Source organism: Shewanella sp. SM21 (assembly GCF_025654335.1).
In the GTDB taxonomy this organism is placed as follows: domain Bacteria; phylum Pseudomonadota; class Gammaproteobacteria; order Enterobacterales; family Shewanellaceae; genus Shewanella; species Shewanella oncorhynchi.
The window spans coordinates 230,686-288,356 of sequence record NZ_JAKKRL010000004.1 but is presented as its reverse complement, the minus strand read 5'-3'; the positions used below and the strand labels follow the sequence as shown (position 1 = coordinate 288,356).

General features: G+C 43.6%; 48 protein-coding genes and 1 tRNA gene (2 of these 49 only partly in view). 17 read left to right on the top strand and 32 right to left on the bottom strand.

Going from position 1 to position 57,671, the window contains the following annotated elements:
* The 14 genes from L5L94_RS07455 to L5L94_RS07390 all read right to left on the bottom strand — a co-directional run.
* Positions 1 to 618: the 5' portion of a flagellin gene (locus L5L94_RS07455; RefSeq protein ID WP_028761199.1), read on the bottom strand. The gene continues 204 nt to the left of window position 1, outside the view; the window shows 618 of its 822 coding nt (coding positions 1–618); its start codon is at positions 616 to 618; its stop codon lies beyond the left edge, outside the window.
* 94 nt (positions 619 to 712) lie between these two features.
* Entirely contained in the window at positions 713 to 1,924 is a 1,212-nt protein-coding gene (gene flgL / locus L5L94_RS07450) for a flagellar hook-associated protein FlgL (protein ID WP_198572631.1), read from the bottom strand.
* 11 nt (positions 1,925 to 1,935) lie between these two features.
* A complete protein-coding gene (flgK, locus tag L5L94_RS07445; RefSeq protein ID WP_263162239.1) occupies positions 1,936 to 3,861 on the bottom strand; it encodes a flagellar hook-associated protein FlgK in 1,926 nt (641 codons plus the stop codon).
* A gap of 40 nt (positions 3,862 to 3,901) precedes the next feature.
* On the bottom strand, positions 3,902 to 5,044 hold the full coding sequence (flgJ, locus tag L5L94_RS07440) for a flagellar assembly peptidoglycan hydrolase FlgJ (protein WP_028761202.1): 1,143 nt from the start codon (positions 5,042 to 5,044) through the stop codon (positions 3,902 to 3,904).
* Between the two features lie 17 nt (positions 5,045 to 5,061).
* Positions 5,062 to 6,153, bottom strand: a complete 1,092-nt coding sequence (locus L5L94_RS07435; protein ID WP_263162236.1) for a flagellar basal body P-ring protein FlgI — start codon at positions 6,151 to 6,153, stop codon at positions 5,062 to 5,064.
* Between the two features lie 11 nt (positions 6,154 to 6,164).
* On the bottom strand, positions 6,165 to 6,839 hold the full coding sequence (gene flgH / locus L5L94_RS07430; protein WP_028761204.1) for a flagellar basal body L-ring protein FlgH: 675 nt from the start codon (positions 6,837 to 6,839) through the stop codon (positions 6,165 to 6,167).
* Between the two features lie 11 nt (positions 6,840 to 6,850).
* Positions 6,851 to 7,639 (bottom strand): flagellar basal-body rod protein FlgG, encoded by a 789-nt coding sequence (gene flgG, locus L5L94_RS07425; protein ID WP_028761205.1) that lies wholly within the window; start codon positions 7,637 to 7,639, stop codon positions 6,851 to 6,853.
* Positions 7,640 to 7,649: 10 nt separating this feature from the next.
* On the bottom strand, positions 7,650 to 8,393 hold the full coding sequence (gene flgF, locus L5L94_RS07420; RefSeq protein ID WP_105251930.1) for a flagellar basal-body rod protein FlgF: 744 nt from the start codon (positions 8,391 to 8,393) through the stop codon (positions 7,650 to 7,652).
* A gap of 173 nt (positions 8,394 to 8,566) precedes the next feature.
* The gene (gene flgE / locus L5L94_RS07415) at positions 8,567 to 9,928 is read right to left on the bottom strand and encodes a flagellar hook protein FlgE (protein WP_028761207.1); all 1,362 of its coding nucleotides are present in this window, start codon (positions 9,926 to 9,928) and stop codon (positions 8,567 to 8,569) included.
* An 82-nt stretch (positions 9,929 to 10,010) separates the two neighbouring features.
* Positions 10,011 to 10,781, bottom strand: a complete 771-nt coding sequence (gene flgD, locus L5L94_RS07410; protein ID WP_131523075.1) for a flagellar hook assembly protein FlgD — start codon at positions 10,779 to 10,781, stop codon at positions 10,011 to 10,013.
* A 24-nt stretch (positions 10,782 to 10,805) separates the two neighbouring features.
* Positions 10,806 to 11,222, bottom strand: coding sequence for a flagellar basal body rod protein FlgC (gene flgC / locus L5L94_RS07405; protein ID WP_006085646.1), 417 nt, complete (start codon positions 11,220 to 11,222; stop codon positions 10,806 to 10,808).
* Positions 11,223 to 11,224: 2 nt separating this feature from the next.
* On the bottom strand, positions 11,225 to 11,629 hold the full coding sequence (gene flgB, locus L5L94_RS07400) for a flagellar basal body rod protein FlgB (RefSeq protein ID WP_113939454.1): 405 nt from the start codon (positions 11,627 to 11,629) through the stop codon (positions 11,225 to 11,227).
* Between the two features lie 143 nt (positions 11,630 to 11,772).
* A complete protein-coding gene (locus L5L94_RS07395) occupies positions 11,773 to 12,612 on the bottom strand; it encodes a CheR family methyltransferase (protein ID WP_168824478.1) in 840 nt (279 codons plus the stop codon).
* A gap of 100 nt (positions 12,613 to 12,712) precedes the next feature.
* Positions 12,713 to 13,633, bottom strand: a complete 921-nt coding sequence (locus tag L5L94_RS07390; RefSeq protein WP_028761211.1) for a chemotaxis protein CheV — start codon at positions 13,631 to 13,633, stop codon at positions 12,713 to 12,715.
* Between the two features lie 205 nt (positions 13,634 to 13,838).
* Between L5L94_RS07390 and flgA the strand changes: the two genes are divergently transcribed.
* The 3 genes from flgA to L5L94_RS07375 all read left to right on the top strand — a co-directional run bounded on the left by flgA (position 13,839) and on the right by L5L94_RS07375 (position 15,373).
* A complete protein-coding gene (gene flgA, locus L5L94_RS07385) occupies positions 13,839 to 14,546 on the top strand; it encodes a flagellar basal body P-ring formation chaperone FlgA (RefSeq protein ID WP_263162232.1) in 708 nt (235 codons plus the stop codon).
* Between the two features lie 75 nt (positions 14,547 to 14,621).
* A complete protein-coding gene (gene flgM / locus L5L94_RS07380) occupies positions 14,622 to 14,945 on the top strand; it encodes a flagellar biosynthesis anti-sigma factor FlgM (RefSeq protein ID WP_107948432.1) in 324 nt (107 codons plus the stop codon).
* A 2-nt stretch (positions 14,946 to 14,947) separates the two neighbouring features.
* Positions 14,948 to 15,373, top strand: a complete 426-nt coding sequence (locus tag L5L94_RS07375) for a flagella synthesis protein FlgN (protein WP_131523073.1) — start codon at positions 14,948 to 14,950, stop codon at positions 15,371 to 15,373.
* Positions 15,374 to 15,500: 127 nt separating this feature from the next.
* On the opposite strand, the gene L5L94_RS07370 is transcribed toward L5L94_RS07375, so the two are convergent.
* Together L5L94_RS07370 and L5L94_RS07365 are read right to left on the bottom strand one after the other, a co-directional pair.
* Complete coding sequence (locus tag L5L94_RS07370; protein ID WP_028761215.1) at positions 15,501 to 15,950, bottom strand: LPP20 family lipoprotein; 450 nt, start codon at positions 15,948 to 15,950, stop codon at positions 15,501 to 15,503.
* Positions 15,947 to 16,579, bottom strand: coding sequence for a FlgO family outer membrane protein (locus L5L94_RS07365; RefSeq protein WP_131523174.1), 633 nt, complete (start codon positions 16,577 to 16,579; stop codon positions 15,947 to 15,949). Before L5L94_RS07365 ends, L5L94_RS07370 begins: the two co-directional genes overlap by 4 nt.
* A 280-nt stretch (positions 16,580 to 16,859) precedes the next feature.
* Between L5L94_RS07365 and L5L94_RS07360 the strand changes: the two genes are divergently transcribed.
* From L5L94_RS07360 to L5L94_RS07340, 5 genes are all read left to right on the top strand, one after another.
* Positions 16,860 to 18,026 (top strand): flagellar assembly protein FlgT, encoded by a 1,167-nt coding sequence (locus tag L5L94_RS07360; RefSeq protein ID WP_131523072.1) that lies wholly within the window; start codon positions 16,860 to 16,862, stop codon positions 18,024 to 18,026.
* Positions 18,027 to 18,081: 55 nt separating this feature from the next.
* Positions 18,082 to 18,157: transfer RNA gene (locus L5L94_RS07355), tRNA-Arg, on the top strand.
* Between the two features lie 51 nt (positions 18,158 to 18,208).
* Entirely contained in the window at positions 18,209 to 19,537 is a 1,329-nt protein-coding gene (locus L5L94_RS07350) for a motility associated factor glycosyltransferase family protein (protein WP_263162228.1), read from the top strand.
* A complete protein-coding gene (locus L5L94_RS07345) occupies positions 19,534 to 19,773 on the top strand; it encodes a hypothetical protein (RefSeq protein ID WP_105251922.1) in 240 nt (79 codons plus the stop codon). Before L5L94_RS07350 ends, L5L94_RS07345 begins: the two co-directional genes overlap by 4 nt.
* 78 nt (positions 19,774 to 19,851) lie before the next feature.
* Positions 19,852 to 20,712 carry an N-acetylneuraminate synthase family protein gene (locus L5L94_RS07340; RefSeq protein ID WP_131523695.1) on the top strand — a complete coding sequence of 287 codons (861 nt, stop codon included), beginning with the start codon at positions 19,852 to 19,854 and terminating at the stop codon, positions 20,710 to 20,712.
* Between the two features lie 60 nt (positions 20,713 to 20,772).
* Here L5L94_RS07340 and L5L94_RS07335 read toward each other — a convergent pair whose 3' ends face one another.
* From L5L94_RS07335 to L5L94_RS07315, 5 genes are read right to left on the bottom strand one after another with little or no spacing between them, the layout of a single operon-like run.
* Positions 20,773 to 21,990 (bottom strand): ATP-grasp domain-containing protein, encoded by a 1,218-nt coding sequence (locus tag L5L94_RS07335; RefSeq protein ID WP_131523694.1) that lies wholly within the window; start codon positions 21,988 to 21,990, stop codon positions 20,773 to 20,775.
* Positions 21,980 to 22,735 carry an SDR family NAD(P)-dependent oxidoreductase gene (locus tag L5L94_RS07330; protein WP_131523693.1) on the bottom strand — a complete coding sequence of 252 codons (756 nt, stop codon included), beginning with the start codon at positions 22,733 to 22,735 and terminating at the stop codon, positions 21,980 to 21,982. Before L5L94_RS07330 ends, L5L94_RS07335 begins: the two co-directional genes overlap by 11 nt.
* 3 nt (positions 22,736 to 22,738) lie before the next feature.
* Positions 22,739 to 24,514: a 1-deoxy-D-xylulose-5-phosphate synthase gene (locus L5L94_RS07325; protein WP_131523692.1), complete on the bottom strand. Its 1,776-nt coding sequence runs from the start codon at positions 24,512 to 24,514 to the stop codon at positions 22,739 to 22,741.
* Between the two features lie 16 nt (positions 24,515 to 24,530).
* The gene (locus L5L94_RS07320) at positions 24,531 to 25,736 is read right to left on the bottom strand and encodes a class I SAM-dependent methyltransferase (protein WP_131523691.1); all 1,206 of its coding nucleotides are present in this window, start codon (positions 25,734 to 25,736) and stop codon (positions 24,531 to 24,533) included.
* 24 nt (positions 25,737 to 25,760) lie between these two features.
* Entirely contained in the window at positions 25,761 to 26,672 is a 912-nt protein-coding gene (locus L5L94_RS07315) for a class I SAM-dependent methyltransferase (RefSeq protein WP_131523690.1), read from the bottom strand.
* A 207-nt stretch (positions 26,673 to 26,879) separates the two neighbouring features.
* Here L5L94_RS07315 and L5L94_RS07310 point away from each other — a divergent pair, with 207 nt between their 5' ends.
* Together L5L94_RS07310 and L5L94_RS07305 are read left to right on the top strand one after the other, a co-directional pair.
* Positions 26,880 to 28,802 (top strand): glycoside hydrolase, encoded by a 1,923-nt coding sequence (locus L5L94_RS07310; protein WP_131523689.1) that lies wholly within the window; start codon positions 26,880 to 26,882, stop codon positions 28,800 to 28,802.
* On the top strand, positions 28,795 to 30,495 hold the full coding sequence (locus L5L94_RS07305) for a cytidylyltransferase domain-containing protein (RefSeq protein ID WP_263162218.1): 1,701 nt from the start codon (positions 28,795 to 28,797) through the stop codon (positions 30,493 to 30,495). Before L5L94_RS07310 ends, L5L94_RS07305 begins: the two co-directional genes overlap by 8 nt.
* A gap of 81 nt (positions 30,496 to 30,576) precedes the next feature.
* Here L5L94_RS07305 and pseC read toward each other — a convergent pair whose 3' ends face one another.
* Positions 30,577 to 31,725 carry a UDP-4-amino-4,6-dideoxy-N-acetyl-beta-L-altrosamine transaminase gene (gene pseC / locus L5L94_RS07300; RefSeq protein WP_263162215.1) on the bottom strand — a complete coding sequence of 383 codons (1,149 nt, stop codon included), beginning with the start codon at positions 31,723 to 31,725 and terminating at the stop codon, positions 30,577 to 30,579.
* A complete protein-coding gene (gene pseB / locus L5L94_RS07295; RefSeq protein WP_105251911.1) occupies positions 31,722 to 32,723 on the bottom strand; it encodes a UDP-N-acetylglucosamine 4,6-dehydratase (inverting) in 1,002 nt (333 codons plus the stop codon). Before pseB ends, pseC begins: the two co-directional genes overlap by 4 nt.
* 406 nt (positions 32,724 to 33,129) lie before the next feature.
* Here pseB and L5L94_RS07290 point away from each other — a divergent pair, with 406 nt between their 5' ends.
* The 3 genes from L5L94_RS07290 (at position 33,130) to L5L94_RS07280 (ending at position 37,051) form a co-directional block, all read left to right on the top strand.
* Positions 33,130 to 35,589, top strand: a complete 2,460-nt coding sequence (locus L5L94_RS07290) for a 6-hydroxymethylpterin diphosphokinase MptE-like protein (protein ID WP_263162212.1) — start codon at positions 33,130 to 33,132, stop codon at positions 35,587 to 35,589.
* Positions 35,590 to 35,707: 118 nt separating this feature from the next.
* Positions 35,708 to 36,187, top strand: coding sequence for a DUF2947 domain-containing protein (locus L5L94_RS07285; protein ID WP_263162210.1), 480 nt, complete (start codon positions 35,708 to 35,710; stop codon positions 36,185 to 36,187).
* Positions 36,188 to 36,490: 303 nt separating this feature from the next.
* Positions 36,491 to 37,051, top strand: coding sequence for a chalcone isomerase family protein (locus L5L94_RS07280; protein ID WP_263162207.1), 561 nt, complete (start codon positions 36,491 to 36,493; stop codon positions 37,049 to 37,051).
* Between the two features lie 12 nt (positions 37,052 to 37,063).
* Here L5L94_RS07280 and L5L94_RS07275 read toward each other — a convergent pair whose 3' ends face one another.
* A complete protein-coding gene (locus L5L94_RS07275; protein ID WP_263162204.1) occupies positions 37,064 to 38,008 on the bottom strand; it encodes an autotransporter outer membrane beta-barrel domain-containing protein in 945 nt (314 codons plus the stop codon).
* Between the two features lie 120 nt (positions 38,009 to 38,128).
* The gene (locus L5L94_RS07270) at positions 38,129 to 38,758 is read right to left on the bottom strand and encodes a TetR/AcrR family transcriptional regulator (protein WP_105251906.1); all 630 of its coding nucleotides are present in this window, start codon (positions 38,756 to 38,758) and stop codon (positions 38,129 to 38,131) included.
* A 139-nt stretch (positions 38,759 to 38,897) separates the two neighbouring features.
* Between L5L94_RS07270 and L5L94_RS07265 the strand changes: the two genes are divergently transcribed.
* Together L5L94_RS07265 and L5L94_RS07260 are read left to right on the top strand one after the other, a co-directional pair.
* A complete protein-coding gene (locus tag L5L94_RS07265; protein WP_263162201.1) occupies positions 38,898 to 40,004 on the top strand; it encodes an efflux RND transporter periplasmic adaptor subunit in 1,107 nt (368 codons plus the stop codon).
* 2 nt (positions 40,005 to 40,006) lie between these two features.
* Positions 40,007 to 43,087 carry an efflux RND transporter permease subunit gene (locus L5L94_RS07260; RefSeq protein ID WP_263162198.1) on the top strand — a complete coding sequence of 1,027 codons (3,081 nt, stop codon included), beginning with the start codon at positions 40,007 to 40,009 and terminating at the stop codon, positions 43,085 to 43,087.
* On the opposite strand, the gene L5L94_RS07255 is transcribed toward L5L94_RS07260, so the two are convergent.
* On the bottom strand, positions 43,072 to 43,317 hold the full coding sequence (locus L5L94_RS07255; protein WP_105251903.1) for a YdcH family protein: 246 nt from the start codon (positions 43,315 to 43,317) through the stop codon (positions 43,072 to 43,074). The two genes, L5L94_RS07260 and L5L94_RS07255, sit on opposite strands and share 16 nt — an antisense overlap.
* A gap of 261 nt (positions 43,318 to 43,578) precedes the next feature.
* On the opposite strand from L5L94_RS07255, the gene L5L94_RS07250 reads away from it, so the two are divergent.
* Positions 43,579 to 45,582, top strand: coding sequence for a methyl-accepting chemotaxis protein (locus L5L94_RS07250; protein ID WP_263162193.1), 2,004 nt, complete (start codon positions 43,579 to 43,581; stop codon positions 45,580 to 45,582).
* A gap of 639 nt (positions 45,583 to 46,221) precedes the next feature.
* On the opposite strand, the gene cydX is transcribed toward L5L94_RS07250, so the two are convergent.
* From cydX to purL, 4 genes are all read right to left on the bottom strand, one after another.
* Positions 46,222 to 46,338, bottom strand: a complete 117-nt coding sequence (gene cydX, locus L5L94_RS07245) for a cytochrome bd-I oxidase subunit CydX (RefSeq protein WP_011788717.1) — start codon at positions 46,336 to 46,338, stop codon at positions 46,222 to 46,224.
* Between the two features lie 19 nt (positions 46,339 to 46,357).
* The gene (gene cydB, locus L5L94_RS07240) at positions 46,358 to 47,497 is read right to left on the bottom strand and encodes a cytochrome d ubiquinol oxidase subunit II (RefSeq protein WP_028761243.1); all 1,140 of its coding nucleotides are present in this window, start codon (positions 47,495 to 47,497) and stop codon (positions 46,358 to 46,360) included.
* A 15-nt stretch (positions 47,498 to 47,512) separates the two neighbouring features.
* Positions 47,513 to 49,069, bottom strand: a complete 1,557-nt coding sequence (locus L5L94_RS07235; protein ID WP_028761244.1) for a cytochrome ubiquinol oxidase subunit I — start codon at positions 49,067 to 49,069, stop codon at positions 47,513 to 47,515.
* A 1,271-nt stretch (positions 49,070 to 50,340) separates the two neighbouring features.
* Positions 50,341 to 54,222, bottom strand: coding sequence for a phosphoribosylformylglycinamidine synthase (gene purL, locus L5L94_RS07230; RefSeq protein ID WP_263162284.1), 3,882 nt, complete (start codon positions 54,220 to 54,222; stop codon positions 50,341 to 50,343).
* Between the two features lie 279 nt (positions 54,223 to 54,501).
* Between purL and mltF the strand changes: the two genes are divergently transcribed.
* Positions 54,502 to 55,932, top strand: a complete 1,431-nt coding sequence (mltF, locus tag L5L94_RS07225) for a membrane-bound lytic murein transglycosylase MltF (protein ID WP_263162191.1) — start codon at positions 54,502 to 54,504, stop codon at positions 55,930 to 55,932.
* Positions 55,933 to 56,401: 469 nt separating this feature from the next.
* Here mltF and tadA read toward each other — a convergent pair whose 3' ends face one another.
* Positions 56,402 to 56,920, bottom strand: a complete 519-nt coding sequence (gene tadA, locus L5L94_RS07220) for a tRNA adenosine(34) deaminase TadA (protein WP_263162190.1) — start codon at positions 56,918 to 56,920, stop codon at positions 56,402 to 56,404.
* Between the two features lie 161 nt (positions 56,921 to 57,081).
* Positions 57,082 to 57,671, bottom strand: partial view of a glutamine-hydrolyzing GMP synthase gene (gene guaA, locus L5L94_RS07215; RefSeq protein ID WP_263162187.1) — the end only. The gene runs 988 nt beyond the window's last position; 590 of the gene's 1,578 nt are visible here — the last part of the coding sequence; its start codon lies beyond the right edge, outside the window — the gene reads right to left on this strand; its stop codon occupies positions 57,082 to 57,084.

The following is a 57,671-nucleotide window of genomic DNA, read 5'->3' as shown; positions in this document are numbered from 1 at the left end:
CGCACCTAAATTGGCTCGTTGATTGTCAATTGTTTTAATGGCAGCATCAATATTCGCAAGTGCAGTTGAACGACCAGCTGAAGTCGCTACGGATAGCGAATTAACAGATAAACTTGCAGCATTAGTTGTCCCTACCGAAATAGTGACATCCTCAGCTTCTTGGTGCCCTACTTGGAAGGTTTTACCCGCAGAAAAGCCACCAGTCATTAATTTGGTATTACCAAACGCCGTACTATCACCTATAGCAGTAATTTCTTCTGCTAATTGATCCATCTCTTTTTGCAATGCGGTTAAGTCATCAGTGCTATTCGCACCGTTTTCTGCTTGAACAGTCAAATCACGCATACGCTGCAACATATTGGTTTGCTCTTGCATCGCACCTTCGGCAATTTGAGCAATTGAAATCGCATCATTTGCGTTACGCATACCCACATCTAAACCGCGCACTTGGCTGTTCAAGCGGTTAGAAATGGCTAGACCAGCGGCATCGTCTTTTGCACTGTTAATGCGTAGACCACTGGATAAACGTTCCATTGAGGTCGCTAAACCGCTACTGGAAGTATTTAAATTCTTTTGTGCCTTCATTGAAGTCACGTTGGTATTTACTGTAATAGCCATGTTGAGTTCCTCTTCCTAGTTATACCGCCAAGGCTTGGAGCTTGGCTAAATTTTTAACAATTTATCTTACAGATGGATAGGTACTTGCTTTCTGTTAAATAAAGTCGAACAGGGAAACAGAACCCACCTTACTAAACACGCTAGAGACTGCGTTCAATGCAAGCTGTTGCTTTTCAAATTCCGTAATCGCTGATGCATAATCGAGATCTTCCAAGAGTGATAGCGCTGATGAGTTCACCACTTTCTCCTCGGTATGAGTCTCTTTGTAACTTTCGACAACTTTCAGATTATTCCCCGCCACACTTCTGGCAGAACTAATTTGATTGACGCCACTATCGATGTTATTCAATATCTGTGCCAACTGAGCTCGGCCTTGGGGAGTGTTGGCAGAATTAGGGTCTTCAATTAATGCAATCGCACTGCTGATCGTATCGAAAATACTGACTTCGGCCTGCGGCTCCATGGTGAAACTATCGCCAGCGCTGGGTTTTCCATCAATTTTAACTTCTATACCATTAAAACTAACGGGATTAGTGGCATCGAAGTTAACTACGTTTGCGACGGGATTACTTGCAGAATCGAGCACTTGCAAGTTAGTACCACCGGCACCATTATCAGTGAAGTTAAATGTATATGTATCAGCCACATAAGTTGCAGCGTCAGCAATTTTTGCTGTTTTAACGCTAAACTCCCCCTGCTGGCTGGCCAAATAATTGACGCTATAATCACCAAGTCCATTGGGTGCTTTCATAAACGCGCTATCGCCAGGGATGTTTGTCCCCATGGCAACACCCGTTTGTACTAAACTATTTTTGACGCCAGAATCGCCGCTATACACTATTTTAGGCGGCGTCGAGTTATCAAAAGCAAAAGGTTCTTTATCGGTACTGAAACCAGAGAACATATAATTGCCAGATTCATCCTTACTATTGGCAATAGAGAGCAATTCTTCTAAGCTGCCTTTCATCTCTTCGGCAATCATTTGCCGCTCAGTTCCTGAGAGTGTGCCGTTTATCGCTCGCATAACTTGCTCACGCATAGAGCCAGTTAAATCTTCAGCACTACCGAGTTTGCTTTCTGCCACAGCAAGACGATTTGTCGCATAGTCAATATTTTTCATAAACTGATCGACGAGTGCATTTTTCTGATTCAGATTATCGATACCCTGTGACGCCACAGGATCATCACCAGCAGTATTGACTTTCTTACCACTGCTCAATTGGTCAAGAATTTTGCTGGTCGCCGTTTGCTTTTGCAGCACACTGGTAATGCTTTGATTAAAAATCTGCGCGGATGATAATCGCATAGTTAAATCTCCTAACGCACTGAGGATAATAAGGTGTCAAAAATCTGCTGTGCAGTCGTCATGATCCGCGCAGAGGCTTGATAGGCTTGCTGAAAACGCATTAAATTTGCTGCTTCTTCATCTAAGTTCACGCCCGACTCACTCTCAACTCGCGCATAAGCTTGTTGATACACGGCCTCTGCCGAACCAACACGCACTTCAGCCGCTTTCGTTTTACTGCCTACCTCGAGCTTAGTGTTCTCGAACACATCAGCTAGGGTCGACTTTCCCCCATTCATCACCTTACTTTCGCTCAACTTAGCCATAGCGACAGCATTAGAGTTATCCCCCTCTGCGAAGGATAAATCGAAGGTAAATCTGTCATTGCCTGCAGCCGCTTTGCTGTCAACTTCAAAGGTAAAACCAAAAGCGCTGATACTCGGAGGCGTATAAGGGGCTGCAGCCCCAAGGGATGTTCCAGCGGCGTCGAATGCTTCATAGGTTGGAGGCACAACTGTGGTATCGAGCTTTATCGTCAACTCACTGCCCGTTACAGGGAAATTTGCGGCATTACGATTGCTAATTTGAGTCAACTTCACTTGGGTATTGCCCGAGTTAGCGGCATCTGCTGAAATCTTTGGGGATGCGGCGGCAATGCCTTTAGGGTCTTTCATGACCACTTCAATGCCATTTGAAGCACCTGCTGTCGGACGTATCGCAAAACGATCGCCAGACGCCATAGCGCCCGCTTTTATGTCAATTGAAAATCCAGATCCACCCGATAAAGTCGAGCCATTTAACGTCAGTGGCGTAATTGCCCCCGTTTTCGAATCTCTCAGTTCATAAGTTGCAGGCGCGGTAAATGACAGTTCGTAGGCACCACCAGTTAATAAACTGGTATCATCTATGGTGACGCCTAACGTTGCATTACCCGTATTACCAGAAAAACCTGCTGCACGGCCCAAAGACATCATAGGATCGTTGATATCTTTGAAGATATTGGCACCAACTTGTCCATTGAGGTCAATACCTTGTGCTTGCATTTTATTGAAGTTATCAGCCACGCCCAAGGCTAATTGATCGAGCTCATGACCCGCGGGAATTAACGTTTGATCACGATAATCAAAAATGGCCCCTAACTGACCGCCAAGTTTACTCGGATCAACAGTGACACTTTGCGAACCAATACTTGAAGTCAATTGGAGCTCATTCGGAAATGGATCACCCGCTTGGACTCCCATCGTCATAGCAATTTCGCCAGAAACCAACATCACTGAGCCACCGAGCATTACGCTCTTAGCACCATTTTCTAATGGAATAACATTCACTTGAGCGTACTGGCTTAACTCTTGAACAAGTGCATCTTGCTTATCAAGCAACTGCGCATCCTGATTCGGCGACTTCATTAACTCTAGGTTTAAATTTGCCAGTTCTGTACTGATCTCATTGATACGCTTAGTCATACCAGTGATCTGGTCATTGGTCTGATTAAGCTGGCCATTCAAATACGACTGCATCTGATTAAGACTGCTGGCAACTTGCTGTGCGTTTGTTAGGGTCGAACTCCGAATACCCAAATCTGCAGGCAAATCAGCCACACTATTCAGCCCCGAAAACAGGTCATTCAAGCTTTGTGGCACAACTTTACCTACCTGTGAAAACAGCTGATCTAGCTCACTCAATTTACCGTAGCTGGCTTCGGCGGCACTTAACGTTGTTTGGCCAATGCGTAACTCTCTTGCGGCATAGTCATTGTAGATACGCTTAACGTCATTAACGTAAGTTCCTGTGCCATAAAAACTACTGCCAAAACGCTGCGATTCAAGAGTCGACTGGGTTGCCACTTGTCTGTGGTAACCAGCGGTATTGGCGTTAGCTATGTTATTACTGGTAACACCCAGTTGCGACTGGGAGGCAAGCACCCCAGTTCGCGCTATATTCAGTAGATCAACGGCCATTAGTTGACACTCCTATGAACAAACAGGGTTGTAAGATTCATCATTTGTCTTCTCCTGGCAGAATTGATTTCAGTTCTTCACTGATCGACTGCATCACTTTAATCACTTTTTCAGCGTATCGAGGATCAGTGGCATAACCCGCATCCTGCAAAGCTCGGATGAATTGAGTAGGGGAAGCGGCCACTTTTTTCGCATCTTGATAACGTTCACCTTCGGCAATGAAGGACACAAAATCGTTAAAGCTATGCTCGAAATCACTATAAACTCGGAAGTCAGCTTTTTGCTGGACAGCAACACCGTGCTCAAATTCTAAGGTACTGACGTTAGCCTTATCACCTAACCAACGACGATCAGCTTTAATGTTGAATAGGTTATGACTCGGCGCACCGTTATTGCCGCGGACGATTTTTTGTCCCCAGCCAGTTTCCAGTGCCGATTGCGCCAATAATACTTCTGGTTGGGTACCTAATGTTTTTGCGGCTTTTTCAGCATGTGGATATAAGGTAGCTAAAAATTCTTCTCGACTACCGAACCTGACAATTTTTTGGGTTTCCCTAAATGCTGCCGTCGGCAAAACTTGGCCGCTAATCACAGGTTCTACCACTGAAAGTGATTGTTCACTCCAGCTCGGCTTAGGCGTATCGATAGCCAATGAACGATTAGGCGCATCAATGTCCATTGATGAATTTGCATCTTCAGCTCTATCCGGTTCAAATACAGGCCGAGCAATAGCAGCCGGCACACCATGATTTACAACTGTGGGTTCAACCACTGGAGCGGCTGAACTCTGCATAGGCACATTAAGCGCTTTATCGTCGTGGAGCATTTTCATGCCACCATCGTCACGCAATACCGATGCAGGCGTGAAATGACTTGTTTCGGGAGAGAGTTGCTGCACCATCATATCGGCAAGGCCCAATACACCTTTGTCAGATAAATCGACCGATAACTGCTGATCGCGCATCTGCTCGTAAAACTGAGTGTATTGGCTATTGAGTGGACTATCAGACTGAAAAACCGCATTGGCATCGCGCATACTTTTCATCAGCATTTGCACGAAAATACCTTCAAATTGTTGGGCGACCTTTTTCAAGGCGCCCTTCTCATCTTTCTGAGCCTGGGCGCGGAGTGAATCTAGCCCGCCCAGGTCAAGAAAATGTGATGAACTTGAAAGCTTTTCCATGATTTTCCCGACAGAAATTAGATGATGATAAGTTCACCATGCAAAGCTCCTGCCACTTTTAATGCTTCAAGTATTGCTAACACATCTGAAGGGGCTGCACCGACTAAGTTAACCGCTCTAACCAGCTCATCCAGCGTAGTGCCTGGATTAAACATAAACATACGACGGTCACTTTCTGTCGCTGTGATCGTACTATTACTCGTGACGGTTGTTTGACCATTTGCCAACGCGTTAGGCTGCGAAACCTGTGTCGCCTCCGCAATCGTGACAGTCATGCCGCCATGGGTAATCGCCGCAGGGAGTAAGCGTACGTTTTGCCCAACCACTATGGTTCCAGTACGTGAATTAACGATCACTTTGGCAGATTCCTCTGCGGGAACAACATCAAGGTTTTCAAGCGTTGCTAAAAAGGAGACTCGTTGTGATACATCACGTGGAGCCGTTACCTGAACAGACGTCGCATCTAAAGGACGCGCCATATCTGGACCTAATAGATCATTGATCGCATCGGCCATGCGCTGCGCAGTAGAGAAATCCGAACGACGTAGGTTAAACGTCAAATAATCGCCAGTTGAAAATGGGGTTGCTACACTACGCTCAACAATCGCGCCATTCGGTATACGACCTACAGTTGGCGTATTTTGAATCACCTTTGAACCATCTAAACCATCGGCACTAAAACCACTCACCACTAAACTACCTTGGGCTATGGCATACACATTACCGTCGACCCCTTTCAAAAAGGTCTGTAATAAGGTGCCACCGCGTAAGCTTTTGGCTTCGCCTAAGCTAGATACCGTCACGTCAAGATCTTGACCAGGTTTGATAAAGGCGGGCATATCCGCGTGTACGGCTACCACTGCAACGTTTTTAATTTTCGGTTTGACGTTGTCCGGAAGATTAATCCCAAAGTTTTTAAGCATAGTCATAAAGGTCTGCTCGGTATAACTGGTTTTTTCCCCAGTTCCCGGCAAACCGACCACTAAGCCATAACCAATCAACTGGTTACTACGCACACCTTGCACATTGGCAATATCTTTAATTCGTTCAGCCTGACTAGATAGAGAAAACACTAGCATGGCAACGGCTAACACCAGTTTATATTTCATGATACGACTCCTTAGAAGGGCCACCAGTCGCTCATAAAGAACTGGCTTAACCAGCCCACTTTTTGAGCATCTGCGAAAGTGCCTGTGCCACTGTATTGGATACGGGCATTAGCCATTCGCGTTGAATCGACAGTGTTATCGGGTTTAATGTCCTGCGAGCGAACGAGACCAGTGACACGAATAAACTCATCACCATTATTGATTGAAATCCATTTTTCACCACGGATCACTAAGCTGCCGTTGTTTAGCACTTGCATCACGTTTGCCGAGATGCTGCCATCTAGACTATTGCTCTGATCCGCATCCGATTCACGCTTAGTGTTCATGCTATCTTTGTAACGCAAATCAATTGGCACTCCGCCGATGGACACATTACTACCACCAGCAAAGATGGGATCTAAGCTCATGTCTGAACCTTTTTTGATCTGATTGCCTGCACTCTTCTTAGCTTGAGTCGATTCCTTCAATACGATAGTGATAATGTCACCGACTTTATGGGCGCGTATATCCGAATACAAGCTAGATGCTTGGCTGTCTTGATAAATAGAGCCAGTTGCGGCAATTTTTGTCGGCGGTGCCTCTGGGTATACCGGCGCGTAAAAGGGATCATCCGCAAGGGGTTTCTTTTGCGTCGAGCTACAAGCTGCAAGCAATAACGCGACGGCCAACACAAGATATCTAGCCATGATGTTTGCCTCTATAAATTCTGAGTCACATAAGACAGCATCTGATCTACCGCTGAAATCACTTTAGAGTTCATCTCGTAAATGCGCTGACTTTCGATAAGGTTCACCAGTTCCTCGGTCACGTTAACGTTAGAGGTTTCTAAGGCGCCTTGACGAATCGCTCCCATGCCATCTAACGAAGCGGTACCTTGAATGGGCGTACCACTGGCACCAGTTTCCGTATATAAGTTTTGTCCCATAGGATCTAAACCCGATGGATTAATAAAATCCGTCATAGTCAACTGACCCACGACTTGGTTCTCTGCGGTACCCGGCGTTTTTACTGAAACTTCACCCTCCGCGGAAACGGTAATACTGGTCGCATTATCAGGAATAGTGATCGCGGGTTGTAGCAAATAGCCAGAACCTGGCGTCACAATCTGCCCTGTATCGTCTAAGGTAAACTGACCATTTCGAGTATAAGCAGTGGTTCCATCAGGGAGCTGGATTTCAAAAAATCCAGGACCTTCAATCATGAGATCCAGTGAGTTATCCGTCGTCAGCATGTTACCCTGAGTAAACATTTTTTGAGTGGCGACGACTTTCGTACCCGCACCTATGTTTAATCCGTTGGGTAGCTTAGTGTTAGATGCACTAACACCACCCGCTTGGTTAACTGTTTGATAGAGTAAATCTTCAAATACTGCGCGGCTTTTTTTGTAGCCCACAGTGCTAGCGTTCGCTACGTTGTTTGAAATCACTGAAATATCAGTTTGCTGTGCGTCTAAGCCAGTTTTACTAATCCATAACGCCGGATGCATAATCTATCTCCTAACTAATACGCATTAATGAAGATGAAGCGCGATCATTCTCTTCCGCGGTTTTCATCATCTTGACTTGCAATTCAAACTGGCGCTGAAGATCAATCAAAGACACCATTTCATCAACAGGGTTAACGTTACTGCCCTCTACGGCACCACTTTCAACTGCGACGAAAGGGTCAGCTGGTGCTGGTTCGCCTGACATTTGTCGAAATAATCCATCTTCACCACGCATCATCTGCGCATTGCCGGGATTAACTAACTTCAATCTAGCCACTTCTTCTATCACTTCAGCAGTCGCCCCCTGAGGGCGAACAGACACTATGCCATCCTGTGAAATTGACACTTTATCAATAGGTAATGGCAGCACTATCGGGCCAGCGTCCCCCATCACGGGATTGCCTCTGTCGTTATACAACATGCCCGTCGCATCGAAACTGAGACTACCTGAACGGGTATAAGCTTCACTGCCATCTTTCGCCTGAACGGCAAACCAGCCATCGCCTTTAATGGCAACATCGAGATCCCGTCCAGTGGTTTTTATCGGACCAGAGCGAAAATTAGCTGACGGAGATTCTGTCATCGCAAACACCCTTGAAGGCAACCCTTCACCGAAGGCTTGCATCGATCTGGCCTGCGCCATATCTGATTTAAAACCATCGGTATTAGCATTGGCTAAGTTGTTCGCACGGAGTGCCAGCTCATTCATATTTTGCTTAGCGCCACTCATGGCGACATAAAGGAATTTGTCCACAGACTGCTCCGTCAAATTTTCTACATGACAATATCAAAGCAAGCATCATGCCAACAAAAAATAACGTTTAATTTACTGATAGAATTGAAAAATATGAAAATGAAGTGATTTGACGGCAGGATAAAGGCTAAGTGTTGCCACTGGCGGCAACACTTAGTTAAATAAAGTAATGATTAGCGGATTTGTAATACGGTTTGTTGCAGCGTGTTATTCACTTCAAGCGTACGAGAGTTCGCTTGGAAGTTACGTTGCGCCGAAATTAAATCGACCAGTTCAGTAGTTAAATCGATGTTCGATTGCTCTAACGCCGATGAACTGATGCTACCAAAAGTTCCACTATTTGCCTCACCCGCTAACGCTGGACCTGAAGCTAAACTGGCTTTCCACGACGTATTACCCACTTGCGTTAAACCTTGTTCGTTAGCAAAACGAACTAAAGCAACCCGTGCTAAAGGCACGGTTGAACCATTAGAATAACTCGCGGTCACTAAACCATCTTCGCCGATTTCAACGTTAGTTAAGCGACCTACAGTCGTACCATCTTGCGTCAACTCAGTTGCACCAAAAGGAGCAGCATATTGCGTTGGGGCATTAAACTTCACAGTCAACTCTTGAGTACCATCGGCACCTGGCCCTAAAACACCCGCACCACTGACGCCCAAAGCCTCAGTCTTGACTATAGCAGGATCACTACCAGTGTAGACACCAACAGAATTGAACTTGAGTACAGAGCCTTTCCAACCACCAGCAGTTTGAGCTGTGCCCGTTGCATCAGGCGTACCATCGCCGGTGGTATCTGTTTGATAAGTACCAGCAGGACCGGCTAAATCGACTTGCTTTCCATCAACAGCATAGTAAGCCACCCAATTGTTCTCACCATTGTACGAACCATCTTTGGGCTTAACAAAATAAGTGGTCATAATATGTGGCTCACCGAGTGAGTCATAAATTGTCATTGATGTAACGTTATTGTAGGTTTTTGCATCTAGAGGATCGAATGCCGCGGGGTCGAGTGCACTTTCCTTAGCATTTAAGTTCATTTGTAAAGTAACATTCTCAGTCTTTACAGGGCTACCCGCAGTGTCTGGTATTTGTACCGGCTTAGCCGTCGTTAAACTCACTGATGTTGAGTTCCCATCTTTATCCACTGGGAAAGTTTGCAAATAATTACCAGCAGAATCAACCATGTAATTATTTTTATCTACCTTAAATGCTCCAGCACGGGTAAACGAGTGGTCTAATGTACCCAGTTCAGAAGCAGTAACGAAAAAGCCACCCCCTTTAATCGCCATATCAAGGGAGTTATTCGTCAACTGTAAGCTACCTTGATGGAATTGCTGTGCCACTTGGCTCGTCGCAACACCACCACCGACAGCAGTTTTAGCATTTGAAAAAATAGAATTAGCGTAAACATCCGCAAATTCAGCACGTGACTCTTTAAAGCCAATGGTGTTCGCATTAGCAATGTTATTCGCCGTAGTGTTTAAATCTTTCTGCGCAGCAGAAATGCCACTCAATGCAATGTTAAACGACATAATTCACCTCTACACTTGACTCAATTCATTTATGAGCGATTTACGCCCAATTCGGATGCTGCAAAAATTCTTTTATACAAGCTTAGGTTTCAGACACAGCTAACACATCGGTTAACTTGATGCCCATACCGCCTCTCAAGTTAAGAATCGCGCCAGTACTGGCCGTACCGAGAGAAACGCTGGTCACATGAGCATAGGTCGAGACTGGCAATTCTTGGGATTTCCCATCCACTAAACCACTCGCCTTGATCGTATAGTTACCTGCGGTTACAGGTTTTCCATCTTTATCGAGGCCATCCCAGTTAACATCGACATTGCCCCCCTTACTGCCATCAACTTTAAAGGTGGTCACAACTTGGCCTTTCTCATCCTCAACACGTACAGTAACTTCAGGAATTTTAGCTGGCGTGCTAATCACACCTTTTATTGTTGGGCTTTCAGCTGAAATGTTACCTGTATCAGTTGGGATCAATACCTTGCGACCAACAAGTCCTGATGCCTGTAATGCTTGGCTTGATGTCATAACACCGTTTAAATTAACGATTTCCTTATTCAACTTAGTAATACCATCAACCGTCGAGAATGATGCCATCTGCGCAATCATTTGGTCGTTGTCGACGGGCTTAAAGGGATCTTGCATCGATAACTGTTGGCTTAATAACGAGAAAAAGTCATCTTGAGTTAACTGCTGGCTTTTTGCTTCCGGTACTATTGAATCTTTTGGCAAACGTATGCCATCAAGAAACGGATTACCCGTTGAGCTGGTTGATGAATTCGTCGTAACGGCATTTGGCTGACTCTTATTTTGAGCCGTCTGCGCCGACGCTTGGTTAATTTGATTAATGAGGCTCACAGCTTACCTCCTAAGTAACACATGTTATTTACCCATCCCAAGTGTTTGTTGCAGCATAGACTTAGCTGCTTCAGCGACTTGAACATTCATTTGATATGAGCGCGAAGCAGAAATCATATCTGCCATTTCTTCCATGACATTAACATTCGGTTTATAAATAAAGCCGTCCGCATCCGCCATTGGATGATCGGGCGAGTATTCTTTCAGTAGTGGTTTATCACTTTCTACAATGCCTTTTACTGCAACGCCTTGAGAAGCTTGTTGCTGACTTTGGGCTTTAGCCATTTCGGCTTCAAAAATGGGATGACGGGAACGATAGGTCTTATCTACACTACTCGAGACGGAATCCGCGTTAGCTATGTTGCTCGCGGTGGTGTTTAGCCTGACCGATTGAGCAGACATTCCCGAGCCAGCAACATCAAATATGCTAAATAAACTCATGATTAATCCCCTCTCAACGCTTTCTTCATGCCACTAAACTTACTATCTAAAAAACCTAGCGACATTTGATATTCAAGTGCATTTTGCATGAATGCCGATTGTTCCTGTTGGATATCAACAGTATTACCATCACCGGTATCGGGTTGATTTGGCACACGGAACTTAACAAATTGCCCAGTCAACTCCGCAAGCCCAAAATGCTTATCTGGCTCTTGCATTTCAAGACTATTTCGCTGCTGCTGTTGGCCTCGAGCGGCCTGCATTGCCGCAGAAAAATCAACATCGCGGGCTTTGTAATGTGGCGTATCTGCGTTAGCGATATTGCTTGAAATGACTTCTGCCCGCTGCGCTCTAATACCGAGAGTGTATTGATGCACACCCAGTGCATTATCAAAATTGATCGCCATAAAATTGCCTCCTCGTGTTCTCACGAAAATAAAGCAATTCATGTGCCAACATCAGGAAAATTTTGAGAATAACAATAAGGATGAGCAAGTGATGGGTAAAAAATTACCGACAATTGTCGGTAATTTTCTTTAGAGCGGCTAAGTTAAGTCTTTTTCTGGTAATAAATGCCAGGGTTACAACGAACCATATCAAACTCGTCCGTTAAACCAGCGATAGATTCTGATGCACCGAGAAATAAAATCCCTTTGGGATTGAGAGCGGCAGCAAATTGCCGCAAAATTTTTGCCTTTGCCTCTGGTGCAAAATAAATCAGCACATTGCGGCAAAAGATAATGTCGAACTTGCCAAGCAGACTATAACTCTCAAGCAAATTATGCGCTCTAAAGTTCACCAACCGCTTCACATTATCCTTTAACTTCATATTGCCTGAAGGTAATGCATCAAAAAACTGACGCTTACGTTCTTCAGATAAACCACGCGCTAATGCCAAACTATCGTACTCGGCATTTTTGCAGCGTTCTAACATGGAAGGAGATAGATCCGTTGCTTGAATCGAAGCACTACCAGCCAAGGCACCAGGCTTCTTCTGTTGATACTCAAGAATAGTCATAGCCAATGAGTATGGTTCTTGGCCAGACGAGCAAGCCGCAGACCAAATTTTAAGCGGACGCCCCAGACGACTGTATTCAGGTAGTAGGACATTATTCAACAACTCAAATGGATAACGATCACGGAACCAAAGGGTTTCATTAGTCGTCATAGCATCGATCACTTCAGCTCTGAGCGCACGCTCAGTAGGCTTCATCGAATGCTTAACCACATCAGATAAGGATGGCAGGTTATATTTGCCCATCAAAGGAGCAAGACGACTGCGCACAAGATATTGCTTATTTTCACCCAGTACGATGCCGCTGTGTTGCTCTAAGAACAACCTAAATTGATTATATTCAGCCTCAGCGAGTGATTTATTTGGCACATTCACATCCTAAATCCTATAGCAAGCACCAAAATCAGTGCGAAACCATCATGTTATAAAGTCGAGATTATAGCGTAAAGCGTATCTAGGTACTAACCTACAGCAATTACAAACTTAAATGCTTATTCACAGCAGCGGCCAGTTCGTCGGGATTAAACTTAGCGATAAAGTCATTAGCCCCCACTTTTTGAACCATTGCCTGATTGAATACACCACTTAACGAAGTATGCAGTACCACTTTAATATGCTTAAGCTTAGGATCATCTCGGATTTCAGCGGTCAGGGTGTAGCCATCCATTTCAGGCATCTCAATATCAGAGATAATGAGGGGGATCTCATCGGCCACATTATCCATCTCTTTGGCGATCTCTTTAAGCTTGTCTAATGCTTCGCGACCATCTTTTGCGGTATCAATTTGTAAATTCAATGACTCGAGTGAACGAATAATTTGTTTACGCGCCACGGCAGAATCATCAATAACCATAATATGATAATGCTGAGTTCTGTCGAGGGTCAGTTTTTCATTGGCTTCTTCACTGATAGCCGTTTTAACTGGTGAAATCTCATCTAAGATTTTTTCCACATCGAGAATTTCAACTAATTCACCTTCAATTTCAGTCACAGCTGTCAGATAAGAATAACGGCCAGCACCTTGCGGCGGAGGCATAATCGCTTCCCAATTCATGTTGATGATCCGCTCAACAGAACTGACCAAGAAGCCTTGAACACTACGGTTATATTCAGAAATAATGATGAAACAGTTTTCAGTGCTCGCTAAAGGTTTTCCCCCTGTTGCCGCACTCAAATCAATCACTGAAATGGTTGTTCCACGAATATGAGCAACACCCTTCACATAAGGATTAAGTTTAGGCAAAGTGGTCAGTGGTGGACACTGCAGTACTTCTTTCACCTTAAACACGTTAATCCCAAACCGTTGACGACCGTTTAATTTAAAAAGCAGCAATTCTAAACGGTTTTGTCCAACGAGCTGGGTTCGTTTGTTGACTGAATCAAGAATACTCGACATAACTCTGCCTTGTTGTTCTGTTTATGTTCGGCCCTATAACTCAGTTGAGTATAGGCATATTAATTGCTTACGTCTTATCTATCGATAAACATAGTCGAAACTGAGTCAATCTTCTGACAGTGATGCAAATTATTATTACAGTGGTCAGCTTCGAACTTAATAAAAGTATAGGTGCATTCTGGCGTTACAAGCTAGTCTCTTCATTATGAAAGTAAATTTAGTCTGTTTTTTTAGTCTTTTCACCCTCTTCATGCCCGCTTTTGCGAGTGCAGAGCCTATTGTCCCCACCGTATCGGCAATCTCAGAATTAGCTAAAGCGCTTATTTCAGAAAAAATATCCGTTCCAGAAAATGCCAAAGTAAATATTTCGCCACAGATGGTTGACGCAAGAATGCTGCCGTCACAATGTTCGTCTCCAATGAAAGTTGAACTGGCTAGCGATAGGGAAATTAGCCGTAATAACACCTTAAAAGTCAGCTGCGATACACAAGACTTAGCTTACCCTTGGCAAATCTATATCTCGGTTCGGGTGGATATCTTATTCCCCGTTGTTGTCTCAACCGAAATCTTAGCACCAGGCGAACTCATCTCTCCTAGTCAAGTAGAAGTCCGTTACATTGAACAAAATAGCTTGAGAGGTGCCGAATTCGATGACCCGAGTAAATTGGCTGGTGTGCGAGTAAAACGACGAGTAGCAAAAGATAATCCCGTATTAAGCAACAACTTATGCTTCGTTTGTAAAAATGATTCGGTATCTATCTACGTTCGTTCTGGCTCATTCGAGCTCAAAACAGTGGGCGAAGCCCTACAAGATGGCAATAAAGGTGATCGGATCAGAGTCAAAAATAGCAGTTCAAACAAAGAACTAGATGCTATAGTCACAGGCATTGGCGAAGTTGAAGTAAGAATGTAAAATAATCTAAAGCTTTTTTGTAAGCTGCCGATACCCCAGTTAAGAAATCCCGTACACACGACGCTGGAGCCTAAAATGGCAATTGATATTAGCAAACTCAACACTGCAACGACTGCGCAAGTTCGTTCAGGCGCAACGAAAACGAGCAGCGATCAATCTGCTCAAGTTGCTACAAAATCGACAACACCACAAAGAAGCGACTCAGTGGTCATTACGGCCCAGGCACAACAACTTCAAGGAGCTCAGACTAAAATGGCTAGCCTTCCTGAAGTTGATCAAAAGAAAGTAGCCGAAATCAAACAAGCTATTGCCGAAGGTCGCTATAAAATTGACCCTGAAAAGTTGGCTGCCAATATTGCAAGTTTTGAAGCCGAACTTAATGACTTAAATAAAGAGTAACTATGACTGAAATAGCTAAACTGGTAGATCTACAACACGCCCATTTGGCTGTTCTTAAGCAAATCATACTCAAGGAAAAAGGCGCTTTGGTTGACCAAAACGCCGATTTACTGCTTTCCCTTGCTAACGAAAAATCGCAATGTCTGAAAGAACTAAAGACTAATGATGATATTCTGGCAAAACACAGTGATAAATCGCTACTCACTCAGCAAGTCGAACTCGTACATAAAATGGCCGAGATCAAAGACGCATTGACTGAATGCAAAGAATTAAACGAACAAAATGCCAGTTTAATTGAGATGAATTTAGCGAGTTTAAATCGCTTTGCTCAAGCTTTACAAGCCAGCAGAAACGCCTCCAGCCTCACCTATAACGATAAAGGCAAGACCTCGACTATCTCAAGTTTAGGCAATGATTTAAAGGCCTAACAAGCGCATCACTCCCACTTAGCATTCCCTTTTCTAAGCTCTGATTAGATATTAATGTCTTCTACAAAAAGAAAAGCCGCGTAAATACGCGGCTCAATACATGCTGTTGAACATACTCTCAAAAACGCTAGAAATACGTCACTTCCTTCACTCGTTGTGGACGGTTCTGTTGTTGATAAAGCGCCCAAACCTGTGAAAAATCAAGTTCTAACTCAGTGACATAATGCTCGCCTGCTGGATAACTCTTAACGACTCGTGCGCCGCGGATCACGCCAGAAACTGACGCTTTGACATTATCGTCCGTCAACATCCAATCACTGACACTGCTGTTTGCCGTTATTTTCTGCCCATAAACTTGTTCCGCTAATTCACGATAAGCCACAATTTTTGATGCCTGCATAGCCATCAACACTCTTTGTGATTGCTCTTTAGCCGGTTGAGTCGCTAACGGCGCATATCCTATAGCCGTTAACTTAGGAAAACTCGGCGGCGGCACATCTTCCCATTGCACATATCTATCTTTAGCAGCGCAGCCAGTTAGCATTAGCGCCACAATAACTAAAAGGTAGCGTTTCATTTTCCATCTCCTAAAACACGTACTTCATTCATACCCGGACTCGCCTGACGATATAAGATGCCATTTTGTGACACAATTTGCTCCGAAGGCTGCATGTAGTTTGCCAACTCTTTTTGAGTCACAAAAGTTTGAGATGCCGATACCACGCGATTGTTACTAATGTTCACAATCCGAGTATTGATCGCCATACCATTGGTTACTACGCTCATAGTCGAAACGACAAGATGCTCAACAGGAAGATCTTTCGACAATTTTTGCCAATCTCGCGTCAAAATAAAATCCCCGTCAGATGTGACTCTCAAGCCATCAGCTAAGTTTAAATCCACCACATTAAACTGAAAGCTATGGAGCGATGTCATTAATCCTTGCTGTAACTGTTGCGCTAACGCATTAGTGCCATTCAAATCGTCCACTAATACTGGTGTTGCAACTACGATAGGTTGATCAGAACGCAAGGCATCATTTTGCTTAACGAGCTCAGTCACTATTCGCTGTGCTAAATGGTTAATCACTGCCGTTGGCGGCAACCCATTGCCATCCACTAAACTCGGTTTGGGCGGCGTAACCGGTTTAGCAACACATCCACCTAACATTATCAATGTTAAGGGAATAATCACACGCTTTAGCATTGGATTTACCTCATCTATGGGTGCATTGGCAGTCAAGTGACTCACTTTCTAAGCTTCAAATTTTTAATGAGTAACAAAAACCAGCAATCTTCGGACCAACATTAACCTCAGTCCGACAATATTCTTCTATTACGCAGTATATCGACTGTAACAATGGAAACTTTATCAAAAGTTCTCATACTCAGGCACGAAATTTGCTTTATTGCCATATTAGATTAAGAGTCAGAAAACTGGCTCGATTGGTAATATCGCCATTAGCTTAGCGATAAGGATTGAATTGATGCACATACCAGGTTCAGCTTCGCTCATCATTTTGAGCCTTTTACTACTTTCTTTGCCCACCAGAGCCGAATGGATAGAAGCCAGCGGAGAAGCAACTATTATCAATGGTAATACAGCTCAAGCAAGGGAAGAAGCAATTAATCAAGCTGTTAGCTATGCGACATTAAGCACAGGTATTCAAATATCCAGCGAGCAACAAACCTCTAATGGTAACCTCACACAAAATAACTTTGCGATAAATCGCAACGCCCAAGCCATAAACATCCAACTCGTAAGTGAACAAATTCAGGGAAATAAAATATATGTATCCCTACGCCTCGATCTAAATGATGATCCAACACAACAGTGTCCTAATGGCCAATTAAAGGCCGCTATTTTAATACCTCAAACACAAATAAAAGATCGTTCTCAGCTTAGATATGGACAACTTTCAGGCTTTGAAGAGGTCATTTCAGAGGCGTTAGGGAACACTATAGAAGATTACTCTTCAACTGGCTTTAGTCACATCCATGCTAACGAGCGACTCGATATTGAACAAGACCTAGTGGATATTCGCGGTTATCGACTCCCAAGCTGGCTCAGTGAAATTACCGACAGCCAATATATTCTTCAACCGCAGATCATTGATATATCGATAGAGCCTGTACAACCCACCTTCTTAGGATTTTGGGATGAAGCTCCGCTAAGGCAATTTCAATTCAAACTCAGCCTCTATCATGGGATCAGTGGCGAAGAGGTCTGGAGCAAAAGCTACAGCACATCGGCCCCATGGGAATTTGAAGAACAGGCTATCATTGCTCCCAACAGTAATAGATTCTGGCGTTCCTCCTATGGAAAAAGTATTACTCAATTAATATTGCAAGCTACCCGAGATTTAGACAGCACACTTAATTGCAGGCCATTACTTGGCCAAGTCGTTAGCCGACAAGCAGACAGGATTATATTAAATCTAGGCCGCAAACATGGCATTCGTGTCGGTGATAAATTCCAAGTAGTATTACAACAAAACTTACCCGATAGACTCAATGAAATGCGCGCCGTCGCGACCAAAAGTCGTGCAACGGTAAAAATTGAGCAAGTAAGCGAAGAAAGCGCCACCGCAGTACTTGTAGACCAAAATGCCGCCTACAATGTACAGATAAACGACATAGCGCTTAAGATTTAAGCAACTAAATCATAAGCCTTTTAATCAAAGATAAAACCAGTATAATCACTGTCGTCTCTTCATAGCTCAACAGGATAGAGCAGCCGCCTCCTAAGCGGCCGATCGGGGTTCGAGTCCCTGTGGAGAGACCAGATAGTGACCTTGGTGATATCAAACTCCCAGAAATCTTCCGGAGAAACGGAATGACCGAGCTATTTGCGTCTAATCTCAATATTATCGTTAAGCGTTGGCCTATAGTGGCCGCTGCGGTCAAAAGCCAAACCATCAATGAATTAGATGCTCACCTTATCAACGGTCGTAATCAAACTATCAGTGTTAATGGTATTCAGCTCAGTAGTCGTCATGACCGCATCGCCGAAGCACGGCTCTTTATCAGTACATTACCTGCAGATGCAACTCACGTAACCGTCTACGGTGTCGGTATGGGAGATGTACCAAGTTTACTTATCGATAATCCACAGTATCTTTCAATTGATATTTGCATTTTAAACCTCAGCGTTTTTGCCCTCCTCATCAGTTACACTGATCAAAGCGAATGGTTAAAGCATCCAAACATTAATTTGACAGCGCTTCCAAGCGTAAAGTTAAATTTTCCAAATATCGCAATTACACCAGATCTCACTCTTGTCAGTGATGAGAATGCGACTCTCAGAGACTTATTAGTCATGGAGCTCAATCGTGAGTTCTCTAATCAACGACATCAATCTGATGATCCTGCAATATTAAAACGCTTCGAGGATAACCAACTCTATATTACTCACGATCCTGATGCCGCGAGCTTAATAAATAGTCATAGTAGTTATAAAGCTATCGTAATTGGCTCGGGCCCTTCTTTAGAAGAGCATTATGATTATCTGCAACAAATTAGTTCAAGTTCCCATAGACCACTGATCATTGCGGCAGATACTGCATTACGTGGTTTACTTCACAATAATATAAAACCAGATATTGTGATCTGCATTGACGGATTGATAGGTGAATACCATTTACCGCTAGCCTCGACTCATAACATCAATCTTGTTTATTTTCCCCGGGTTGATCCAATGGTACTTAATGCTTGGTTAGGCCAAAGATTTATTGCCTATGGAGGCAGTAAAATATACGACCAGCTCGCTTCTCGATATCCCAAACTAAGACTGTTCACGAGTGGAAGCGTCATTCATCCGGCAATTGATTTAGCGATCAAATTAAAGGCAAAAGAAATTACCCTATTAGGGTGTGATTTTTGTTATTGCAATAACAAGAGTCATGCGTTCTGGAATGATCACAAATTTGGTCAAAACGATATAAAAGAACAAATATGGGTTAATGCGGTTATTCAGAAAGTGAAGGAAGCTAAACACTGGTTGATCAATGGCAAAGGCCAGCGGATAGCGACGGATCTAAACCTAAGAGCATATCTCAGGCACTTGGAACGCTACATCGCTAAGCATCCAGAAGTAAAGTTTTACCAAGCGAGTTTATCAGGCGCTAAAATTCGCGGTTCTCAGTATAAGGACCTCATATTATGAGCTTAAGTCTACAAGATTCACTGCGGCAAACGGCAGGTTTATTTAGACTCGGTCAAGAAGCAAAGGCTTCAGTAGAGTTACGGTTATGTCTTGATAAAATAGAAAAAAACTGCCCAGAACTTGTCCTTAATTCGACTTTTCAGCAAATATTGCCTGCTATGCTTCAGGCACAAGAGCAACACGATTGGTTAAGCCTTGCCGATTATTTAGAGTATGAACTAATAGAACTAGTCTGATAAAGCAAGAGCAACAGGGCATCAAGCTTCCCAGAGACTTGCCGTTAATAGACTATACCGAGCCATTTGCGAGTAACTATGACTACACATTCACCTATTTTTATCGCTGAAGTCTCCAGCAACCATCATAGAGACTTACAGCGTTGCATTGAGTTTATTAAAACTGCTGCAGACATTGGTTGCGATGCCGTAAAGTTTCAGCTTTTCCAAATAGAGCAACTTTTCGCTCCCGAGATTCTGGCTAAAAGTGAAACGCATCGAAAGCGCAAAGATTGGGAGCTCCCAGTCAGTTTTTTGCCTGAATTAAAACAAAGCTGTGATGAATATGGCATTCAGTTTTCATGCACACCATTCTACTTAGATGCAGTGGCAGAACTGGCTCCATATGTCGATTTTTATAAGATTGCCTCCTACGAATTGTTATGGACGGATCTACTGGTAGCCTGTGCAAAAACCGGATTACCTGTCGTTCTTTCAACTGGCATGGCTACTTTAGAAGAGATAGATCAAGCGGTACTCACGCTAAAAGAAAATGGCGCGAAAGACATCACCTTGCTCCATTGCGTATCGGCATACCCAACTCCTGAGAATGAATGTAATCTTGCGGTATTAGAAAGCTTTAGAAACCGCTATCAAGTTAACGTTGGCTGGTCTGATCATACTGTCTCTAGTGCGGTACTTAACCGAGCTGTACACAAATGGCGAGCCGATGTCATAGAGTTTCATTTAGATTTAGATGAAAAAGGTGATGAATATGCTTCAGGACATTGTTGGCTGCCACAACAGATAGCACCCGTAATCCAAGGTATAAAATTAGCCAATGTGATTGATGGCAAACCAGAAAAACAATTTGTTGCTAGTGAAGCCTCAGATAGAGAATGGCGAGCGGATCCCCTTGATGGATTACGTCCACTCAAACACATCAGGCCGTATTTTTAGCCAATCATTCATCGTTCATAACTAAACACCGAGTACCATACAAGGTGTTTAGTTATAGCTTTAGCTAATGTCAAACTTAATAGTCTTGTAAACCCACGATACTCGCTTCTCTAGCTCTTCTAAAGAATCCGCTGTGACGATAAAAACACCAGCCCTATCCGCATGACTACAAATAGGTTGTATTTTTTCACCTACATTAATAAAAAACTCTAGCTTTTTGACAAAACTCTGAATTTTAACTTGTTCAATTCCATGAATTCCAATGAGTTGACCTTTTTCAGGGAAAAAATATCGATTAGCAACAAATTGATTTTGTTTTGGGATTAAGGCCTCAAAGTCAGGCTTAATATCCAGTGCAATTTCTAACGCAGTGCGTACATAGTTAATTCCCAACCCCAAAGGAACAAGACTTTCAGAAAAATCACCACCGCTCAGTCGAGTTGCAACCTCGATAACCTTTGCTCCAGTCTCAGTATAAACAATGTCACCTTTGATGACTCCGTTTTCAATATCTAATGCCTTAGCAACATCATCAATAAGTTTCTCGATTTCAATTCGCTGTAATTTGGATAAACGACTTGGTTGCCAACCGCCATTTTCGAGAATATAGGGGGCAAAAACATCCAACATCTCATAGTTACGATCAACAAATCCCGCAGTATATCCTTTTCCTTGATAAAAAAGCGTTTCGGTACTAACCTGCGGTCCTTGTAGATACTCTTCGATGATAACCTGCCCACTAAACGATTCTTCTATTGAACGCCGATATAAAGCTTCTATATCCATGCCCTCCTTCAAAAGAAACACTCCCCGGGCACCAGACCGATCTACTGGTTTTAGCACTAAAGGTAGACCGCGTTCGGCCACCAGAATACATAAATGCTCAAAACTCTCAACGGCAGAAAACCAAGGGATAGCAACATTTTTTTCAGCAAAATGTTGTTTCATAAGAAGTTTATCTGTTGTAATCAGGGCCGTTCCCAAAGGAATACAAGGCACTGAAAGATACTCGGCAAGAGCAGATACATACTGAGAAATATCACTACCCATTACCGCCACACCGTGAACAGTTATTTGTAATCGATCAACAAAAGCTTTAAGCCCTGGTAAATCTCTTGTGCTGACAATCGCATACTGATCGGCAAGCGCAAATCCTGGAGAATTGGGATTCCCATCTACAACAATGACATGCAAACCCATCGCCTTTGCTGTCTTGATGGCAAAAACTTGATCGGCACTCGCACCTAAAAGTAGGAGATTTTTTACTTCAATTGTCAAGAATTGCTCCTCCACTAACCGCAAGAATTTGCCCTGTCATATATTGTTGTTCATCCGATGCTAAAAATACGCAGGCACTTGAAATATCTTCAATTCTTCCCGCTTTTTTCAACAAAGTCATATCTAGCACTCTAGCTCCTGCAGGGGAATCTATTTCATCAGCAGTTTGATCTGTTCTAACCAATCCTGGCGCCACTGCATTAACAAGAACATTATACTCAGCGCCATAACGTGCAAGTACTTTAGTCAGGCTATTTAACCCAGCCTTTGATACCGCATAATGCACAGTCTTCGGTCCATGATACTGACCAGCAACAGAAGAAATATTGATAATTCTGCCGCCGCCATTAGCCTTCATCAAAGGAAACACTTCCTGGCAGCACATAAAGGGGCCTTTGAGATTGGTCCCCATTATCATATCCCAGGCCTCATCAGTTACTTCATCAAACCAGCCTCTTTGGTTAATACCAGCATTGTTTACCAGAATATCAATGCGACCGAACTCAATCTGCGCTAGGTGTATCAAATTTTGGATCTCACTTCGCTTAGAAACATCAGCACGGATCGCGACCACTTTACGCCCCAAATTCTTAAGCTTACTAACAACACGAAAAGCCGCCTCATCATTTGTACGATAATTAATGATTAAATCAGCGCCTTCGCTGGCAAAAGCTTCAGCAATACCTGCACCGATCCCTCGTGATGCACCAGTGATAAGCGCCACTTTACCTGTGAGTCTACCCACTCGTTATTCCTCTTGATATTCGATCCAACGCTGCTGGATTTTCACCACTATCTGTTTTACAGTAATACCAGCTTCATCACTACATTCTTGCTTACTTCCTGGCCTTATAAAACTATCTTCGACACCACTTCTAAAAACCCTGAGACTAATATCTGAATCGCTTATGGTCTCAAGTAATACAGAACCAAAGCCCCCCGCTAATACGCTCTCCTCAAGGGTGATAATGTCCATTCCAGGAACCAACAAATCGAGAATGCCATTTACAGGAAAAGGTTTGATGCTCTGAACACAAATAATACCAAACGTTTTACCTAAATTTGCCAATAGTGATTTGAGTTCCCAAGCCTTTGCCAAAGTATTTCCAAGACAAATAATATAACCATTTTTACCTTTGGCGGCGATAGACATCCCCTTGCTAAGAACTCCAGTATCAGGCTCTGAAGTACTTAAAGGCTCATAGGGATGCAAAATAACCATGGGACCCACAGGCGAAACTAAACGCCTTTCCAACAATCTCTGCGCCTCGATACTATTAATCGGATATTCTACTTGCATATTCGGGAATGATTTTAAATACGGAATATCATAAATCCCATGATGAGTAGAGCCATCGTATCCCGCAAAACCAGCCCTGACGCCCAGTACAGTGATGGGTAAATTCATATAACAAGCATCATGCAACAACTGATCGAAAGCCCTTTGCATAAAGGTAGTTTGCATACATACTACAGGCTTTAATCCCTCAAGCGCCATACCACAAGCCATTCCAACAGCGTGTTGCTCCGCCATTCCAACATCTATGACTCGACCTGGGAACAAGGCAAATAAACCATCCAAAGACGAAGCATAGGGTGTTGCAGGAGTGATAACATGAATATCAGGATCCGATGCCATAAGTGCAGCTAATTTTTCAGCAAAAACAACCGCAAATGTCTTTCCAGCAACTGTAGGTGACGCACCTTCACCAGTCATTGGATTAAAAGGCATTGAAAAATGCATTTTATAGGGATGAGAACCTGCGCAATCTAACCCCTTTCCTTTTAGAGTTTTGATATGCACTACTGTAGGACGCCCAAGAGTCTTTGCATTCTTAAGAGCCTGAACAAGAGACTTTGTGCAATGACCATTTGCAACAGACAAATAGCCGTAACCTAAACTTTCAAAAAAGTGTTGGGATTTTTCTTGCCAATTATCACCAATAGTGAGCTGCCTAACACCGCCTACTGACGGTGCTATTGCCATTTCGTTATCATTCACCACAAGAATAAGTTTGGCATCCCGATCTACACTGCCAAAGTTTAGAGCCTCAAATGCCATTCCTTCAACTAGAGAACCATCTCCGATGACTGAAACTGTAAAGTCCCTACTTCCTTTGCTTTTAAGCGCAGCAGAGATACCTGTCGCCAATGAAATTGATGTACCAGCGTGGGAGGCGTCGATAGTATCGTGCTCACTTTCTTCCCTAGCGATAAAACGACTCATCCCCTTATAAGTGTTAAGGGAGTCAAATGCGGCACGGCGCCCAGTTAAAAGCTTATGGGTGTATCCTTGGTGACCAGTATCAAAAATAATTTTGTCAAAAGGAGAATTAAAAACAAAATGAATTGCCAAGGTTAGCTCAATCACTGAAAGGTTGGCACCAATATGACCACCGGTGGCAGATATTTTATCTATCAAAAAACAACGTATTTTTTCGGCCTGTCCATCCAGAGCTTCAATTGGCAATTTTTTAAGTTCAGCTGGAGAGCCTACAAACTCAATATAATCAATGGCTGCCATAAAAAATCCTTAAAAATTAACGAATAGGTTTTATACAAACAAGAACAGTATTGGTGCCATAGGGATCAGCATCATCGTGTATAATGCCAGCCTTAATACCAATCACTTTGACAATGTGAAAATACTGTCCAACTAAGTTCAGAAGATAATCCAAACTATATTCGACTATATGGCAAGAATTCACTGGAATATGACCATAACTGTTTTGCGGTGTGCTTAGAACTAACATGCCGCCAGGTTTAATGATACGTTGTAGCTCTTTCAAACAAGCTTCTTCAGACACATGTTCTAATGTCTCGAAACTGGTAACTGCATCATAACTATCATCATCGAAGGACATGTCAGTAATATCTTCAACAAAAAACGCAACATTTTTTTGAGATGAATGAGCTTTAGCGTAGGCAACACTTTCTGGATCTAGATCAGCTCCGTGCACCGTGGCAAGAGATGTCGACATCATTCGAACACCGTAACCATCAGCACAAGCTATATCCAATACTTTCATATTGGACTTGAGGTATTTAAGCGCTAATTGATAGTGATAACCAAGCCTGTCACCCGAAGCAATCCGATGATTATTCACTTCTTGACGTGGTATCTCATAGATAGCATGTGCCAACTGCCTACACTCTCTTAAATAGTCATCCGTGTATTGAGGTAAGGACTCGAGATGTTCAAACTTATAATCATATCGATTGAGTTCAAAATAAGTTTTAGGATGAACGTGAAATTTTGCTAACTCAGGTTTATCAAGAATTGTAACCAGCATCCGAAGTGCGCCGACACGAAAGACTTCAGAGCTAAAATGAACAGGAAAGTCAGCAGGTAGCTTGATACAATCAAGATTATTTTTTTGTGCGAGACTAACCATCTGTTGACTAAGATTAGTATCGAAGCAGAAATGAATACCATCCACTCGGACAATGAAATCATCATCATTCAACTCGCTTGATGCAGCAACCATACGTCTGAGAGGGCTTTCATCAAATCCATAAAATGCTTGCAATCGTTTATCGGCAATTTCATCAACAATCCCTTTTAGCTCGCCGCCACGATCAAATTCTGGGGCAACTAAACAAAACTGAGCCTCGGGAAATGCAGTCAATGCACGCTTAATTGTCCTTACTATGGCAATTTCACCGTCAACCAATCCCATGCAAATATCTCTACCTCCAGCCCAAGAGCGAGAACTTGCCTGAATCAATACTTTGATATTACTCATATCTACCCCTACATGGCATATTATCTATAATTTTTTGGCAAAAAGGACAACTTCTCGCCCCATACCTACGCTGGCAAGCGCTCGATAAAAATCTCTTTTGACTTGATTATTACCAGCTTTCGACATCTGGGTATCGAATCTCATACGCTTTTTATGGCAAACACGTCCTAGTTCCGGTGACTCAACATAATTGTCACCCATTAACAAAAACATATCTATTGGAAAGGTTGTTTCCTTCATGACAACATCAAAGCCGACAGAAGCAAGCAAATTACCTAAGGTTTCGAAATTGAAATAATTAAGGTGATGTGGAGGAGCAACCCACCAAGGGCGATAACCTTCATAAGATCTAAGCGTTTCCTGAAATGGGTTATAGTCATTTGGAACTACAACACACAAAATACCACCGGGTACTAGTGCTTCTCTGCATAGTGACAACATTTCTCTAGGATTTGGTATGTGTTCAAGGACTGCATTGGCGTGAATTGCATCAAATTTTCCGAGAATATTGACTGTCTCTTGATTAAAAAAACTCTCAACAACCTCTACTCCTAAACCTCTTGCATGCTCGCACGCCCGCGCTGATGGCTCGATTCCCAATGCAGTCCATCCATGCCGTCGACCATAATTAACAAAATGCCCTGGGCCAGATCCCACGTCCAAAATACGTCGTGATGTATCCGTTAAGAAATACTCTAATGTTTCATAACGATCAGCATAAACCTGATCCCACCAAGAATTATCCTCACCACTTTCCTTAATAAACAAAGGCTTATTCGTAGTGTAATATTCGTGCCTATATATGTTTTCAAGTTCATCTAGAGTAGGAAGAGGGTGCACGTGCTTGAAACCGCAACTTTGACATTCAATCACTTGGAAACCATTAACATCATCGACAAGATGTCCGATGTGTTGTTCAGAAGTCTTTTGATGCATCTCTATTCCTCAAATGGACGGCGTCACTAATTTGGCTTTTCCAAGAATTAGCAAATTTCAAGCCAATTAATATGAAGTTGTAACAAACTCCCTATAGCTGCTAAGATTTTAGCATCTGATTACTCACTAGCGGTACATATATTGCTTCTGCAATTTTTTAAACTCAATTATCATTATTGGCTAAATAATTAAAGGGTAAGTGAAAAAATGCCAAAGGATCAATCCATTGCCCTGTATACGGTTTTCCACTTAAACCTTGCCTTCTCATCCATTGAAAATGAGAAGCATGGCGAGGTAGTTAAACGTTGTTACTGGCCCTTACTGGAATTAGCCCAAGATGACGTAGCCCTTGGCTTAGAAATGACAGCAAATACCCTCGAAGCAATTAAGGCTGTAGATCCTGAATGGATCAATGCGTTCAAGTCATTATTATTATTAGGCAAGTGCGAATTAGTAGCCAGTGGCGATAGTCAGATCATTGGTCCGCTTATTCCTGCCAAGGTAAACCAAATCAACTTAAGACTTGGCCAAGACTACTACCAGCAGGAGCTAGGAATTAAACCCAATATTGCCTATCTCAATGAGCAGGCGGTCTCAGCAGGTCTCTTAGATATATATATTGATGAAGGTTTCGAAGCAGTGGTTGTAGAGTGGGACAATCCTTTCTCCCACAATCCTGACTGGCACACTGAGTTACTTGAGCGCCCTCAGTCACTAGTAAGCGCGAGCGGCCGAAAAATTAAAGTTATCTGGAACCACGCTATAGCCTTTCAAAAATTTCAGCGTTATGTTCATGGAGAACTAACACAGGAAGATTACCTCAATTATCTGCTCAAAGTACTTAAACCCGGCACAATCGCTTTTCCCGTGTATGGCAGCGATGCTGAGGTATTTGATTTTCGTCCAGGGCGCTACCTAACAGAAGCCAATGAAGTAACAGGTGAATGGCAGCGAGTTAAAACATTATTTAATGCTATTAAAGAAATGAAAAAGTATCGATGGGTATGCCCATCCAGCCTTTTGTCGCTTTGGCAGCCGAGCAAACCACTGAAATTGACTAATGCCCATCATCCCGTCTCGGTAAAAAAACAAGCCAAATATAATCTGTGCCGTTGGGGATTAAGCGGGCGCAACGATCTGTTGCTGAATACCCAATGTTATAAACACCTCGCCTCACTCCAAATTAAGCCTAATGCAGATGATAATGAATGGCGAAACCTTTGCCGTCTTTGGGCCAGCGATCTTAGAACCCATCTAACAAAAAATCGCTATAACGCGCTAAAGCTAACGACACCATCCTCAAAGTCACCAACTTTCGCTCCATGGATTCCCAGAGCAGATGTAATACTAGATTACGATGCGGAACGACGCAGACTGCATATCCGAACACCCTATCTATACCTAACTCTCAATGGTAATAGAGGTCTTGCTATTGATACTCTAGCCTTTTCCAGTCAAGGGTTTGAACCCATTATAGGCACTCTTTCACATGGCTATTTCGATCATATCAGCTATGGAGCTGATTTTTATAGCAACCATTTATTACTCGAGCGCTTTCGTGATAGAGACAGGGTGACCGATCTCAACCTAGTTGAATATCAACTAGGTGAACTGGATAGCTGCCTTATTATCTTTTGTAAACAATCACTAAACAGTGGCGGTCTAATTAAATGGTATAAACTGGATAGCGAAAGCTTATACACTGGGTTTTGTTTTGAGGACAGCCATAGGCCCGAAGCCTCGGTACGTCTTGGTTTTATGACTTTATTAGACTGCGAACAACGCGCATGGTACCAAACACGTTTAGGTGGAAACCAAGATGAGTTTTTCCAAATTACTGATGACATGGATCAAGGAGCCGCAGTATCTTCCATCGTATCCTCCTCAAGTGCACTAGGCGCTACAAATGGTACCATCAGCTTTGGCAGTAAGACTCGGGGAATACACATCAGTTGGAACCCTGCCAACTGTGCAGCACTGCCAATGATCTCAAGTAAAAAAATTAACAATCAATATTTGAACCGTCTGTGGTTTTCCCTTGCTGAAGCTGATGAAACCCTAAAATCTGGGGGGCATTTACTCAACTTTGCCATCTGTATCACTCCAACCATGAGACCTTGTCATGTCTAAAGCCCTTGCAATTGTTGGTGCTCGCCTTAACTCTAGTCGTCTCGCAGGCAAACACTTATTAGAGCTCGCAGGGAAGCCGCTAATTGAACAGTTATGGCGCCGCCTAGCATTGTGCCAAGAGGTTAATAGTTTTGAACTGGCTACCACTGCTGATGATTTTAATAAACCTCTCATAAATTGGGCACATACCCACCAAATTTGTTGCCATCCTTTTAAAGGAGATGTTAACGATCTAATGGCACGACTCGATAACATAATCCAAAGACAAGCACCTGACTTTATTATCTATATTTGCGGTGACTGCCCACTCATTGCTCCTGATTTTATCGATCATGCCCTGACAATGCTTAAGGCTTCGGGCAAAGACAGCATCAAACTCCATGATGGAGTCATCTCTATTCACGAAGGCATGGCATTTTACAGTCGCAAAGGATGGGAAAAACTGATGTCTGTAAGCCAATGTGCCATGTCGAGGGAGCACGTGGGTTACGCGGACAGAATCACCCCAGTGCTTGACTGCTTAAGTATTACCGATAGCGCAAATTATTCGCAGATAAAACACCGAATATCAGTAGATACTCAAGCCGACTATCGCTTTATGGAAGAAGTATATCGCCGTTGGTACAAGATCCATACTGTAGACACCATCGTCAGCCTAGCATGGGTGCAACAACAGTTATTAGAAGATCCAATGCTAGCGGCTATCAACAATCATGTGAAACAGAAAGCGGCAGATAAACTGTACGCAAAGGCCAGTATCTATTGTCATCTAGGACCCTCTATTGGCTTGGGACATTACAAGCGGTCCAAATCGATTGCCGATGCATTGCAAGAGTATCTTGGAATTGGGGCCATAGTACACGTCCAATATGAAGGACCACAACTTGAAAAAACATCACCTCGACTTCACTGGTATAAGAATGAAAATGAGTTGCTAACAGCCATGATTTTGGATCCAAATCCACTCATTCTACTTGATCTACATCCAGACTTTATTTCACTTCCAGCACTTAGAAAGACACTCCAGCCACTCAGAGATAAAAATACTAAAATTGTAGGGATAGATAAACTCATATCAATTATAAATGAGCTTGATTGGTTATTTATCCCTAGCTTCAATAAATCATTTCAGCATCCTAAGGTCTCTGTCGGCTGGCAAAACTATCTATTTTCTTCAATGCCCCAACAAACAAAGAAACACCAAATTCTTGTATTAACAGGTGGCAGTGATGCACTTGCTTACGGCACCATTTTACCCACGCTACTATCAACACTTTGTACTGATTGGCCTATTATTTGGGTACAAGGACCACTGGCCTCCCCCCCCTTATTGCCATTAAGTTCAACAATAAGCGTACTGACAGATCCCGATGATCTTCATGAGTTAATCGCAGAGTCAGAAATTATTTTAACTTGCTATGGCTTGTCACTATTCGAATCCATCTTCTCAAGTGCTGCTAGCATATTACTCCCGACACAACATTTGTGTGATAGCGTAGAACTCGAATTGCTTATCAAAGAGCACTGCTGCCTTACGAGTAGTTCCCTTCCTGATGCAATCTCAAAACTTAAAGATTTATTGAGTGATTGCAACGCAAGACAAAAACTACAAAAAGAAGCAAGCAGAGTATTTAACGACCACGCAGGTATGATAAATCTGATGGAAGATATTCAACGGCTATTGGAACAATAGTGTCTAAAACCATACAAAATTTAAGTAGATATATGCTACTCGCAGCCAGAGGCTGCCGAAATGGTACTTGGCTAGCATAGATTAACTTATGCAAGTAAAAAGCGTAGCTACGATATATTGCAACTCAGACCGGTCCAATGTGGGATATAAAGGAAGTGTGAGAATTTCTTCATAAAAACGTTCAGCATTAGGAAAGTCGCCAGTCTGAAAACCAAGAGAAATATAAAATGGCTGCAAATGTACAGGAAAATAATGCACATGCACTTGAATATCATTACGACGCATTGTATCGAAAACTATACGACGTTGATCCGCATGTTGTAGCCGTACCATATAGAGATGTCTAGCGCTGATAGAATCTGGTATAGGGTCAACAACATTCAGTCGTAAACCTGCTAGTTCTTGCTCATAGATATCAGCCAATTGATTTCGCTTAGTCACAAAATTATCTAGACGACTCATTTGTGATAGTCCCAGAGCAGCATGTAAATCCGTCATTCGATAATTAAACCCAAGTAAATGCTGCTCGTAATACCAGTCCCCTTCATCAGGCCTAAGCATCATTTCAGGTACTTTGGTTATTCCATGACTCCGATAGAGAGCCATTTTTGCTGCCAACTCTGCGCAGTTAGTCATTGCCATGCCACCTTCGGCGCTGGTAATAATCTTCACCGGATGGAAACTAAAAACTGTAATGTCCGAATATTCGCAGCTGCCAAGTTTATGACCCTGATAGCTACCGCCTATTCCATGTGAAGCATCCTCAATAACCTTAAATCCGTATTCATCAGCGAGTGCCGAAATGGCCTGCATATCGCAACTGTGACCGCATAGATGAACAGGAATAACCACCTTTGGTAAAGTTCCTACCTCTGCAGCAAGAAGCAGTTTTGTTGCCAGAGCCTTAGGACACATATTACCGGTATAGGGAGCCACATCAACAAAGTCTACTTCAGCGCCACAATAAAGCGCACTATTTGCTGATGCGACAAACGTAATAGGAGATGTCCAGACTAAATCCCCCCTTTCTACACCTAATGCAAGACAGGCTATATGTAATGCTGAGGTAGCACTATTTACTGCTACTGAATATTTTGCACCAACAGCCAGTGCCACAGCCTGTTCGAACACAGGAACGACTGGACCTTGTGTCAAGTAATCTGATTTCAATACCGCAAGCACAGCATCGATATCATCCTGATTAATATCATGCCTTCCATATGGAATCATGAACATGACTCCTCATCTAGTTTTAATATTTCTTCGACTGTTAAAAAATGAACATTACTACCAGAGTTATATTCGAAGCCAGAATTAACTAAAGTGCCAACTTCATTTAAAGCATTAACTGTAAAATCACTTTCACGACCAAAAAATTTAATTGATGGTGTGATAACAAAATGATCATAGAATTCTATCGTATGATGAGAATCATCACCTGGACACATAACTTCATGCATTTTTTCACCAGGACGAATACCTACGATCTCATGTGGTAATCCATTACCATAAGCATCCGCTAAATCGGAAATTCGTATTGAAGGGATCTTAGGTACAAAAATTTCTCCACCTTGCATTCTAGAGAAATTTTTAAGAACAAAATCAACACCATCTTGGAGTGTAATCCAAAAGCGTGTCATATCGGGATGGGTAATAGGAAGAGATGAAGCACCATTAGCAATCAACTGCTTAAAATAAGGAACGACAGAACCACGAGAACCTACGACATTTCCATATCTGACGGCAGCAAAGCGTGTTTTCCCAGGACCTACGATGTTATTGGCTGCAACAAATAACTTATCAGAAGCCAACTTTGTCGCACCATAAAGATTAATTGGACTCGCAGCTTTATCTGTCGATAAGGCGATCACCTTTTTTACTTTATTAGCAATAGCGGCCTTAATAACATTCTCTGCACCATAAATGTTTGTCTTGATACATTCCATAGGATTATACTCTGCAGCAGGTACCTGTTTTAATGCTGCTGCATGGATAACATAATCGACATCTTGCAATGCTTGCATTAAGCGGTCGGCATCACGCACATCTCCAATGAAATAACGCATACAGGGAGCATTAAATATCTGCTGCATTTCAAACTGCTTCAATTCATCTCTGGAAAAAATGATCAACCGTTTGGGCTTATACCTTTCTAAAATTGTTTTTGTGTATTTCTGCCCAAATGACCCAGTGCCACCTGTAATTAAAATTGTTTTGTTATCAAACATAGGGCCTCCCCAGTGGCTCAATTTAGCTTTCCATCTTGATAATGTAACCGTAGCAACCTATACAATTGACGATTTACTGCTAAAGCAATTAAATCAAAGCAAAAAACAAGCCAACATGGCATAAAATCATTACTAGAACGTAGTTTACTCACCTATAAAGCTCTATTAGTATAGGTAGTTACTCGTAAAATTTACATGATTTTATAGGCTAATTTCGACTTTATTGCATCAAGTCAGCCCTTTCTAACTAGTCAATCAACACCTGAGGGCTAAATGTCAATATAAACTGTCAAAAAAATAACATGGCGCATTTATTGCTGTTTTCTACCTGAGCAATTTTTTGCCTTGGCATATAAGATAAGAGCTCGTATTGACTTACTTGCCGACCAATAGGAATGTATAACTAATGAACAAAATATTGAATAGTTTCGCAATAAGTCGATTTAATGAATACTATTTACCTAGCATAAATCGCCATACTTTTGAAAATCTTGACTCAAAAACAATTTATAACAATAAGTTTAAAAAGGCATTTTCGATTAAAGATAAGCTTAATATTATTATTGGAATGGACTCAGGACTGCTAGCAAGTTATGCATTAGAACAGGAAATCGCTTTAGGGTCTAAATTTATATTTATCGAATTGGATGAAGTGCTACCATTATTAATTATAGATATCCCGTCAGCTAAGCAAAAAAACTTTAAGATAGTAAATGAAACTGATTTTCTAGAGCAGTTAGAACAAGAGGATATAAAAATATATCTCGCTAAAGGAGAGTATGAGATTTATGCTTCTCTTGGTGTCACATCCCAACACCTAGAAGCCTATAACTCACTATTTAGCAGAATAGAAAACAAAGTCCAAGATGAATATTTTAATCATAGGGTTTTATTCACCCAAAAAATATTCTTTCAGACTCAACTAGAGAATATCCCAGACAATCACACACCTGCAAAGCTTCTTAGAAACAAATTTGAAGGGAAAACTTGCTTGGTCGTTGCTGGCGGCCCCTCACTTGATGAGCATATTGATTGGATAATAAAGAACAGTGACAATCTTTTCATTATTGCAGTGTCGCGTATTGCAGGTAAGCTAGCTAAACACTCTATTTCAGTTGATATTATCACTTGCGTTGATCCACAAGAGTTTAGCTTTGATGTTAGTCGAGAAATTTTTGCATTAAGTGAAAACACACTTCTAGTAAACTCTTACCACGTTAGTCCAAAAGTACTTTCACAATGGCAAGGACAAAGTATATATCTAGGTCAACGATATCCATGGAGTGGCAAAAAGGATCACGACAACATCATTACTGTCGGGCCGACAGTTACTAATAGTTCGATTCGCCTAGCTGTTGAGATGGGGTTCAAAAAAATACTATTAAGTGGTGTTGATTATTGTTACTCAAGATCTGGATACACTCATGCAAACGGAACAGTTGAAGCTAATCTAGGCCCTAATTTAGGACATAATAATAAATGGGTCGAAACCTATGCAGGCTACCAAGCTGAAACTCCAATACAGCTTGTCCATGCGATGGAGTCACTAGCATCTGAGGCTAAAAAATATCCTAATGTTGACTTTATAAATTTGTCAAAAAATGCTGCAAAAATCGAAGGCATTTCTCATATTTCTACTAAAAATATTATTCTTGATGAACTTGGTAGTAAAATAATTTCTTGCCTAGAAAAGTGCGACACCCAAAATAAAAAAATTGACTTAGAACAAACATTAGATGAATGTAAAAAAGCTAAAGACGATCTCACCAAGCTACTAAAGCTAACAAAGAAAGCGTTAGCGCTATCTAAAAAACTCAATTTAAACTCATTGAACTCTGATGTCATACTTGATGAAGTCAATAAGATTGAAAAAAGTATAAACTCAAAGTACCCAGAGCTAACAAGATTAATTAAAACCTATGGATATCTTGAGTTTTCAAAGTTTCTAACTACAAGAGAAACAGAAAATTGGACTCAATCACACATTAATAAAATGACTATAAATTACTATAATGCATTTAATACGACCTGCCATAACATTCTTAAACTAGTAATAAAATCTTACAAAAAAATAGTTTTTAGAATATTAGAAATTGATTCTAGCTCATTAGCTCCACTCGCCCCTGTCTGGCTAGAAAATCATCAACCTGGTAGAGTTTTCTTATGGTGCAAAAACCATAAAGTTGCATTATCTGACTCGCATGAAAATTTTATTTTTTCACAATTAAAAGATAAATTTGAAGAAGATATCACTCAAGTACGAAAAGCTTATATCGATACGCTAAATAAAGCCTCTGGAATGGAACGCGTCTATAAAAAAATTATGGGACTAAACTCGAATGAAAATAGTTATGGATTATCACTTACAGTCCAAAACTTATTCCCCTTAATTGAATCTGACAATGAAGCTAAAAGGCTGTACCACCTCGCCTTATCATTCCAACTCAGCCTTGAACAGCAGCCGCAGCAGGCATTAGATGCTTTACTTGCTCTGCCTGAAGAACTTTGTACTGAGATGGAGTTAAAGCATATTATTTTACTGGCGCTCAAACTAAGTAACCTTGAGCTTGCAACAGCAACTCTAGTCAAAATTTTGGCTTATAGTGATGAGTACATGCCTCAGTATGCGCATATTTTAAAACTCCAAGGCAAGATTCAAGACTCAGTTAATGTCTACCTAGATTACCTAGAGAAGTATCCATCAGATACACAAACATGGATAAAACTTGGATTATTCATGTTTGAAATCAATCAAATAGAAGCTTCGCATACTGCATTTTCTAATGCAATTAATGCCGATCCCGATAATCAAGTGGCACGTGATTACTTATCTGAACTCACAAGACTAATGAACGTCTCACAATAACAGGCTCAAGATCACCGAACTCGCATATTCGTGTTCGGTGATTTCACTATTACCTCGCTAGACCGTATAATTAGCCTCGTTTCAGCATTGCTCATCTGCATATCCTAGGAGATTTTGTTTGGCTCATACCTATATACCTTTAGAAACTTACCGCCGTAAGTGGATTTTCAACCACAAAGACTTGCCTGTCACCGACGAGGACAAGGCGCACATCCTGCCGTTAACAGATAAAAGTGCGATGGAAATCTGGAGCCAATGGATCAGCAACAAGAGTAGTCGTGCGGAGCAATTTACTAAGGGAGACTGGGCGGCGAAGGCTGATGCTTGGGTGGAAACAGATCATTGGCAGAGCGCTTGGGATAGTGAAGATAGCAGTTTACCCACCATGTTAGCTGAGTTTATAAAATGGCCCGATGAGACGCCGGTGTATTTTTGCTATGAAAAATATCAGATTATTGAAACTCGTTGGGATGTGTTCGTCCGCAATTGGAAGTGTTTTCTTTTCTTTGATGACGGTCCCATTTTGATCTCGCCAAAACAGAAACAAGCGGTGATGTTCGAACAGAGTGGTCAGTACAAGCTAGGCACTCGCAGATAATTTATACAGGGTGCTTAACGCTGATGATTTCCCATCGATAGCTTTACGCCAACACTTTTACGCCGATAATTTAGCGCGATGAGTCATCTTGTTGGCATGCTCATATTTAATGATGAGTATGCCATATTTAACCATGTTTGAATGATGCGTAAGCACAATTAGCCTATCACTCACCTCTTCTTTAGATTAACATCCGTTTTCGGTGCCGAGTATTTGAGAAGTTGGGGGTCAACTTTTTGCTGTAAATACTCATAAAAAATCTGCTTAAAACCCAATAATTAAAATAGAAAAATGAGGTGTATTATGAAGTTACTCTCCACTCTTACCCTAGCAAGCGCGCTGTTATTACCCCACACATTAATGGCCAAAGAAGTCTCAGGAGTGCAAGTCGCCGAGACAGTGACATTAGATAGCCAAACATTACACCTCAATGGTGCGGGCGTTCGCAGTAAGTTCTTTATGGATTTATATGTAGGCAGTTTGTATTTGCCAGCAGCATTAAGTAGCACTGCAGCGGTTATTGATGCACCAGTTGCAGCGATACGCCTTAACATTACCTCTGGCATGATCACCTCAGAAAAAATGCGCGATGCGATCACTGAAGGTTTTGAGCAAGCGACGGCAGAAAACACCGCCGATATTCAACCGCAGATAGATACCTTTATGGCGCTGTTTAAGGAAGAAATTAAAGAAGGTGACCAATTTACCTTAGTCGCCAATAAAGCCCGTGGCGTGACAACCTATAAAAATGGTCAGGAACAAGCCACCATCGAAGGTGAAATGTTCCGTCAAGCACTGTTAAAAATTTGGCTAGGTGATAAGCCAGCCCAGAAAAGCCTCAAAGAGGCCATGCTGGGCAAATAACTGACATTAACGTTAGAATTTGAATTCGATATCCAAGGCCGCTGCGCCTTGGTTATCCATTTCAAGCGCGGCTTGATTTGTCACTTCTAACTCACCATCAAAGTAATAACCAGCATAGAGATTTACGGTTAGAGCAGGCGTTGCTCGCCAACCGCCACGCAGATAACTCACCCATTCGTTCGTTTCTACAGCAATATCATCATCCTCAATAAGGAATCGCTCAGTACGACGTGAACTACCCAAACCAATATTCCAATCAGGATTGAATTGATAACTAAGCTCTAGTCCTGCTGGACCACTAAAACCAGCTTGGAATGGATTAGCCAGTGTCCAATGTTCATCTATCTGCCAACGCATGGCAAGATAAGGCACTGTGCGAACTTCATCGATATCATTAAGATACGCGACGCCAAAGCCAATCATGTTTCCCGAATCAAATGCATACATGGCCGATGCCACAATACCGTAACTCTGAGCTTGGCTAGCCGATGCAGTATCGGCGTAGGCATATTGGATCTGCGGCGCTAAAAAGAAGGCCCAATGTTTATCCATGCGATAATTTAACGACACTCCGGCACGGTAACGATTAATATGATCCCAATTCTGTCCGTCAGTGCCAAACAGCGGTGCGACATTGTTTGCGCCAGTAAGCGTGATGTTACGCCAGTCATAATCAAGTCGGTCATAGCCCACACGAAAACCTAGCGACCATTGCTTATCCAGTGATACATTCATCCCAGCATTCAGTAATAAGCTGTCCCTTTGTAGCTCAGTATTGCCATTAGCTACCTCGGCGCTTTGGGTGCTGATCTGTGTGACACTTAATCTAAAAGGTTTGTATTCCTGCGAAGGTTTATCCGCTGCAATAGCGGCACAGCTCATTAACGGTAACAATAACAAACTGCTTTTCAGCAACCGCTGTTTTACGCTTAATGGTGCGAGTTTTCGATTAGCCACGCTAGCTCCTTGCATTTAAAATAATGGATAAATTTTTGTGCATAATACGCGCTATTGAATAAAAAGGTTCACACTTTCAAAATGAAGATACAAACTAATACCTCTGAAACAAACAAGCCTTCACTCTACCCGATGCGCCCTCAAGAACATGTCAGCACAACCCAATATATAATGATTCCTGTCGTCAAAAAGTTCATCGGCCACTAATCCCAATTCTAATTTAAGTTTTAACTCACCAAACAACATTAAACATAAACGCACTGCACTATGGTGAGCATTACCAAATCGATATTGCCCTAACGCCTCTACAGCGACTAAATAATCCGCCAATAAGCCCACTATGTGTTTAGGGCCTGCATCAAAGAACAATCGCGACACTTCAGGATGACTTTCGGATTGCGCCACACAGGCTTTGAATACAGTAATAGCTTCAGGACTGACAATCATCTCCCCAAATTGCAAGGCAAATTGGGTTAATGCCGATTCCGGTTTAGTGGGATCACTTAACAAATCATCATTAAGATTATGGCCAACACACTTAGATTCAATTGCCGCAACAAATAATTCATCTTTGCTGCCGTAATGGGAATATACGGTTTGTTTCGACACGCCCGCAAGCTTGGCAACCTCATCCATACTGGTATGAGGGAAACCTTGACGACAAAACAAATCAATAGCAGCCACAAGGACTTGCTGACGTTTTTGTTCACTACGGCTCAAAGGTAATTGCGTCTCAGAGGAATGCGTCATATCAACTCTCAAATGGATAGACATAATTAATTGGCATTAGTTAAGCACAAAATAGACTAGACAGTCTAGTTTCGTGCAACTAGACTAGCAAGTCTAGTTACATAGTATTAACGTTTAACTTACAGTGGAAGCCTTTAAAATGGATCGAACTGCCCGACTTTCTTGGCGCACTCTTAGCGTCTGCGTGTTTGCTTTAGCCACATTATCCGCCTGTCAAAAGGAAGTCACCGAACACGCTACGACAGCCACGCTACCCACAGTCACAAGCCAAACGTTGATCCAGACCCCAAGTTATGAACACTTTCAGACCTTCACTGGCACCATCCGTGCAGGTAATACCACAGGTGTAGGCTTTGAACTAGCGGGAAAGTTAAACAATTTACAGGTCGATTCTGGGAGTAAAGTTAAGCAAGGACAAATACTTGCAGTTCTCGATACCCGGCTACTCGAAGCCGAGCGTCAAGAGATCCAAGCAAGTCTGGCACAAACCCAAGCCGATGTTGATCTGGCCACCAGCACTCTAAAACGTAATCAAGAATTGAAAAAATCGGGCTATGTCTCTGAACAGCTATTAGATGAAAACCGCTCACAATTAAATAGCTTAGCCGCAGCGAAAAACCGTCTACTCGCCTCGCAGCATGCCAACCAACTTAAGCTCGATAAATCCATTTTAATAGCTCCCTTTGACGGTACCATAAGCCAAAGGCTACATAATCTTGGCGAAGTGATTGCCGTGGGCAGTCCTATCTTCACCTTAGTGGGTAACATCAATCCTGAAGCTTATATTGGTGTTCCTGTTGCGCTAGCGGAGCAATTTAACACCAAACAGCAAGTGCAAGTTAGTGTACGAGATCAAACCTTTTCTGCTGAAATTGCCGGTATTAGCGCTGAAGTCAATCCCATCAGTCGTACCCTACAACTGAGAATAAGCCTGCCCCGAGATGCCCGTGTGATTAACGGCGAAATTGCGTATCTGCATCAACAACAGCAAATCCCGCAACCGGGCTATTGGGTACCCATTTCCGCACTGACGGATGGTATTCGCGGATTATGGAATCTCTATGTCATCGCAAACTATGAACAGCAATCCATCATAGAGCGCCGCGATGTGGAAATCCTCTACACCACCCAAGACATGGCCTACATTCAAGGCGCGATTCAGCCTAATGAAATCTATGTAAGTCAAGGGCTGCATAAGCTGGTCGTCGGCCAAACTGTATCTCCCATTGCTGCAGCCACGAGGTAATTATGATTAAAGCCTTTGTTGAAAACGGCCGCTTAGTCAGCCTCGTTATTGCACTATTACTTGTCGCAGGCTTTGGTGCGATATCGAGCCTGCCGCGTACTGAAGATCCCCACATAACTAACCGTTTCGCCTCAGTGATCACCCCTTATCCTGGCGCCTCAGCCGAACGGGTAGAAGCCTTAGTGACTGAAGTCATTGAAAACCAGCTCAGGCGTTTGGAAGAAATTAAGTTGATCCAATCGACCTCTCGACCAGGGATTTCAGTTATACAGTTAGAATTGAAAGACACAGTTAAAGAAACGGCTCCTGTATGGTCTCGAGCGCGGGATTTATTGGCCGATGCGAAAATTAATTTACCTGAGGGCATACAATCTCCCACACTCGATGATCAAATTGGTTATGCCTACACCGCCATCTTAAGTTTAGTGTGGAATAGTAATACGCCCGTACAAGTCGACATGCTAAACCGCTACGCAAAAGAATTACAGAGTCGGCTCAGGCTGTTATCGGGCACGGATTTTGTCAAACTTTACGGCGCCCCAACCGAAGAAATGCTAGTGCAGCTTGATGGTAACAAGATGAGCCAGTTACAGCTCTCTCCTGCGTCCATCGCCCATATTCTCAGCGGCGCCGACAGTAAAATTGCTGCGGGTGAAATCAACAACCGTGAATTTCGAGCCTTAGTTGAAGTCTCCGGCGAGCTTGATTCTTTAACCCGTATTCGCCAAGTGCCGCTTAAAATTGATAGCCAAGGGCAAATTATTCGCCTCGGCGACATAGCCACAGTGACTCGCCAAGCTCAAACCCCAGCGGATAGCATAGCGTTAGTCGATGGTGAACAAGGCGTAATGGTTGCAGTACGAATGATCGATAATACCCGTGTTGATCTTTGGCAAGCGCAAGTCAATAACGTCGTTGACGAACTCAATCGCGAAGTCCCCGCCAATATCCAGATCCAATGGCTATTCGAGCAAAACAGTTACACCAGCGAACGACTTGGCGGGCTAGTGGTTAACCTGCTGCAAGGATTTGTCATCATCTTACTGGTATTACTCCTCACCCTAGGCTTAAGAAACGCCATTATAGTGGCGATTTCATTGCCGCTCACAGCGCTGTTTACCTTGGCCTGCATGAAATATATCGGCCTGCCGATACATCAAATGTCGGTGACAGGACTCGTCGTCGCCCTTGGGATCATGGTGGACAATGCGATAGTGATTGTCGATGCCATATCACAAAGGCGTCAGCAAGGAATGAGCCGTTTAGCCGCAGTGAGCGAAACCTTACACCATCTTTGGCTGCCCTTAGCGGGATCGACTATCACCACTATTTTGGCTTTTGCGCCCATAGTACTCATGCCCGGTGCTGCGGGAGAATTTGTCGGTGGCATTGCCATGTCAGTGATGTTTGCGCTGCTGGGCTCTTACGTGATTTCCCATACGTTAATTGCAGGGCTCGCGGGACGTTTTAGTCATGAAGGTAAACAGGATGTCTGGTATCAACACGGGATCAACCTCCCGCTAGTGAGCCAATATTTTCAAGCGAGCCTGAGAATTGCCCTTAAACGCCCTATCGTCAGCGCGCTGCTTATCGGCATTACACCAGTATTAGGGTTTTTCGCCTCGGGTAAGATGACGGAGCAATTCTTTCCGCCATCGGACAGGGACATGTTCCAAATTGAAATCTATCTTGCGCCCCATGTGAGTTTAGAAAACACCTTGAACCAAGTGCAGTTGATGGATAAAAAACTCCACGCAGTCACAGGGATCACTCAAGTCGATTGGGTGGTGGGCGGTAATACGCCCTCATTTTATTACAACCTGACGCAGCGCCAACAAGGGGCGACTAACTATGCACAGGCCATGGTAAAAGTGACTGACTTTGAGCGTGCTAATGAGTTAATCCCCGAATTACAACAGCAATTTGATAGCGCTTTTCCCGAAGCGCAAGTACTAGTACGAAAACTCGAGCAAGGCCCGCCCTTTAATGCGCCAGTGGAGTTAATGATCTTCGGCCCGAATCTAGATACTTTGCGATCATTGGGCGACGACGTTCGTAATATTCTCGCGCAAACGCCGGACGTACTTCACACACGTGCAACCTTAAGTGCCGGTGCGCCTAAGCTGTGGCTACAGGTAAATGAAGATGCCAGTCTAATGAGTGGGTTAAGCCTGACGGACATTGCCAAACAGATCCAAATGTCAACCACAGGCGTTATCGGTGGCAGCGTGCTTGAGCAAACAGAATCCTTACCCGTACGAGTTCGCCTTACTGATGACAGTCGCGAGCAGGTGAGCCGCCTTTCTGAAATTCAATTAATGACACCTTCGGGTGAGTCTGTTGCATTATCCGCCCTCGCCCACAACGAAGTGCAAGTGAGCCGCGGCGCCATTCCAAGGCGCAACGGCCAAAGGGTTAATACCATAGAAGCCTACATCGTCAGTGGGGTATTACCTGCTCAAGTACTTAATGATGTCAAAGATAAAGTGGCTCAATTACCGTTGCCATCGGGTTATCGCATTGAAATCGGTGGGGAAAGCGCTAAGCGTAACGAAGCAGTCGGTAATTTACTGTCCAATATGATGTTGGTCGTCACCTTGTTATTAGCCACTGTGGTATTGTCGTTTAACTCCTTTCGGCTCACAGCGATTATTCTATTGAGCGCGATACAATCAGCAGGACTAGGCCTATTAGCCGTGTTTGTGTTCGGGTACCCATTTGGATTCCCAGTCATCATAGGACTACTTGGATTAATGGGACTTGCCATTAACGCTGCGATTGTGATCTTGGCCGAACTAGAAGATATGCCGAGCGCTCGGCTCGGCGATATGGAAACCATAGTCTCTACCGTCAGCAGCTGTGGTCGTCATATCAGCTCAACAACCATTACCACCGTGGGCGGTTTTATTCCGCTCATCATTGCTGGCGGCGGGTTTTGGCCTCCCTTTGCCATTGCTATCGCGGGCGGCACCCTGCTGACGACTTTACTTTCTCTGGTATGGGTTCCAACCATGTATTTGCTGCTGATGAAAACCCGTACGGCAAACACCCCATCCGCGATTCAAGCTCAAATCGCATCATGAACTAGATATTGGTACAGTTTATCTTTAAGGTTTAATCGCTCTAATTTTAACGCTAAAAAGTGCTCATCGGCGGTGGGCACTTTTGTTAACTCCAGCGCCCTAATTTTATTATCGAGCTCATGGTAACGACTAGCCATGGTCGCGAAGGCAGTATTATTGACTTTTAAATGCTTAATTTGATCGACAAAATCAGGAAACTCATAAACCAACGCATGATTCTCACCTAGCATATACACTTCTCCTATAATGTGGTTCTAACACTATGAACTCCATTCACCTTAAGCAGCTTAGTCTATACCTTCAGAATACAGCCAGTACTTGGGCATGTTATCTGCTAACATTTCTGCAAAATAAGCTGATGAGTCCAAGTCTAAAACTGCAAAAAATATCAACGAAATGAGTTTAAAATTGCAGAAGTTTTAGACCCACATCAAGACTACAGAGTAAAACTTAGGCTACATTGATGTAACCGTTACCTATAGGATCTTACGATGAATTATAAAAATTGGCCTATTGCAAAACAAATTGGCGCCCTCGCGTTTATTCTCACTCTTCTCATCTTTGGCGTATTGAGTACCGTCTCCTATAAAGCCGCTTCAAATGTATTAGAAGATAAAGGTATCAGTGCCATGAAATCTGAAATGCGTGCAGTTTCAGACATGTTAGAGCTGCAGTACGATAGTCTTCTGCAGCTTGCGAGACGCAACGCCGATGTTTTTAAGGAAATGTATCCTGGACAATTTAGTCTGCAAAATAAAACTGTCAATGTGATGGGAGTAGGCTCTCCAGCCCTAATGCATGAACAAGAACAAGTGAACTCATCAAAAAGTAAAGTCGATCGTTTTGCTAATCTAACTGGCGGTACCGCTACAGTATTTGTGCGTGATGGCGATGACTTTATGCGAGTTTCGACTTCGCTCAAAAAAGCCGATGGCAGCCGTGCACTAGGTACTTCCCTTGGCAAAACACATCCAGGCTATCAAGTGCTGCTCAGCGGTAATGAATACGAAGGTTATGCCAAACTTTTCGGCAAAGACTACATGACAGTCTATCGTCCAGTGAAAGACACACAGGGCAAAGTTATTGGTATCTTATATATTGGCTTCGACATCACCAGTTCCTTAAAACAATTACAAGAAGCAGTTAACAGAATCACCTTAGAAGAAAGTGGCCATTTTCTATTAGTACGCAAAGCAGACAATGTGTTAGTCGCCCATCCTAAGTTCAACGCAGGTGACATCATCACCGAAAGTATGCTTGATGGCTTAAGTGTTGCGTATGCCACCCAAAATGATGCGGAATCCCATTACAGCAATAGTAAAAATGAGCCCATGTTTGCCTATAGCCAAACCGTAACAGGCTGGAATTGGGTGCTAGTGGGTCAAGTCAAAGCAAGTGAGCTTAATGAAGAAAGTATGCAATTGCTCACCATCAACGCCATCGTTGCTATCACAGGGATCGCGCTGATCACAGCGCTATTATCAGTTGTCTTAATTCGCGCACTCAAACCTTTGCATGCCCTCCAAGTGCATATGGAAAATTTAGGCAGTGGCGATTTTAGCCATCACTTAGCGCCATCAGAACCACAGAGTCAAAACGAAGTGGATCGAATTACGACCAGCGTATCAACTATGTCCTCAGAGCTCAGGCAATTGATTATTGCATTGCAGGATTCAGTCATAAGTCTAGAGCAACAGGCCTCCAAGGCACAAAGTATCGCGAAGCAAAATGGTGAAGAAGCTCAAGCCCTAATGCTACAAACGGATCAAATCGCAACTGCCATCGAAGAAATGTCGACCTCGATCCGTGATGTGGCTAATCATGCCCAAGATGGCGCAGTTCAAAGCCAGCAAGTGGATGCCGCAGCCAAAGAAGGTCAAAACCAACAGACGAAAGTGGTGCAGGATTTACTCAAACTCAGTCAGCAACTCAGCAACAGTCATCAATCGGTTGAAAAAGTCAGCCATGAAAGTGAAGCGATCAGCAAGGTGACCGAAGTCATTAACAGCATTGCCGAACAAACTAATTTACTCGCATTAAATGCAGCGATTGAAGCGGCGCGCGCAGGCGATCAAGGTCGAGGCTTTGCCGTCGTTGCCGATGAGGTGAGAACTCTCGCCCAGCGGACCCAGTCATCCATTGTAGAAATTGGCCAAACGATTGAAAAGCTGCAAACTCAAGTGAAAAGCACCACAGAACAAATGAGCCAAAGTCATCAATTAGGAATGGAATCTGCAGCACAGGGTGAAGCAACGGGTGAACAACTGAAGGAAATCACCCGTAGGATTGGCGAACTCGCGATTAGCTCACGCAATATTGCCTCGGCTACTGAGCAGCAAAGCAGTGTTGCACAAGAGATAACCCACAATTTGCATCAGATCAGCGAACTCGCTAACGAAGGCGAGCACCGTGCCACTGAAACAGTGCATTCTGCCAATGAACTGTCTTCCTTAGCCGCCGCCTTAAAACGCCAAATAAGCCAGTTTAAGGCATAACTCAAATACGGACTTAGATAACCTGAGCTCGGGATAAGCAGAGCCGCTGAATAGACATCTTTTCGGGCCTCTCTGCGTTGCTCTGTCTAACCATAGCTCGCTATGGCGTACGACAGAGCGCCTTGATATGCGCAAAAATCTGCGCATTCAGTCAGGAAATAGATTTTTCGCTTTAAACGAATAATTTTATGTAATTGATTTTATTTGTTAAATTTAGATTTTTCGACACTCGTTATCCCGAGTTCAGGTTAGATACAGAGTTAGTGCTTTATCAAACGTTAAATGCCGCCCTAACTGGGCGGCATTTTTTATAACAGCACTACATCAAAACGATAGGAGCAACATTTAAGAAAGGGATTTGGGACTTTGATTTAGGATCCTGACGTAAAGGAGTAATGGAGTAATGGAGAAATGGAGAAAATATCTTAAACCATGCGAGCAAGCATCTGCAGAGAGCACAATCAAAAAGCGATGATATCAGGCCTATTCGCTGCAGTTATACCACCACTCTGCAGCGAAGTTAACTGCTTGGCCTAATACAATAACGCAGCTCTACTTCAAACTAAAATAACCTCAGCCCATCAAAAAATCCCAATAAAAAACCCCGCTAATGCGAGGTTTTTAAATCGAGTTTAGACGTTACTCGGCATCTTCTGCCGATCTGTCCATGTTCTCTGTATTTTCAAGCCACAGGGCATTGATAATCCCGAAAGAACAGGCCAACAAAACCCCTAATATCCACGTAAAATACCACATAGCAGATGCTCCTTAATGCCTAATAGAGTGAGGCTTTGTTATCTTCAATATGCTTACGGCCGATACGACCAAACATCTTGTAGTAAGTCCAGACAGTGTAGCTCAACACTATAGGTACGAAAATCGCTGCAGCAGCAGTCATAACACCTAAGGTCATTTTACTGGCTGTTGCATCCCACATAGTCAAACTGACGTTAGGGTTAAGTGATGATGGCATGACGAATGGGAACATTGCTGCACCGCAAGTCAAAATCACCATAGCCACAGTGAGTGAGCTGAATAGGAACGCAAAACCTGAACGGTTAAAGCGGCTAACCAAAATCACTAGCAGAGGCAATGCCACACCTAAGATGGGGAACAGCATAGTGATGGGGTATTTGTCATAGTTGGCAAGCCAAGCACCCGCTTCAATTGCGACGGTTTTCATGGCTGGGTTAGAAACCGCATTATGGTCCAGTACTGAAGTCACTACATAACCATCAATACCATTGGCTAACCACACACCCGCAGCAGCAAACAACACAGCCACTAACAGTGCGAAGAATTGCGTGGCTTTCGCAGCACGAACACGCAGCTCACTGTCAGTCTTCATTTGTAGCCAAGAAGCGCCTTGCATCATAAACATGCTCACGCTCACAAGACCTGCCAGCAAACCGAAAGGATTCAACAGGCCGAACAGACCACCATGATAAGTCGCACGTAGGAACTCGTCGAATTCAAAAGGCACACCTTGCAACAAGTTACCAAAGGCCACGCCTATGATTAGCGGAGGTACAAAACCACCGGCAAACAAAGCCCAGTCCCACGACTTACGCCATTTTGGATTTTCGATTTTAGAACGATAATCGAATCCGACTGGACGCATGTAGAGGGCAAACAGCACTAACATCATGGCGACATAGAAGCCAGAGAAAGACACTGCATACACCATAGGCCAAGCGGCAAATAACGCACCGCCTGCTGTGATTAACCACACTTGGTTGCCGTCCCAATGGGGAGCAATAGTGTTAACCATGATACGGCGTTCAGTATCGTCTTTGCCTATAATTGGCAGTAACGCACCGACACCCATGTCAAAACCATCAGTAACCGCAAATCCGATGAACAGTACGCCGATCAGAGCCCACCAGATAACTCTTAATATTTCATAATCAAACATAATGAAATCCTCTGCTTAGGCTTCTAGGTTCTCGAAATGATAACGACCAGTTTTCAAACTGCTCGGACCAATGCGGGCAAACTTAAACATCAAGAACATCTCAATCACCAGCAGTACAGTGTAGAACAAGGTGATAGAAAGGATACTGAACCATAAGTCGCCAGTCGTTAAGCTTGACGCAGACATAAAGGTCGGTAGTACCTCAGAAATCGTCCAAGGTTGACGACCATACTCAGCCACAAACCAACCACACTCAATCGCGATCCAAGGCAATGGCAAGCTATAAAGTGCAGCTTTAAGTACCCATTTTTTCTCGGCAATTTGATGACGTGTGCTTTGCCAGAATGCCGCAGCAAATACGAACAACATGATAAAGCCTAGACCTACCATCACACGGAAGCTCCAGAAAATCGGTGCTACGTTCGGGATAGAATCTTTAGCTGCTGCTTTAATTTGCTCTTCAGTCGCATCAACCACTTTGTCTGTGTAGCGTTTCAGTAAGAAACCGTAGCCTAAGTCGACTTTCGCTTCTTCAAAAGCAGCACGTAGTTCAGGCGTTTCTTCACCCGCTCGCAGTTTCACTAGCATGGCATAGGCTTTCATACCGTTACGGATACGCACTTCATGCTCAGCAATCAAGTCATGAATACCAGTCACTTCTTCATCCAACGAGCGTGTTGCCACTATACCCATCGCATAAGGAATTTTGACTGCAAAATCTGTTTTCATGGTTTCTTGATTCGGAAAACCGACAGCAGTAAAGGCTGCTGGAGCAGGCTCGGTATGCCACTCAGCTTCAATCGCTGCTAACTTAACGCGCTGTGCTTCACCCACTTTATAGCCAGATTCGTCACCTAACACGATAACCGACAGAATCGCCGCCATACCAAAGCTTGCCGCAATCGCGAATGAGCGACGGGCAAAAGGTAAGTCACGTTTCTTGAGGATGTAATAAGCACTGATCGCCAGTACAAACATGGCACCCGCCACATAACCCGAAGCGACGGTGTGAACAAACTTAACCTGCGCGACAGGGTTAAACACAACCTCAGCGAAGCTGGTCATTTCCATACGCATGGTTTCGTAGTTGAACACTGAACCCACAGGGTTTTGCATCCAACCGTTTGCCACTAGGATCCACAATGCCGACATGTTAGAACCAAAGGCCACTAACCAAGTCACGACTAAATGCTGACGCTTAGTGAAACGATCCCAACCGAAGAAGAACATACCCACGAAGGTAGATTCAAGGAAGAAGGCCATTAAACCTTCAATAGCCAGAGGCGCACCAAAGATGTCCCCTACGTAATGCGAATAGTAAGACCAGTTAGTACCAAACTGGAATTCCATTGCCAAACCTGTGGTAACCCCCAAGGCAAAGTTAATACCAAATAACTTACCCCAGAACTTAGTCATATCTTTATAAATTTGTTTATCTGTCATCACATACAGTGATTCCATGATAGCCAGCAAAAATGCCAACCCCAAAGTCAAGGGAACAAATAGGAAGTGATACATGGCTGTCAGCGCAAACTGCAACCGCGATAGCTCAACAACCTCTTCAACAATCATCGGTGACTCCTTACTTGGTGCGTCCAATTGCTATGACAAAACCCGCGTCAATCACAGCAAGTGCCTTTGTAGGATAGTGAGTTTTCATTTTGTGTTTATATCTGCGACAACAGTATAAACCGTTAAATTTAATCTTTTGCATTAGTTCGAAGCAGCAAGGGCTAAAAAGTACCAATATCCGTTGCATATTGAGACGCGAGTCACACTATCACAAGTAACTGAGACCGACACCCTACCACTCACTCAATCAAATGATTTCATCGATATAAATATCAGATAGTTAAGATATTTATTCATTTTCATTTGTGGCTATTTTATACCACCTCGCTTTGATGCAAATCAATCAAACTCAGGGGTTTAGGTGGGTTTTGCGGTGAGGCACACACTTCCCCACCAGAGAGGATTGACAATCGATAAAAACAAGAGTAGTGAGCAGCCATTAATTAATATAAAGTCATACTTTTACCAACTAGGCAGTAAAAATCAGCTCTAATCATCAAAAAACCAATAAATAAATAATGTTGCAACAAATTAACTAAAAAAATATTGTCACAAATTTAAGTGGCCACAATTTAAAACCTTTAAAATCAAATATAAATACATATAAATATAAAAAACCACAATCGAACAGGCTAAAATGCATTAGTTTTAATAATGAATATTTGTATTTTTTCTCGTTTGAGAAGCTAACCTAAGTTGTTTAATATATGTCCTGTGTTAAGGAGACAATTTGGTAGAACTGGTGTCGTAGCCCAGCCAAGACCAACTTCGCGCACATAGGTACTAACTTTTGGTGTGGAGATATCGATATGACTAAATTATTTGAACGTCTGGTTAACAGCTACAAGCGTGTTTTTGTTGAACTTTATACAGCTAATGAGCTGAAATAATCCCCAGAATTACTCGTGAAATTAATTGCATTTATGTGAAGTTTTGTTAGCGCAAAACGGGCCCCCATCTCCCTGAGATTGGGGGCTTTTTCTATATTAAGACCCTAGCATCCCCCAACAACTCCAGAACCCCATAAAACACCACGCCCCGTATCAAATGCGCAACATACCTATTAATAGGTATTTACCTATTAAAGTGGCTATTTTGCCACTTTAATCCATTAGATTATTTGCAATAAGCGTTAATAATTTGAAATACAATCACTTCCATAAAATGCATTTTATATATAAAAAAAGGAGCGAAATTATCGCTCCTTTTTTACGCTTTCATTAACCTGCTTTTGCCCCTCAACAAAGGCAAAAGCCGTTGACTTTAAACGCTTAACCTAAGGTCACTCGCGCATTACGGAACATACGCATCCAAGGGCTATCTTCACCCCAAACATCTGGATGCCAAGAGTTAGCCACAGTTCTGAATACACGTTCGGGGTGCGGCATCATCAAGGTTACGCGGCCATCTGTGGTACAAATCCCAGTCAAGCCATTTGGCGAGCCGTTCGGGTTTTGTGGATACTGAGTCGCGATATCACCTTTACCATTGACAAAACGCAGCGCAATCGTGCCTGACGCTTCGGCAATCGCCAGCGCTTCAGGGCTAGCAAACTCAGCCAAACCTTCACCGTGAGATACAGCAATGGGCATACGTGAACCGGCCATACCTTGGAAGAATAACGACGGGCTCTGTTGCACTTCAACTAAGCTGAAACGCGCTTCGAAACGCTCCGAGCGGTTACGCACAAAACGTGGCCAGTGCTCGCTACCTGGGATAATTTCTTTCAGGTTTGACAGCATTTGACAGCCATTACACACGCCAAGGGCAAAGCTTGAGTCACGTTCAAAGAAACGAGAAAACTCATCGCGAGCTCGCTCATTAAACAGAATCGACTTAGCCCAACCTTCACCTGCGCCTAATACGTCACCGTAGGAGAAGCCACCACAGGCCACTAGGCCTTGGAAATCCTCTAGGCTGATACGGCCAGATAAAATGTCCGACATGTGTACGTCGCGGCTTTCAAATCCAGCGCGGTCAAAAGCAGCGGCCATTTCTACGTGGGAGTTAACGCCCTGCTCACGCAAAATCGCCATCTTAGGCGCAGCGCCCTTAAGGATATAAGGTGCGGCAACATCAGTGCTTGGATCAAAACTTAAGTTAACGGTTAAGCCTAAATCAGTTTCGTCTTGCTTAAGTTTGAACTCTTCAAGCGCGCACGCTGGGTTATCACGCAGAGCTTGCATACGATACGTGGTTTCTGACCACACAGTACGCAGCGCTACACGGGTATCACTGAAGATTTCACGCGCGCCATCTTTAATAGTGATGCGTTGATCGTCGGCTAGAGTTCCGATCACATGGCAAGGCACGCCAGCGATAGCGAACTGAGCGGCAATTTTCGCAGCATTGTCACGGCTCACTTGCAATACAGCGCCGAGCTCTTCATTAAAGAGTCGTTCTAAATCAGTGCCCTGCAAGTCCTCTACATCTATGTCTAAACCTGTATTACCGGCAAAAGCCATTTCCACTAAGGTAGTGAATAAACCACCGTCGCTACGGTCGTGGTAAGCGATAACCGATTTTTTAGCGACTAGATTTTGCATGGTTTCAAAGAAACCGCGCAGCAGTGCAGCATCGTCAAGATCCGGCGCAATATCACCCAACTCACCAAACACTTGGGCTAAACAAGAACCGCCTAAACGATTTTTGCCCGCACCTAAATCCACTAACAGTAAAGACGTTTCGCCTTTATCTGTGCGTAGCTCTGGCGTCACTGTATTGCGAATATCTTGCACCACACCAAAGGCGGTAATGACCAATGACATAGGCGACGTCACGGTTTTATCCGCGCCATCTTGTTGCCATGCGGTCTTCATCGACATAGAGTCTTTACCGACCGGAATGGTCAGGCTCAGCTCTGGACACAGTTCTTCACCTACGGCTTTCACCGCTTCATAAAGACCCGCATCTTCACCTGGGTGACCCGCGGCAGACATCCAGTTGGCAGAAAGCTTAATACGCTTAAATGAACCGATATCGGCACCAGCGATGTTCATGATTGACTCAGCCACAGCCATACGGGCAGAGGCGCCAAAGTCTAGTAGCGCTAGCGGTGTACGTTCACCCAGTGACATAGCTTCACCGGCGTAGGTATCAAAGCTTGCCGCAGTCACAGCGCAATCGGCCACAGGCACTTGCCATGGACCCACCATTTGATCACGGTTAACTAAACCTGTAACTGTGCGGTCGCCAATAGTGATAAGGAAGGTTTTATCTGCGACTGTAGGCAAGCTCAGTACGCGTTTAACCGCGTCTTTAACTTCAATATTATCTTGCGCTAGCGCTGGCGATACGGCTTTGGCCGATACCACATCGCGGCTCATCTTAGGCGCTTTGCCTAATAAGACTTCGAGCGGTAAATCGATAGGATTATTGTCGAAATGGCTGTCGCTAAGCGTTAAATGTTTTTCCGCCGTCGCTTCACCCACCACCGCAAAAGGCGCGCGCTCACGCTCACAGATGGCAGTAAATAGCGCGAGGTTTTCAGGGGCAACTGACATCACATAACGCTCTTGTGATTCGTTACACCAAATTTCCAGCGGGCTCATGCCAGGCTCATCCGAAGGCACATTACGCAGATTAAATAAACCGCCGCGCTCGCCGTCATTCACGAGTTCAGGGAAAGCGTTCGACAAACCGCCCGCGCCCACATCGTGGATAAATTGGATAGGGTTTTTATCGCCAAGCTGCCAACAGCGGTCAATCACCTCCTGACAACGACGCTCCATTTCTGGGTTTTCACGTTGCACAGAAGCAAAATCTAAGTCTTCACTCGATTGACCCGATGCCATAGACGAAGCGGCGCCGCCGCCCAGACCTATATTCATCGCAGGGCCACCGAGCACAATCAGCTTAGCGCCAACGGTGATTTCGCCCTTTTGTACGTGTTCTTCACGAATGTTACCTAAACCACCGGCCAACATAATGGGCTTGTGGTAACCACGGACTTCAACACCGTTGTGGCTGCTGACTTCCTGCTCATAGGTACGGAAATAACCGACCAATGCCGGACGACCAAACTCGTTGTTAAATGCCGCGCCGCCGAGTGGTCCTTCGGTCATGATGTCCAGCGCACTGACGATACGTTCTGGCTTGCCATAGTTACCTTCCCATGGTTGAACAAAACCCGGGATTTTTAAATTGGATACACTAAAGCCTGTTAAACCCGCTTTAGGTTTAGAACCACGGCCTGTCGCGCCTTCATCACGGATTTCACCACCCGAACCGGTTGCAGCGCCAGGATATGGGCTGATGGCGGTTGGATGGTTGTGGGTTTCCACTTTCATCAGGATGTGCATAGGTTCAGTGTGGTAGTTATATACCCCATCAGGATCGGGGAAGAAACGACCCGCAACCGAACCTTCCATCACAGCAGCGTTATCTTTGTAGGCAGATAACACGTGATCAGGCGTGGTTTCAAAAGTGTTCTTGATCATCTTGAACAATGACTTAGGCTGAACTTCACCGTCAATGGTCCAATCTGCATTAAAAATTTTATGACGACAATGCTCAGAGTTCGCCTGAGCAAACATCATCAATTCGATGTCATGGGGATTACGGCCTAAACGGACGAAGTTCTCGACTAAATAGTCGATTTCATCTTCGGCTAAGGCAAGCCCCAATGCAGTGTTAGCCACTTCAAGTGCGCGGCGACCTTCGGCAAGAATATTGACGCTCTTAAACGGCGCAGGCTCAGTGCGTTTGAACAGCACATCGGCTTTGGTAAAATCATCGAGGATAATTTCAACCATGCGATCGTGCAGCAACGCATTTAAGGCTTGTTGCTGAGGCGCTGTCAGTGCATCTGACTCGACATAATACGCAACGCCTCGCTCCAAACGCTTCACTTTACCAAGGCCACAATTGTGCGCGATGTCAGTAGCTTTTGAAGACCAAGGAGAAATAGTACCGGGGCGAGGAGTGACAAACAGGAGTGAACCTTGGGGGATATGAGCTTCTATCGCAGGTCCATAGGTGAGAATTTTTTCAAGTTGCTGGCGTTCATTTGTGTCGAGCAACTCGCTCAAATCCGCTAAATGGACATACTCAGCATAGATTTGGCGTACCGGAAGCGCCGCGTTTTCGCAGGCCTCCATCAGCTTTTGCACCCTAAACGTCGAGAGTGCAGGGGCTCCGCGGATGATCTCCATCACGTCTATTCACCTTATTATTTATTATTGCAGGGGTCAGAGGTGGCGCTATTATAAGGAAATGTCTGTCACAAATCACCTGCGACCTTACGCAAAACAGTGTTTCCTGTGATATAAAAAGCCCAGTATTGTGTCGACTGCACTTTCCCCCAGAATGATTTTTTTTCGAAATCGCAGACAAACGGATATAATCCCACCAATGTCAGCCAGTTCACCACTAATGCCCCACTGTTAACTCGCTATCTATAATATTGATTTTATTTACTATAAGTACATTTAATGACTCGATTTCTGTTCGCTCTTATCTTAGGTTTCCTACTGACTGCCTGTCAGCAGGTGACCGTGGACGAAACAGAATTCGTGCCAAAAAAATTAACTGAGCTAAGAGTCGGTACACTTTACGGCCCACAGATTTATATGACCTCGGGCCAAGGTGATAGCGGTTTCGATTACGATATGGCGGTATTGTTTGCCGAATACTTAAATGTGCCCTTAAAAATGGTGCCCTACACAAACCGTATCGAGTTGTACGAAGCCCTCAAAAAGAATGAAATCGATATTATTGCTGCAGGCATGACAGAAACACCCACAAGGCGAGAACAGTTCCGCTTAGGTCCACCGCTATACCGGGTGAATCAAGTGTTGGTGTATCGCGAAGGCATGCCAACCCCAAAAGACATCAGTGATTTAAAAGGCAAGATCACCGTTATCGCCGACTCTTCCTTCGTCGAGACCTTGACCCAGTTGCAAAAGCATTATCCAACGCTGGTGTGGGATCAAATTACCGACAAAGACAGTGAAGAGTTGTTGGCTATGATTGCCAACAAAGAAATTGATTACACTATCGCCGACTCCAGCAGCGTACAGATCAACCGTCGCTACCTGCCCGACCTACGCTCAGGCCCTGTGCTAGAAGAAAAACTCGATGTGATCTGGCTATTACCTCCCACTCACAGTGATGAACTTATGAGTAAATTGCTGGCCTTTTGGCACCAAGAGAAGCTTGCCGGTACGCTGGATCATCTCAACGAGAAATACTTTGGTCATGTAAAACGCTTCGATTATATCGATACTCGCGCATTTATCCGTGCCATTGAGACAGTATTGCCGCGTTATCGACAATTATTTGAAACCCATGCAGGCAATTTAGATTGGCGTAAACTGGCAGCAACCAGCTATCAAGAGTCACATTGGAATCCTAATGCCCGCTCGGCCACAGGAGTGCGTGGCATGATGATGTTGACTCAGCCAACCGCCAAAGAGATTGGGATCACCAACCGACTCGATGCCGAAGAAAGTATTCGCGGCGGCGCGGCGTATTTAAACGATATGATCAATCGCCTGCCAGAATCGATCCCCGAGAGTCAACGCATGTGGTTTGCGCTGGCCTCTTACAACATAGGATATGCCCATATTGAAGATGCACGTAAGCTTGCGGAATCGATGGAGTTAAATCCCAATGCTTGGCGAGATTTAAAAAAGGTACTACCGCTACTGCAAAAGCGTAAATATTATCAAAAAACACGTTATGGTTACGCCCGAGGCAGTGAAGCCGTTCATTACGTCGACAGCATCCGTCGCTACTATGACACGTTAGTCTGGGTGGATAATCAGTCGAAACAACCCAACCCCGATGATGACTCGAGCGATCTTACTGCGGAAGAACCCGTACTTCCGGCGGGAACGTTAAGTCCTGATCAACCTAAATAGCTTAACTCGTTAGCGCTCAGGTGCATGGGCCAAACGACAATCCAACAACTCACTTCTTATATATCAAGTACAGAGTTTTACGTAACAAGAACATCAACATAAAAACTCAAGATATACGTAGATGTCTTCAACAAGGTCAGATACTAAGCAACAGGCAAGCTGAATTAAGGTTTATCAACCTAACTCAAATTTGCGATGAAAAACATCGCTTAGTTCAGCTTATCTGACCAGTGCTATTGCTGCACTCCTGTGCAACTGCTACTGTCTTGGGTTATGACCTAAGATAAATCTCTGTAGGGCATCGATAATAACAATTAATGGGGTCAATATGAGAAGAAAAACCATCAACAATACCGTTGCGCGTCGTCGTACTTTGCTAAAAATTCGTCATCGCCGTATTTTAAATCGTCAAAAACTCTTCTTTACTTTTATTCAGTCTCAGGATTAATTCTGCCACGTTAATCGCCACTTATCCAATAGCTTGCTGCGCCTTTTGAGCCTGTTTCAGGGCTTTTTTCTCTTCCCTGCGACGTTTAAAAAAACGACTCAATTGTGCGCTACAAGCATCGGCCAGCACCCCAGATGTAACTTCAACTTGGTGATTAAACGCCGGATGTTGCAGCAAATTCAGCACAGTACCCGCTGCACCCGTTTTCTCATCCCGAGCACCAAATACCACACGAGCAATTCTGCTATGCACCATAGCGCCCGCACACATAGCGCAAGGTTCAAGCGTGACATATAAAGTCGCATCTAGAAGACGATAGTTTTCGACCAAACGCCCCGCTTCCCGCAGACATAAAATTTCCGCATGGGCGCTAGGATCGTGTTGGCTAATGGATAAATTGTAACCCGTCGCAATCTGCTGACCGTCTTTGACCAATACCGCACCCACGGGCACTTCGCCCTCGGCCTCGGCTTTCTTGGCCATCTCCATCGCGACTTGCATCCAATGTTCATCTTGCTGAGATTGTTCGTCTTGCTGCATTTGGTCCACTCATGCCCTCAATCGATTCGCCCAAAAATAATGCCGGATTATATCAGTCACGCACAGATATTTCACGGCAGAGTCATTCAGCCCAAGTTAATCCATCAAACAACAAAAAAGGCGCACTAGGCGCCTTTAAATCGTTAATTCAGATAATTAACTTATTCCCATTCGATAGTCGCTGGCGGCTTGCCAGAGATATCGTAAACCACGCGAGAAATGCCATCGACTTCGTTAATGATGCGGTTTGATACGCGACCTAAGAAATCATAGGGCAGATGTGCCCAATGGGCTGTCATAAAATCGATTGTTTCAACAGCGCGCAGTGATACAACCCAGTCATATTTACGGCCATCGCCCATCACGCCAACAGAGCGTACAGGTAAGAACACGGTAAAGGCTTGACTGACTTTATTGTATAAGTCGGCTTTATGCAGTTCTTCGATGAAGATAGCATCAGCGCGGCGCAGCAAGTCACAGTATTCTTTCTTCACTTCACCTAATACACGCACACCAAGACCGGGTCCAGGGAACGGGTGACGATAAAGCATGTTATATGGCAGACCTAACTCAAGACCAATTTTACGCACTTCGTCTTTGAACAGTTCACGCAGAGGCTCGACTAAACCGAGCGCCATATCGGCTGGCAAACCGCCAACGTTATGGTGAGATTTAATCACATGGGCTTTGCCTGTGGCACTGCCGGCAGATTCAATCACGTCTGGATAAATCGTGCCTTGCGCTAACCATT

Bases quoted from the DNA above. Each gene is read 5' to 3' on its own strand.
- flgL (WP_198572631.1), bottom strand. From the start codon at position 1,924: ATGCGATTATCATCCGCGCAGATTTTTAATCAAAGCATTACCAGTGTG.
- flgK (WP_263162239.1), bottom strand. From the start codon at position 3,861: ATGGCCGTTGATCTACTGAATATAGCGCGAACTGGGGTGCTTGCCTCC.
- flgJ (WP_028761202.1), bottom strand. From the start codon at position 5,044: ATGGAAAAGCTTTCAAGTTCATCACATTTTCTTGACCTGGGCGGGCTA.
- L5L94_RS07435 (WP_263162236.1), bottom strand. From the start codon at position 6,153: ATGAAATATAAACTGGTGTTAGCCGTTGCCATGCTAGTGTTTTCTCTA.
- flgH (WP_028761204.1), bottom strand. From the start codon at position 6,839: ATGGCTAGATATCTTGTGTTGGCCGTCGCGTTATTGCTTGCAGCTTGT.
- flgG (WP_028761205.1), bottom strand. From the start codon at position 7,639: ATGCATCCGGCGTTATGGATTAGTAAAACTGGCTTAGACGCACAGCAA.
- flgE (WP_028761207.1), bottom strand. From the start codon at position 9,928: ATGTCGTTTAACATTGCATTGAGTGGCATTTCTGCTGCGCAGAAAGAT.
- flgC (WP_006085646.1), bottom strand. From the start codon at position 11,222: ATGAGTTTATTTAGCATATTTGATGTTGCTGGCTCGGGAATGTCTGCT.
- flgB (WP_113939454.1), bottom strand. From the start codon at position 11,629: ATGGCGATCAATTTTGATAATGCACTGGGTGTGCATCAATACACTCTC.
- L5L94_RS07390 (WP_028761211.1), bottom strand. From the start codon at position 13,633: ATGTCGAGTATTCTTGATTCAGTCAACAAACGAACCCAGCTCGTTGGA.
- flgA (WP_263162232.1), top strand. From the start codon at position 13,839: ATGAAAGTAAATTTAGTCTGTTTTTTTAGTCTTTTCACCCTCTTCATG.
- flgM (WP_107948432.1), top strand. From the start codon at position 14,622: ATGGCAATTGATATTAGCAAACTCAACACTGCAACGACTGCGCAAGTT.
- L5L94_RS07375 (WP_131523073.1), top strand. From the start codon at position 14,948: ATGACTGAAATAGCTAAACTGGTAGATCTACAACACGCCCATTTGGCT.
- L5L94_RS07370 (WP_028761215.1), bottom strand. From the start codon at position 15,950: ATGAAACGCTACCTTTTAGTTATTGTGGCGCTAATGCTAACTGGCTGC.
- L5L94_RS07365 (WP_131523174.1), bottom strand. From the start codon at position 16,579: ATGCTAAAGCGTGTGATTATTCCCTTAACATTGATAATGTTAGGTGGA.
- L5L94_RS07360 (WP_131523072.1), top strand. From the start codon at position 16,860: ATGCACATACCAGGTTCAGCTTCGCTCATCATTTTGAGCCTTTTACTA.
- L5L94_RS07350 (WP_263162228.1), top strand. From the start codon at position 18,209: ATGACCGAGCTATTTGCGTCTAATCTCAATATTATCGTTAAGCGTTGG.
- L5L94_RS07345 (WP_105251922.1), top strand. From the start codon at position 19,534: ATGAGCTTAAGTCTACAAGATTCACTGCGGCAAACGGCAGGTTTATTT.
- L5L94_RS07340 (WP_131523695.1), top strand. From the start codon at position 19,852: ATGACTACACATTCACCTATTTTTATCGCTGAAGTCTCCAGCAACCAT.
- L5L94_RS07325 (WP_131523692.1), bottom strand. From the start codon at position 24,514: ATGGCAGCCATTGATTATATTGAGTTTGTAGGCTCTCCAGCTGAACTT.
- L5L94_RS07320 (WP_131523691.1), bottom strand. From the start codon at position 25,736: ATGAGTAATATCAAAGTATTGATTCAGGCAAGTTCTCGCTCTTGGGCT.
- L5L94_RS07315 (WP_131523690.1), bottom strand. From the start codon at position 26,672: ATGCATCAAAAGACTTCTGAACAACACATCGGACATCTTGTCGATGAT.
- L5L94_RS07310 (WP_131523689.1), top strand. From the start codon at position 26,880: ATGCCAAAGGATCAATCCATTGCCCTGTATACGGTTTTCCACTTAAAC.
- L5L94_RS07305 (WP_263162218.1), top strand. From the start codon at position 28,795: ATGTCTAAAGCCCTTGCAATTGTTGGTGCTCGCCTTAACTCTAGTCGT.
- pseC (WP_263162215.1), bottom strand. From the start codon at position 31,725: ATGATTCCATATGGAAGGCATGATATTAATCAGGATGATATCGATGCT.
- pseB (WP_105251911.1), bottom strand. From the start codon at position 32,723: ATGTTTGATAACAAAACAATTTTAATTACAGGTGGCACTGGGTCATTT.
- L5L94_RS07290 (WP_263162212.1), top strand. From the start codon at position 33,130: ATGAACAAAATATTGAATAGTTTCGCAATAAGTCGATTTAATGAATAC.
- L5L94_RS07280 (WP_263162207.1), top strand. From the start codon at position 36,491: ATGAAGTTACTCTCCACTCTTACCCTAGCAAGCGCGCTGTTATTACCC.
- L5L94_RS07270 (WP_105251906.1), bottom strand. From the start codon at position 38,758: ATGACGCATTCCTCTGAGACGCAATTACCTTTGAGCCGTAGTGAACAA.
- L5L94_RS07265 (WP_263162201.1), top strand. From the start codon at position 38,898: ATGGATCGAACTGCCCGACTTTCTTGGCGCACTCTTAGCGTCTGCGTG.
- L5L94_RS07260 (WP_263162198.1), top strand. From the start codon at position 40,007: ATGATTAAAGCCTTTGTTGAAAACGGCCGCTTAGTCAGCCTCGTTATT.
- L5L94_RS07255 (WP_105251903.1), bottom strand. From the start codon at position 43,317: ATGCTAGGTGAGAATCATGCGTTGGTTTATGAGTTTCCTGATTTTGTC.
- L5L94_RS07250 (WP_263162193.1), top strand. From the start codon at position 43,579: ATGAATTATAAAAATTGGCCTATTGCAAAACAAATTGGCGCCCTCGCG.
- cydX (WP_011788717.1), bottom strand. From the start codon at position 46,338: ATGTGGTATTTTACGTGGATATTAGGGGTTTTGTTGGCCTGTTCTTTC.
- cydB (WP_028761243.1), bottom strand. From the start codon at position 47,497: ATGTTTGATTATGAAATATTAAGAGTTATCTGGTGGGCTCTGATCGGC.
- L5L94_RS07235 (WP_028761244.1), bottom strand. From the start codon at position 49,069: ATGATTGTTGAAGAGGTTGTTGAGCTATCGCGGTTGCAGTTTGCGCTG.
- purL (WP_263162284.1), bottom strand. From the start codon at position 54,222: ATGGAGATCATCCGCGGAGCCCCTGCACTCTCGACGTTTAGGGTGCAA.
- mltF (WP_263162191.1), top strand. From the start codon at position 54,502: ATGACTCGATTTCTGTTCGCTCTTATCTTAGGTTTCCTACTGACTGCC.
- tadA (WP_263162190.1), bottom strand. From the start codon at position 56,920: ATGCAGCAAGACGAACAATCTCAGCAAGATGAACATTGGATGCAAGTC.